The 57,671-nt window shown below is 42.5% G+C and carries 40 protein-coding genes and 2 tRNA genes (2 of these 42 only partly in view); 20 read left to right on the top strand and 22 right to left on the bottom strand.

Annotation, left to right across the window (positions count from 1 at the left end):
* Together G9Q97_RS11325 and G9Q97_RS11320 are read right to left on the bottom strand one after the other, a co-directional pair.
* Positions 1–445, bottom strand: partial view of a HEAT repeat domain-containing protein gene (locus tag G9Q97_RS11325; protein WP_246255614.1) — the 5' end (the start) only. 2,837 nt of this gene lie to the left of the window's left edge; only the first 445 of its 3,282 coding nucleotides appear in the window; the start codon lies at positions 443–445; the stop codon falls past the left edge of the window.
* Positions 446–718: 273 nt separating this feature from the next.
* Positions 719–2,098, bottom strand: coding sequence for an AGE family epimerase/isomerase (locus G9Q97_RS11320; RefSeq protein ID WP_166146883.1), 1,380 nt, complete (start codon positions 2,096–2,098; stop codon positions 719–721).
* A 538-nt stretch (positions 2,099–2,636) separates the two neighbouring features.
* Between G9Q97_RS11320 and G9Q97_RS11315 the strand changes: the two genes are divergently transcribed.
* From G9Q97_RS11315 to G9Q97_RS11305, 3 genes are read left to right on the top strand one after another with little or no spacing between them, the layout of a single operon-like run.
* The gene (locus G9Q97_RS11315) at positions 2,637–3,749 is read left to right on the top strand and encodes a Re/Si-specific NAD(P)(+) transhydrogenase subunit alpha (RefSeq protein WP_166146881.1); all 1,113 of its coding nucleotides are present in this window, start codon (positions 2,637–2,639) and stop codon (positions 3,747–3,749) included.
* Between the two features lie 2 nt (positions 3,750–3,751).
* Complete coding sequence (locus G9Q97_RS11310; protein ID WP_163379274.1) at positions 3,752–4,069, top strand: NAD(P) transhydrogenase subunit alpha; 318 nt, start codon at positions 3,752–3,754, stop codon at positions 4,067–4,069.
* 4 nt (positions 4,070–4,073) lie between these two features.
* Positions 4,074–5,441 carry an NAD(P)(+) transhydrogenase (Re/Si-specific) subunit beta gene (locus G9Q97_RS11305; protein WP_166147258.1) on the top strand — a complete coding sequence of 456 codons (1,368 nt, stop codon included), beginning with the start codon at positions 4,074–4,076 and terminating at the stop codon, positions 5,439–5,441.
* 82 nt (positions 5,442–5,523) lie between these two features.
* Here the strand turns inward: G9Q97_RS11305 and G9Q97_RS11300 are convergent, their stop codons facing one another.
* From G9Q97_RS11300 to G9Q97_RS11285, 4 genes are all read right to left on the bottom strand, one after another.
* The gene (locus tag G9Q97_RS11300; RefSeq protein WP_166146880.1) at positions 5,524–5,859 is read right to left on the bottom strand and encodes an L-rhamnose mutarotase; all 336 of its coding nucleotides are present in this window, start codon (positions 5,857–5,859) and stop codon (positions 5,524–5,526) included.
* 140 nt (positions 5,860–5,999) lie between these two features.
* A complete protein-coding gene (locus tag G9Q97_RS11295; protein WP_166146879.1) occupies positions 6,000–6,830 on the bottom strand; it encodes an amidohydrolase family protein in 831 nt (276 codons plus the stop codon).
* Between the two features lie 21 nt (positions 6,831–6,851).
* Complete coding sequence (locus G9Q97_RS11290; RefSeq protein ID WP_166146878.1) at positions 6,852–7,925, bottom strand: 3-oxoacyl-ACP synthase III family protein; 1,074 nt, start codon at positions 7,923–7,925, stop codon at positions 6,852–6,854.
* A gap of 203 nt (positions 7,926–8,128) precedes the next feature.
* Positions 8,129–8,764: a peroxiredoxin gene (locus G9Q97_RS11285; RefSeq protein ID WP_166146877.1), complete on the bottom strand. Its 636-nt coding sequence runs from the start codon at positions 8,762–8,764 to the stop codon at positions 8,129–8,131.
* Between the two features lie 223 nt (positions 8,765–8,987).
* On the opposite strand from G9Q97_RS11285, the gene G9Q97_RS11280 reads away from it, so the two are divergent.
* Positions 8,988–9,059: transfer RNA gene (locus tag G9Q97_RS11280), tRNA-Glu, on the top strand.
* Between the two features lie 18 nt (positions 9,060–9,077).
* Positions 9,078–9,149: transfer RNA gene (locus G9Q97_RS11275), tRNA-Glu, on the top strand.
* A gap of 125 nt (positions 9,150–9,274) precedes the next feature.
* On the opposite strand, the gene G9Q97_RS11270 is transcribed toward G9Q97_RS11275, so the two are convergent.
* Entirely contained in the window at positions 9,275–17,368 is an 8,094-nt protein-coding gene (locus tag G9Q97_RS11270; RefSeq protein WP_166146876.1) for a malectin domain-containing carbohydrate-binding protein, read from the bottom strand.
* 222 nt (positions 17,369–17,590) lie between these two features.
* On the opposite strand from G9Q97_RS11270, the gene G9Q97_RS11265 reads away from it, so the two are divergent.
* From G9Q97_RS11265 to G9Q97_RS11250, 4 genes are read left to right on the top strand one after another with little or no spacing between them, the layout of a single operon-like run.
* On the top strand, positions 17,591–18,835 hold the full coding sequence (locus G9Q97_RS11265; RefSeq protein ID WP_166146875.1) for a multidrug effflux MFS transporter: 1,245 nt from the start codon (positions 17,591–17,593) through the stop codon (positions 18,833–18,835).
* A 59-nt stretch (positions 18,836–18,894) separates the two neighbouring features.
* Entirely contained in the window at positions 18,895–20,508 is a 1,614-nt protein-coding gene (locus G9Q97_RS11260; protein WP_166146874.1) for an ABC-F family ATP-binding cassette domain-containing protein, read from the top strand.
* Between the two features lie 49 nt (positions 20,509–20,557).
* On the top strand, positions 20,558–20,803 hold the full coding sequence (locus tag G9Q97_RS25290) for a hypothetical protein (RefSeq protein ID WP_317168751.1): 246 nt from the start codon (positions 20,558–20,560) through the stop codon (positions 20,801–20,803).
* A 30-nt stretch (positions 20,804–20,833) separates the two neighbouring features.
* The gene (locus G9Q97_RS11250; RefSeq protein ID WP_166146873.1) at positions 20,834–22,012 is read left to right on the top strand and encodes a class I SAM-dependent rRNA methyltransferase; all 1,179 of its coding nucleotides are present in this window, start codon (positions 20,834–20,836) and stop codon (positions 22,010–22,012) included.
* A gap of 45 nt (positions 22,013–22,057) precedes the next feature.
* On the opposite strand, the gene G9Q97_RS11245 is transcribed toward G9Q97_RS11250, so the two are convergent.
* On the bottom strand, positions 22,058–23,467 hold the full coding sequence (locus G9Q97_RS11245; protein WP_166146872.1) for a Gfo/Idh/MocA family protein: 1,410 nt from the start codon (positions 23,465–23,467) through the stop codon (positions 22,058–22,060).
* Between the two features lie 58 nt (positions 23,468–23,525).
* On the bottom strand, positions 23,526–24,635 hold the full coding sequence (locus G9Q97_RS11240) for an acyltransferase family protein (protein WP_166146871.1): 1,110 nt from the start codon (positions 24,633–24,635) through the stop codon (positions 23,526–23,528).
* 209 nt (positions 24,636–24,844) lie between these two features.
* On the opposite strand from G9Q97_RS11240, the gene G9Q97_RS11235 reads away from it, so the two are divergent.
* Positions 24,845–25,987 (top strand): amidohydrolase family protein, encoded by a 1,143-nt coding sequence (locus G9Q97_RS11235; protein ID WP_166146870.1) that lies wholly within the window; start codon positions 24,845–24,847, stop codon positions 25,985–25,987.
* Between the two features lie 66 nt (positions 25,988–26,053).
* Here the strand turns inward: G9Q97_RS11235 and G9Q97_RS11230 are convergent, their stop codons facing one another.
* Entirely contained in the window at positions 26,054–27,157 is a 1,104-nt protein-coding gene (locus G9Q97_RS11230) for an SGNH/GDSL hydrolase family protein (RefSeq protein WP_166146869.1), read from the bottom strand.
* A gap of 458 nt (positions 27,158–27,615) precedes the next feature.
* Between G9Q97_RS11230 and G9Q97_RS11225 the strand changes: the two genes are divergently transcribed.
* The 5 genes from G9Q97_RS11225 to G9Q97_RS11205 all read left to right on the top strand — a co-directional run bounded on the left by G9Q97_RS11225 (position 27,616) and on the right by G9Q97_RS11205 (position 37,318).
* On the top strand, positions 27,616–29,028 hold the full coding sequence (locus tag G9Q97_RS11225) for a sulfatase-like hydrolase/transferase (protein ID WP_246255612.1): 1,413 nt from the start codon (positions 27,616–27,618) through the stop codon (positions 29,026–29,028).
* Between the two features lie 294 nt (positions 29,029–29,322).
* Complete coding sequence (glmS, locus tag G9Q97_RS11220) at positions 29,323–31,158, top strand: glutamine--fructose-6-phosphate transaminase (isomerizing) (RefSeq protein WP_166146868.1); 1,836 nt, start codon at positions 29,323–29,325, stop codon at positions 31,156–31,158.
* Between the two features lie 20 nt (positions 31,159–31,178).
* Positions 31,179–33,380, top strand: coding sequence for a DUF4954 family protein (locus tag G9Q97_RS11215; protein ID WP_166146866.1), 2,202 nt, complete (start codon positions 31,179–31,181; stop codon positions 33,378–33,380).
* A gap of 285 nt (positions 33,381–33,665) precedes the next feature.
* Entirely contained in the window at positions 33,666–35,636 is a 1,971-nt protein-coding gene (locus G9Q97_RS11210; RefSeq protein ID WP_166146864.1) for a hypothetical protein, read from the top strand.
* Positions 35,637–35,644: 8 nt separating this feature from the next.
* The gene (locus tag G9Q97_RS11205; RefSeq protein ID WP_246255610.1) at positions 35,645–37,318 is read left to right on the top strand and encodes a hypothetical protein; all 1,674 of its coding nucleotides are present in this window, start codon (positions 35,645–35,647) and stop codon (positions 37,316–37,318) included.
* Here the strand turns inward: G9Q97_RS11205 and G9Q97_RS11200 are convergent.
* Positions 37,300–38,550: a glycosyltransferase gene (locus G9Q97_RS11200; protein WP_166146862.1), complete on the bottom strand. Its 1,251-nt coding sequence runs from the start codon at positions 38,548–38,550 to the stop codon at positions 37,300–37,302. The genes G9Q97_RS11205 and G9Q97_RS11200 overlap by 19 nt on opposite strands.
* A 96-nt stretch (positions 38,551–38,646) precedes the next feature.
* Between G9Q97_RS11200 and miaE the strand changes: the two genes are divergently transcribed.
* A complete protein-coding gene (gene miaE, locus G9Q97_RS11195) occupies positions 38,647–39,234 on the top strand; it encodes a tRNA-(ms[2]io[6]A)-hydroxylase (protein WP_166146860.1) in 588 nt (195 codons plus the stop codon).
* On the opposite strand, the gene G9Q97_RS11190 is transcribed toward miaE, so the two are convergent.
* The 6 genes from G9Q97_RS11190 to G9Q97_RS11165 all read right to left on the bottom strand — a co-directional run bounded on the left by G9Q97_RS11190 (position 39,231) and on the right by G9Q97_RS11165 (position 47,721).
* Positions 39,231–40,268: a 3-hydroxyacyl-CoA dehydrogenase family protein gene (locus G9Q97_RS11190; RefSeq protein ID WP_166146858.1), complete on the bottom strand. Its 1,038-nt coding sequence runs from the start codon at positions 40,266–40,268 to the stop codon at positions 39,231–39,233. The two genes, miaE and G9Q97_RS11190, sit on opposite strands and share 4 nt — an antisense overlap.
* Positions 40,269–40,335: 67 nt before the next feature.
* Positions 40,336–41,412, bottom strand: a complete 1,077-nt coding sequence (locus G9Q97_RS11185; protein ID WP_166146857.1) for a Gfo/Idh/MocA family protein — start codon at positions 41,410–41,412, stop codon at positions 40,336–40,338.
* 199 nt (positions 41,413–41,611) lie between these two features.
* Positions 41,612–44,716, bottom strand: coding sequence for a PVC-type heme-binding CxxCH protein (locus G9Q97_RS11180; protein WP_166146855.1), 3,105 nt, complete (start codon positions 44,714–44,716; stop codon positions 41,612–41,614).
* A 7-nt stretch (positions 44,717–44,723) separates the two neighbouring features.
* The gene (locus G9Q97_RS11175; RefSeq protein WP_166146853.1) at positions 44,724–45,617 is read right to left on the bottom strand and encodes a phytanoyl-CoA dioxygenase family protein; all 894 of its coding nucleotides are present in this window, start codon (positions 45,615–45,617) and stop codon (positions 44,724–44,726) included.
* A gap of 14 nt (positions 45,618–45,631) precedes the next feature.
* Positions 45,632–46,393, bottom strand: a complete 762-nt coding sequence (locus G9Q97_RS11170; RefSeq protein ID WP_166146851.1) for a 3-keto-disaccharide hydrolase — start codon at positions 46,391–46,393, stop codon at positions 45,632–45,634.
* A gap of 29 nt (positions 46,394–46,422) precedes the next feature.
* Positions 46,423–47,721: a Gfo/Idh/MocA family protein gene (locus G9Q97_RS11165; RefSeq protein ID WP_166146849.1), complete on the bottom strand. Its 1,299-nt coding sequence runs from the start codon at positions 47,719–47,721 to the stop codon at positions 46,423–46,425.
* A 187-nt stretch (positions 47,722–47,908) separates the two neighbouring features.
* Between G9Q97_RS11165 and G9Q97_RS11160 the strand changes: the two genes are divergently transcribed.
* Together G9Q97_RS11160 and G9Q97_RS11155 are read left to right on the top strand one after the other, a co-directional pair.
* Positions 47,909–50,788: an FAD-binding and (Fe-S)-binding domain-containing protein gene (locus G9Q97_RS11160; RefSeq protein WP_166146847.1), complete on the top strand. Its 2,880-nt coding sequence runs from the start codon at positions 47,909–47,911 to the stop codon at positions 50,786–50,788.
* Between the two features lie 86 nt (positions 50,789–50,874).
* Complete coding sequence (locus G9Q97_RS11155) at positions 50,875–52,326, top strand: Gfo/Idh/MocA family protein (RefSeq protein WP_246255608.1); 1,452 nt, start codon at positions 50,875–50,877, stop codon at positions 52,324–52,326.
* A 72-nt stretch (positions 52,327–52,398) separates the two neighbouring features.
* On the opposite strand, the gene G9Q97_RS11150 is transcribed toward G9Q97_RS11155, so the two are convergent.
* The 5 genes from G9Q97_RS11150 to G9Q97_RS11130 form a co-directional block, all read right to left on the bottom strand.
* Positions 52,399–53,271: an SMP-30/gluconolactonase/LRE family protein gene (locus G9Q97_RS11150; protein WP_166146843.1), complete on the bottom strand. Its 873-nt coding sequence runs from the start codon at positions 53,269–53,271 to the stop codon at positions 52,399–52,401.
* Positions 53,272–53,460: 189 nt separating this feature from the next.
* Positions 53,461–54,345: a sugar phosphate isomerase/epimerase family protein gene (locus G9Q97_RS11145; protein ID WP_166146842.1), complete on the bottom strand. Its 885-nt coding sequence runs from the start codon at positions 54,343–54,345 to the stop codon at positions 53,461–53,463.
* A 15-nt stretch (positions 54,346–54,360) separates the two neighbouring features.
* A complete protein-coding gene (locus tag G9Q97_RS11140; protein ID WP_166146840.1) occupies positions 54,361–55,152 on the bottom strand; it encodes an SDR family NAD(P)-dependent oxidoreductase in 792 nt (263 codons plus the stop codon).
* A 2-nt stretch (positions 55,153–55,154) separates the two neighbouring features.
* The gene (locus G9Q97_RS11135; protein WP_166146838.1) at positions 55,155–56,180 is read right to left on the bottom strand and encodes a zinc-binding dehydrogenase; all 1,026 of its coding nucleotides are present in this window, start codon (positions 56,178–56,180) and stop codon (positions 55,155–55,157) included.
* 22 nt (positions 56,181–56,202) lie between these two features.
* The gene (locus G9Q97_RS11130) at positions 56,203–56,910 is read right to left on the bottom strand and encodes an orotidine 5'-phosphate decarboxylase / HUMPS family protein (RefSeq protein ID WP_166146836.1); all 708 of its coding nucleotides are present in this window, start codon (positions 56,908–56,910) and stop codon (positions 56,203–56,205) included.
* A gap of 318 nt (positions 56,911–57,228) precedes the next feature.
* Between G9Q97_RS11130 and G9Q97_RS11125 the strand changes: the two genes are divergently transcribed.
* Together G9Q97_RS11125 and G9Q97_RS11120 are read left to right on the top strand one after the other, a co-directional pair.
* Positions 57,229–57,585, top strand: a complete 357-nt coding sequence (locus G9Q97_RS11125) for a hypothetical protein (RefSeq protein ID WP_166146834.1) — start codon at positions 57,229–57,231, stop codon at positions 57,583–57,585.
* An 11-nt stretch (positions 57,586–57,596) separates the two neighbouring features.
* On the top strand, positions 57,597–57,671 hold the 5' end (the start) of the coding sequence (locus G9Q97_RS11120; RefSeq protein ID WP_166146832.1) for an NAD(P)/FAD-dependent oxidoreductase. Its footprint extends 1,071 nt past the window's final position; the window shows 75 of its 1,146 coding nt (coding positions 1–75); it begins with the start codon at positions 57,597–57,599; its stop codon lies off the right edge, out of view.

The raw sequence follows: 57,671 nt of genomic DNA, 5'->3' as shown, positions 1-57,671 counted from the left end.
CTGCTCCTGCAACGTCCGTTACTTCTTCGTGAAGATCCTCAAATACCAGTTGGGATTGATCTGCCAGTCCATCACCATCCGTATCCTGCAGTCGGTAGATATGCTCTTTTTCAACTGTCATGTCCCTCCAATCCCTGATACCATCCCCGTTTACATCAGCCAGCCACTGGTTTTTTTCACTGTTTTCTTCAGATAGCTCTGCTCTTAAAAATGCCCTTTTATCTTCGACAGTTTGAAGGGATATTGACCTGATTTCCCAGTCCTGGTGTCCCCGTATATCAAATTCTGAATTTTTTTGCCTGTTGGTCCTGCTGTAATAAAGATTTCCCTTATCATCAAAATCTATCGAAATAGGATCGTAGACCAATGAATCGGATGCCCAAAGGGAAATCTCTAATCCTTCCTCGAGTTCTGGCTGAACCAAACTTTCGATTTGACTAGCCATACTTTTTGCATTTTCAGCATCAATTTGCCTGATTTTAAGGTCTTCTTGAGAGGGGCTGCAGGAAAAGAAAAAAAACAAGCTTCCGATTGCTACTGAAGATAACTCCTTTCGGAAGCATATATTTATTGGATACATGGGATATAAATTGGGTATTTGTTTATTTTTTAAAACGAAAAATAACCTGTTTACTATATTTTTGCCCGTCAATATAAGCAAAAGATCAGGAGTGAAAAATCGAATTTTTATAAAGGCGCTTATATTTCCTTGCAATTCTTATTCACTACTTTTAATGGTAAGTGCCAGATGAGAAGGATCACGAAGTTTTAAGTCACAATTATTTAACGACCTGTAATTATGGTAGGCGGTTTTCCAAATGTGTCCTTTCTGGCCTTTTTTCAACTCCGGCTGTTTATCTATTCCTCCGGAGAACCAACCTCCATATTCATGGTCGATCAGGTTTTGCTGAATATAGTCCCATTGTTGTTTAAATTTCCCAAAGTAATTCATGGGGTCATCCGGGTACAAGTCTGCCATAATCAAAAGGGTGTTGAGTCCTTCCGCCTGTGCCCACCAATTTTTGGTATACTTTACAATTTCAGGCGTATCATCTCCGGGAAAATAGTACCCTCCATCATAAAATCCCCCTGACTGCTCATCCCACCCATATTTCAAAGCATGATCCACCATCTTTTTACCAATCTCCCATGTTTTATAATCATCGGTCAAACCCAAAACATGGGAGGCTTCCATCATCAAATAAGCAGTTTCCACATCATGACCATAGGAAACATGATCGATGTTATGGTGCGTTTTGATTGATTCCCGGCCTTGATCCCGAAAGCTAACCGGTGTCCAGTCTGCCTCCAGGAATAACTGAAGGTAACCTTCCTCCTGAACGATTCTATCTCTGATGATTTCCAAAAGTTCGCCGGTCCTTTTTTTTAAAAGCGGGTCCTTCCATACCTGATACAGCTCGGTAAAAGCTTCGAGTAAGTGAATGGAACTATTCTGATCTTTATACCCTGTTGTAGTCGTCGAAGGCGTCTGCTGCTCTCTTTTAAGTGGTGTGCCGTCTCTGGCCAAAGATTGAAAGTACCCGCCATATTTTGGGTCATAGCTATTTTCTTCCAACCAGTTAAAGGCCTTTTTTGCCAATTCCAGTGCTGATGGGTCTCCACTGGCATGATAAAAGGCAGCCAATCCATAAATTCCAAAAGCATTTCCGTATGCCGTCTTTGCCCCTTGATTGTTTTCCAGGACATTACCCGCTCTATCCAACAGGGTATGAAACCCACCATATTCCTGATCCCAGAATTTATCCAATAAAAATCCCAATCCCAACTTGGCTCCTTCCTCATAATGCCTGGTATCGGGATACCTTTCCATGAGTTTGGACAAGGTCCATAAATGTCTGGCTTGGGATACAATCATTTTATTTTGATTCTCTGAAGGAGAAAAATCATATTCAAAGCTACTGATATAGCCTCCAAACTCTTTATCATATGCTGAAGGGTACCATTTGTTGATCATAAGATTTTCTATGGACTGCCTGATTTCGTCAGCCAACACCATTCGATTTGCTTCCTGCGCGGAAACGGATTGGAAAACCAGGGAAATAAAGGTCAAAAAAAGCAGTTTCTTGTAGGCTCTCATGGTTTTTTGGGTTTATTAATTGACACAATCTATACCTCAGCAAATAATGAATCTGGCATATTGGGTTGAAATCGTTCACGAATATAAGTCGAATATTCAAATTACTTCCGACGTTTTTTCCAAACCCTGTACAATACGATTACAAAAACAGGTAATAAAATAATGGGCCAGTAGTCGATATATGGCAGTGCTTGTTCCTCATTTTGAGTTTGCGCCAAAGCAGAAAAAATAAACATACAACTAAGAATAGTCGATAAAGTCAATCGTACCATATTTAATGCATTTTTAAGTCGGTTGAAAGGAAAGTGTCACCGCCTTTTTTTGTCAATAGATTGTTTTTTTATTTATGTTTTGAAATTTAATTAAAAAAATGGTATTACCCTTTAAATCTCGAATTTTTAATAGACAATACTGTAAAATCCGTAAAAAAGTGCTTTTTTTGCAGTGCCATATTTAATTGTCTATATTAACCACTAACCGCAGGCAATTCATTCACCACTTGATTTCGAAGATTAAAATCTATCTATAAACCACCATTATGATTTTAGGAATATTAAAAGAACCTTCACCGGAAACGCGGGTATCACTTCATCCGGAAGCCGTTAAGGTATTCACAGCTGCCGGCAACAAAATTCTGATTGAAAAGGGTGCCGGATCGACGGCATTCCTTTCAGATGAAGTTTATTCAGAAGCAGGTGCTGAGGTCAAAGAAAGAACTGAAGTTTTCAAAGATGCAGAAATGGTTTTTCAAATCAGCCCAATAGCCGCTGAAGAACATCAACTGCTCAGTAAAGGGAAATTTTTAATTGGGGTATACCAGCCTTTGGTTGCCAGGGAATTGATGCAGACACTGGCCAAAACAGGTGTAACCTTGTTTAGCATGGATTCCATACCCAGAATCACCCGTGCCCAAAGCATGGATGTTCTTTCTTCAATGAGTACGGTATCAGGATACAAAGCCGTATTACTGGCCGCAGCCAATTTACCCAGGTTTTTCCCCATGTTGATGACTGCTGCCGGTACCATTGCACCTGCAAAGGTACTGGTCATTGGTGCAGGTGTGGCCGGTTTACAAGCCATCGCTACCGCCAAACGATTGGGGGCTGTGGTGGAAGCCTTTGACACACGACCTTCTGTGAAAGAGCAGGTAGAAAGCTTGGGAGGGAAATTTGTTGAGGTACCCGGAGCGGTGGAAGACAAATCCGCAGGGGGATATGCCGTAGAGCAATCAGAAGAATACAAGCAAAAACAGTCTGAAATGCTTGAGAAATCCATCGTTAAATCTGATGTAGTGATTACTACAGCTTTAATACCAGGAAGAAAGGCTCCTGTATTGGTTACGCATGCCATGTTAGAGAAAATGAAATCTGGAGCGGTAGTAGTGGATTTGGCCGCTGCAAATGGCGGAAATTGTGAGGGATCGGTGAATAACGAAATCGTAAGCGTAGAAGGAGTCACAATTATTGGTAATTCTTCCTTACCCGCCTCCATGCCAGAGGATGCGAGTAAAATGTACAGCAAAAATGTTCAGAATTTACTCAAACTCCTGCTAAAGGACGATAAGTTGAATTTGAATTTCGAGGATGAAATCATCAAAGGAACCTGTATCACACATGATGGTGCAATTGTATATGAACCCTTATTAAAGTAATCATGGAAGCAATTATAGAATATATTTCAAGCAATCAACAAGAGTTTTATGTTTTTATCCTGGCCATTTTTGTGGGGATAGAAGTCATCTCCAAAGTACCTACCGTTTTGCATACCCCATTGATGTCCGGGTCAAATGCCTTATCCGGAGTGGTAATCGTTGGCTCAATTATCGTTTTGGGTAAAACAGATCCAGCGAATTACCTGGCCCTGTCCCTGGGGTTTTTAGCAGTTTTACTTGCTACGTTAAATGTGGTTGGTGGCTTTGCTGTTACCAATCGAATGTTGGAAATGTTTAAGAAGAAACCCGGTAAAAAATAAAATGATGATTTTACAAATAATAGATATTTGCTATTTGGTAGCGGTGGTACTTTTTATTTTAGGTATTAAAATGATGAGCCACCCTGATTCGGCGAGAAGAGGAAATGGCATTGCACTTTCGGGTATGCTATTGGCAATAATCGCTTCATTTTTAACCCCGGGACTGGATAACCTTATCCTCATTATTATTGCCATGGCCCTGGGCACCATCGGAGGTTTGTATTCTGCAAAGACGGTGCAAATGACAGCCATGCCCCAATTGGTTTCCTTCTTTAACGGTATGGGAGGAGCTGCCGCAGCCCTGATTGGCCTGGTAGAATATGGAGACTTACCAGTCGATGATATAGGGAAAGGATCCGTATTGATGGCCAGTCTGGTCATAGGTTCGGTTTCATTTTCGGGATCCATGATCGCCATGGGCAAGTTACAGGGAGTAATCAAGGATATCCGAATCAATAAAATTTTGGGCTTTCTGGTACTTGCCGCAGCAGTTGGGCTGGCCATTTATGTGCTGAATTCCGGTGAACCTCAGCCCATTCTGGTGTACCTGCTCATTTTCCTTTCATTGATATATGGATTATTGTTCGTCTATCCGATAGGTGGAGCCGATATGCCAGTGGTTATCTCTCTGCTCAATGCCCTTACAGGAGTTACCGCAGCAACTACTGGTTTATTGTATGACAATAAGGTAATGCTTATGGGTGGTATATTGGTCGGCTCTGCAGGTTTGTTATTGACCCTATTAATGGCCAAGGCCATGAACCGGTCCGTTTCCAATATCCTTTTCACTTCCTTTGGGACCGCTTCAGGAGCTGCAGCCCCGGGTCAATCAGGAGATCAGGTAGCCAAAGAAATCAATACCTATGATACGGCCATTCTTCTGGCTTATGCCAAGCGGGTAGTCGTAGTACCCGGATATGGTCTTGCTGTAGCGCAGGCCCAACATGCTGTGCATGACCTGGAAAAAATACTGGAAGAGAAAGGTGTTGAAGTAACCTACGGCATTCACCCTGTAGCAGGGAGAATGCCTGGTCATATGAATGTATTGCTGGCAGAATCGGATGTATCCTATGACAAGCTGATTGAAATGGATGACATGAACGAACAGCTTCCCAACACCGATGTGGTAATGGTGATTGGAGCCAATGATGTGGTCAATCCGGCAGCCAATGATGATCCTTCCAGTCCAATCTATGGGATGCCCATATTGGAAGTCAATCGCGCCACAAATGTGATTGTTATCAAAAGAAGTATGAGTTCAGGCTATGCTGGCATACAAAATGCCCTATTCTTTGATGCCAAAACACGCATGCTTTTCGGGGATGCCAAAAAAGTACTCAATGGCCTGGTCAGTGAGGTTAAAAATATGTGATTTAACATTTTAAAAGGCTGTCCCAAAAACGGGCAGCCTTTTTTTATGGTATCCACTTTCCTATCCCTAACCTTGAGAATATTTATTTTTTTAACGAAAAAATCTTATCCATCAGTACCCATTTTTCTCCTGGTTTAGCCCAGGGCAATGCTTTTTGTAACTGGTCCATCATTTGTTCCCATTTCTGAACACCTTCGTTTGCAGCATCCATTTTTCCCTTCTTCTCAAAGGAAAAGTCATCATTTACTTCCATAATCATAAACAAGCGGTTTCCTGTCAGGTAAATTTCCATGACTTTTATGCCTGCTTCCCGAATGCTTTTCTCAATCAGACCGGGTACCTTTTGGTGGTGCAGTTTATATTGCTCAATGATTTCTGGGTCATCTACCAGGTCCAGTGCCAAACAATAGCGTTTCATGTATTAATAATTTGTTTTTAAAAGGCCATAAGAAGCCCCATACCAAAGGTTCCTGACCTTTGCGAAGGTATCGCTTCTGTAGAAATCATCCCTTGATTCGTGAATTGCATGATGCTCGGGTTCAAATAGATTCTTTTGTGCTAAAGTCTGTAAAAGTGTCTGGCATTTTCAGCCCATATTTTATTTTGCACCCTATGTGGCTGGCCTTCCAGGTACTTTTCCAATATGCTGCTAACCTGATCGTAATTGGCTGCTAAATTACAAACTGGCCAGTCAGATCCAAACATAAGCCTGTCCTCCCCAAAAGACTCCATCACCAGGTCCAGGTAAGGGAAAAAATCAGTTGCTTTCCACTCTTGCCAATCGGCCTCTGTAACCATACCGGAAAGCTTGCAATACACCCGCGGATGGCTTGACAGGTCCCTTATCCTTTGTCCCCATTCCTGGATTTCACCTTTTCTTATGGAAGGTTTGGCAAGATGGTCCAATACAAAGTTTCCCTCAGGAAAATTGCTCACCGTCTGGATGACACCATCCAGTTGGTGGGGAAATACCAGCAGGTCATAACTGTAACCAGCCTCAAAAACTTCTGCCAAACCACGTTGAAAGGCAGGTCTAAGTATATATTCCGGATCTGCTTCATCCTGAAGCAGGTGCCTGAATCCCTTTAATTTGGAAAATGGTGCATAGGCATGCAAGGTAGCAGACAATTGATCTGAATTAAGGTCCACCCAGCCGACTACCCCTAAAATAAAAGGGAATTTTTCGGCTAAATCCAGCAGGAATTGTGTTTCCTCAGGATTTTGCAAAGCTTGCACAGCAACGGTCCCTTCTATTCCGTTTGCTGCCAGTATTGTTTGAAACTTCTCAGGAAGAAAGTCCTCTTTTAACACCGGCATGTCATCACTGATCCAGGAAAATTTATTAACATCATACTTCCAGAAATGCTGATGTGAATCGATCTTATTCATAATATCTACATATATTTTTTCTTAAGGATGCCTATAGACAAAAGCATTGATATTCATGCCTGCTCCTACGGAGGCAAATAGGGCATATTCTCCAGTCAGGAATGCGTGCCCTTCCATACTGCTTTTGGCGACCATGTCATATAAAATAGGAACCGTAGCTACCGAATTATTTCCCAACTCCTGAATACTCATGGGCATCAACCCTGCCGGAGCCGGTGCATCCCCATACAAATGAAACAACCTGTCCAAAATATTATGGTCCATTTTAGCATTAGCCTGGTGGATCAATACTTTTTTAATCCTTTCCAATGGTATGCCTGAGCGATCGATACAAGTTTTAAGGGTAGTTGGAACGGTTTTAATGGCATATTCATACAATTTCCTTCCATTCATTTTTAAAAACAAGGTGCTGTCAGGGTAGTCCTTGTTGTAAGATGCCCCCATGGTCAATAAATGAGCATGTTCCAGGGTATCCGATCTGGTCAGGTGATTGATAATCCCCACAGGTTCTTTCTGCTCTAAGGCTTCCAGGATCACAGCTCCTGCCCCATCAGAAAAAATCATGCTGTCCATATCATGCGGGTCCGAAATCCTGGATAAATTCTCCGCCCCTATCACCATGATTCGTTTTGCATCACCTGATTTGATATAATAATTGGCCTGAATCATCCCCTGCACCCATCCAGGACATCCAAAAGGTAAATCATAAGCAACTGTATACGGGTTTTTAATTGCCAACTTATGCTTTACCCTTGCGGCAATCGTTGGACAAATATCCACTCTTTTGTTATCTGGCAAAATATCTCCAAAATTATGTGCTACTATGATGTAGTCCAAAGACTCAGCATCTATCCCTGAGGAATCCAGCGCCTCTTTGGCAGCAAAATAGGCCATATCCGAAGTCATTAGGTTATCTTCAAGATATCGTCTTTCCCTTATTTCGGTTATTTTTTGAAGGGTGGCAACGATATCTTTATTGGATTTCACCAAAGGCTGACCATCGCTGTCATAAAATTTTCTGGTCAAAAAATAATCATTGGGGATTTTAATGTTCGGTAAGTATTTTCCGGACCCTTTAATAATACTATTAATCATACTTCCTTAAAGACTAGGCTATAAATATAAAAATGCACTAAAGCGATAAATATGATATTCCTTATGGTAAAAACCAAATATCGATAAAAAAAAGGGTTTAAAAAGTCGAATTGGTGAAAAAAAGCCTGATCAAGTCTTGTAGCAGTCAATAAAAACAAAAGGGTGATAAATATCACCCTTTTTACCAAGTTGGTTACTGTCTACTATAAATTTGGCTGTGGTGTTGTCCTGAGATAAGGTTTGATTTCCTTATGCCCTTTGGGAAATTTAGCCGGAATGTCTTCATTCTTAATAGCGGGAGCGATTACTACATCTTCTCCATGTTTCCAGTTGGCCGGGGTGGCCACAGAATAGTTTGCCGTCAATTGCAATGAATCAATTACCCTCAAAAGTTCATCAAAGTTTCTACCGGTGCTGGCCGGATATGTGATGATCAGTTTGATTTTTTTATCATTTCCAATAATAAAAACAGAACGAACAGTAAAATTTTCATTTGAATTCGGATGAATCATATCGTACAATCCGGATACTTTTCTATCCTCATCTGCAATGATAGGGAAATTTACCGTAGTATGCTGGGTTTCATTGATATCATTGATCCAGGATTTATGGCTTTCCAGACCATCAACACTTAGCGCCAGCATTTTAACGTTTCTCTTGTCAAATTCATCCTTTAATTTGGCTGCGGCTCCAAGTTCTGTAGTACAGACCGGCGTGTAATCCGCCGGATGGGAAAACAATATCCCCCAACTATCACCCAAATATTCATGAAAATTGATTTTACCTGCTGTAGAATCGGCGGTAAAGTTTGGTGCGGTATCTCCTAATCTTAATGACATAACTTTATTTAAATTTAAATTATTCTATAGACTTTGTAGGGAAACAGAAATTGAGAACAAAAAGTTTGTTCAATCGCACTTTTCTCAACTAAATTAATTTTATTGACTAATTTTCAAAGGTTTGGATATTCTTTAGGGAATATTTTTTGGTGGGTTTTGGTTTGTTATCGAAAGGCCCTATATTTGCATCACCTTTGAGAAAAGAGCATATTCTTAATCAAATGGTCCGTTCGTCTAGGGGTTAGGACGCATCCCTTTCACGGATGAAACACGGGTTCGATTCCCGTACGGACTACATTTTTTTTATGCTTAAGGTCCGTTCGTCTAGGGGTTAGGACGTATCCCTTTCACGGATGAAACACGGGTTCGATTCCCGTACGGACTACAACAAATATAGTTGATTTCTCCGCAAGGAGGATAGACTTTATTTGTGGTTGTTAGTGGTTAAAGTGAATAAAAAAACCTGGTCTTTTGACCAGGTTTTTTTCTTTGTACCTATTTTTAATATCCCTATTTTTTCACAATCAGTCGTAGCTGAAGTTGAGCCCCATTTTTTGCAATCAACCTCAACAGGTAAACTCCCTGTTCAAGCTTGTCAACTGGTATCATATATTCAGACTGATCATTATCTCTTACATCTTGAATAAATACCTGTTGCCCAGACATGGTGTAGATACTTATCCAATCAAGGGCCAAATCACCCTCTAGTCTAACAAATGCTTCCTGACTGGCTGGGTTAGGATAGAGTATTACATCCGGAAATTCCTGGATGTTACCCGAGCCTTCCATCGTACCTTCAGTTACAATTCTGGAAGATGATGCAATGTCCCCTTTTTTAGATAGCATCTTTTCCAAAACAATACCGGATACATTGGAATTATTTACTGAAGCCAGAAAATCAATGTTCATGGTGCCATCTGTAACTTCAATGTTTTCAAATAACAATTCCGTAGCCTGGTTGTTGCTTTCCAGAAAGATGTCAAAGTCATCTTTCACCAGTTCCTCCTCAACATAAATATCAAACACCCTGCTTCCTGCACTCCCTTCCGGACCGGCTTTACCAAACCAGGGTTCGGTATGATAAGTTTTCACCCTGTAGGTGCCATTTTCTACTGGAATTTCATATTGTAAGAAGCTGTCATACCTTTCAGTCCTGAAAATCACCGGCTCGCTGCTACCACTACTGATAAAGGTGCTGGTGCTATTGTAATACTCAGGAAATGCATTGTCCCCGACAAAATCCATTCCAAGGTAAGAAGTGTTTTTAGAAGACCCTGTGTTTAAACTTAATGTCCACGAGGGTTCTGATTCATCCAACACGCTTATTTCAATCGTAGAAACGTCTGTAAGCCCACTTTCATTCATTATTGTTAATGAAGCCTCATAGGTGCCCGGGTCGGCATAAACGTGTACAGGACTTATTTCCTGACTAATATTTCCATCTCCAAAATCCCAGGAATAGGTAAGTTCACCTTCTCCCGAAGAAGCAGATCCGTCAAATAAAACTTCAAAAGGCGCAAAACCTTCTGTCTGGGATGCAGTAAGGATGGAAGTTGGCGAAAGAACCCCACCTGCGTTAGATTGGATTGAAAAACCTGATATACTTGCATTATTACTTGTGGCTGATAGGTTGATATCCAAAACTCCATCCTTGACCTCGATATCTTCAAAAATCAATTCAACTGGCTCGTTTCCATTTTCAACAAAAAGATCAAAATCATCTTTTACAATTTCACCCTCAATTATTATATCATACACTCGCTGTCCAGGAGCATCATCTGGTCCATTTTTTCCAAACCACAATTCATTATGATAGGTTTTTACGGTATAAACCCCATTCTCAACTGAAACGGTATAGGTGAAATTCCTTGCAAACCTTTCAGTCAGAAATAATTCCGGGGACCCTGCACTGCTATTGCTAAAAGTAGATGAACTGGAAAAGGCAACTCCTGAGGAGGATTCTCCCATAAATTCATTTCCTAAATAATTTACAGTGTTATTAGTTCCCGAATTAACTTGAAGTGAGAAGTCAGTTTGATTTGCAGGGTCATTTACAGCAATAATCGTTTGATCTGTTGCCAGATTTCCCTCTTCATCCGTGACGGTTAATACTGCTGTATACTCCCCTGCGGTTACATATTCATGACTGGGATCCATTTCAGTAGAACCTGTTCCATCACCAAAATCCCAATTATAAGTCAAGGCCCCATTTCCGGATGAACTGCTACCCGAAAAATTGACCGTTAACGGGAAAGGACCTTCCTGAATATCCGTTTCAATGATCGCTTCTGGCAAAGTAGATGTAATATTCTCGGCAATGATAGAAAAACCGGCAATAGAACCATTGTTTACACTTGAAATAAGCCGTATTTCCAATTCTCCATCGGTAACAGAAATGTTTTCGTGAGTCAGACGTACTGGTTGATTTTCATTTTCGACAAACAAATCAAAGTCGTTTCTAACTACCTCTCCTTCGATCAAAATATCATAAACCCTTTGTCCGGCCTTACTTGCTGGACCACCCCTGCCAAACCACAGTTCATTATGAAAAGTATTTATCGTATACACTCCATTTTCTACCGGAATTACATATGAAAAATCTTTACCATACCTTTCTGTATAATACAAGGCCGAATAGGCTCCTGAGCTGTTTGATGAGGTATTTGAAGTGGTATAACTGGCTGCCGAACTACTTTCTCCTACAAAATCAATTCCTTCCAGACTTACCAAATTGTTACTACCACTATTAACATGCATTTCAAATGCATCCGGGGAATTAACGGTGACCAAGACCTGATCATTCGCCGAATCACCCTCGGAATTATAAACAGTGAGACTGACCAAATATTCTCCTTCAGTTTCAAAAACATGAATGGGATTTTCCTCAGAAGAAAAATTGCCATCACCGAAGTCCCAGAAAAAGGTAAATTCTTGTGGACTGGAAGCATCATTTGAAAATTCTACCTCAAGTGGGCCTATACCCGAATTGGCTGATGTAGAAATATTTGCAATAGGAAAGGCTCCCAGTTCGCCTTGATTGACAATGGATAGGCCAGATATGGTCGCGTTATTGTTTATTGCTATCAAATCAAGATTTAACTTTCCATCAGTTACCTCAATATCCTCAAAAACAAGAGCCATGGGCTGGTTGCCATTTTCCAAAAATAAATCGAAATTGGCTTTTACCTTCTGTGTTTCAAGATAAATATCGTAAACCCTTTTTCCAGCCGCTTCAACTCCTCCTCCTGGTTGTCCAAACCAGGTTTCAGTATGATGGGTGGTCACTGTATAAATTCCGTTAGGCAATTGAATCTCATAGCTTAGCTCACTTGAGAACCGTTCTGTTTGATAAAGGGCAGGGGCTTCAATATTTGTATTTTTATACACACTACCTCCATTATGTATATCTGTAAGGTAATGATCCCCCAAATAAGTTTTGCCATCAAAAACCACATCATCAAATGTACCGGAATTGAAATACAGGGATACTTCCTCAAAATCCCCATCTCCCTCAATAGGGATTATCGTTTGACCACTTTTCCCCCAATTTATCACGAGTTCCGCATTTCCTTCCAAAGCCTCTCCCTCATAATCCAGCAACAGATTGAATTGATGGCCAGGTTTCCAAAAAACGTTTTCAGGTAATTCTCCATCCAGGATGATGAAATCTTCTGCATTTGGACCTGTTAGTATAACTGATTTAACCCATAATCCTGTATTACCGCCTTCCAGTGATACGGAAAGTTCTTTTGGTTGGCCTTTTCTAAATATTATGGAGTCTTCATAAACCAATTCTCCCGCAGTCAATGGTTCTCCATTGGGTTGATCAAAACCAAAATATTCCATGTTCTTCTGGTTTCCTCCTCCCCTGTTTGGTGAACCTCCAAGCACAAACAATCCCTTTCCTGAAACAATACCCTGAGTACCGTGCCGGGCAAAATTCATGGAATCCAGGGTTTCCCAGGATTGTTTTAAAGGATCAAACATCTCAGTGGTGGCAAGAGCTTCCGAAATGCCTGGCACTTCTCCACCTGCCACGATCAGTTTATCCAGGTAGTTGTTTACAATGGCTCCGGCCCTCGGAGTAGGCAGGTTTAATCCTGCCGGTAAGGTGCTCCAGGTTTGAGAATTAAAATCATACACATCCACCTCCGGTAATACCGGGGCAAAAGTACCTTCAGGACCTCCCGATTGTCTTCCGGAAATCACGTACATCCTGCTTCCCAGCTTGGTCGCAAAAAAGTGATCCCTGGCCCTTGGAGCATCAGCCAAAACAGTCCACTCTCCGGTTTCGGGATCAAAACTGTCAAAATAGCTTACATATCCACCATCATGGCCTTGTGTATTGCCGCCTACCAGATAAAATTTACCCCTGTGTTCTACCAGTCCAGCTGAACCCCTTCTCCTTTCTTCAGGGATTTCAGGGCCCTGAATCCATTCTTCATTGACAGGGTCAAACATCCAGATATGGCTAGCAGGAATTTCATTAGGAAAATCATTTGTCTGGAATGCACCTACTACCCAAATCAATCCATTGTATGCCAATGCCTGAAAATGATTGAAACTGTGGGGATTGATATTGGACAAGGAACGCCATTCGTCTTTTGCATAATCATAAATATCAATGGTCCTGGAACTTTCCCTGCCTCCCATCAGGTAGAATTTGTCACCTGCCTGAACAAAGCTATTTTCATGTCTGCCTGAATAATCAGTGCTTTCCTCCTTTAATGTCCACTTCTGCTCAGACAATTCAGGGCTGATGGTCCATGTGAAATTAAATGAAACCGCGTCAGAGTGGATTTCATCCTCATCATCAATCGTAATCCTTACCCTGTGAGGACTATTGGCCAATGCTCCTTCTTCTATGGTACCATATATGGTGCCATTGGTAGGCTCCAAATAAATACCTGGAGGCAATCCTTCAGCCGAATAGTTGAGGTTACCATTACCACCCGAGGCCACCACAAACATGCTTCCATCCAGTTCATAATTTATGAAATTAATCTGATCTTCGACCCTTTCATACTCAATAGGAATCTGAATGGGTTTCCCTATAATTTCTATGGCATTCAACAGGGGATTTTCTTTCTGCTTCAGGAAGGCAATGTTCAATTCCCCGTCAGCTACACTCACCTGGTACTGTTCCATGCCTCCTATCTTATGGCCAAACCTTTCTATTAAATCCAAAGAAGATTCAACAAGCTCCCCTTCAATCTGAATATCAAAATACCTTTTTAAAAGGGTTGAAGTACCCTCAAAGCCGTTACCCATATAAATGTTGACCAAATACTCCCCATCAGGCAAAGGAATTGTATAATCCATACTGGCATCTGGGCTGTACCTTTCCTTGTTGAATAATTGTTCATACTCCTCGTCAGAAATATATTCCGGAATGGAAACGTGTCGGTTGGATGCAGAAAAAGAATTGGTAGAAACCTTTCCACCTGATACAGCGAACAATTCAGTTTCTTCCGGACCCGATAAATTATTGGATAACCAAACTGGCAAATCTTCTTCAATATTGATAGTAGGACCACCAGCATTTATTCTCATCAAAATTTCAAAATCCTGCTCCACCAGGACATTAAAAGATTGTTCTACAAAATAACCGTTTTCATCGGTAGCTCTCACCGTTACATCTGTACTAACCTCATCATTGGGAATGATCAACCTCAATACATTATCTTCTATTTCAGCCCCAATCACAGGATTGGTATTTTCAGCGATAGTATAAGTCAGGTTATTCACCCCATCATCATCATCAAAATATTCATTCAGATCAGTAAAAACATCCGGATCCCCCAACAACCTGCTGATATCCCTTAATTCTCTTATCGTATAAGGAACTTCTCCACTAATTTTGAAATAATTCCAAACCCCTACAAAACTCTTCTCCATGTCATGAGAGGAACCATAAATACCTATTGCCAAAGGAACATCAATATTTTGAATGGCTTCTTTGATGGTACCTCCGGTCTCCATGATACCCAGAGAAATGTATGGTTGATTGTCGTATTTATATTTCGGTTCTACCGTACCGGTGTAAGGATTTACCTCGAAGGCCAATTCAATTAAGGTGTTCGCACCTGGCCTTTCCAACTCCGGAATTTCCTGATAAAGCGGACTGGTATCCTCCACATCATCAATTTCCTGAGCTGCATAAATACCCTCTTTGGTGAAAACCAGTTTTATAAAATTGCTTTGGGTACCATCTCCTATCTGAATGCCTATTTCACCCTCTCCATCGAAGTCATAAAGTTGTCCGGGAGAGGATAAGCCAATGATACCGGATGAAATGATGAAATTTCCGGTTTCAGTTCCGGCATTAATGCCCAATTGGAAACCCTTATCCTGATTATTGGCCAGGCCATCTGCCGTACCACCTGTCATGGAAATTTGAATGGCCCCTGCGGTACCACCATAGATATCCGGATCTCCGGGACTTTCATTTCCCTTATCCAGCCAATTCAGCCAATTTGGGTTATCATCCCCATTGTTCATTAATCCGGTCAGACCCAATCCCAAATAACCAAATTCCTGGCCTGATGCATCTGATTGATTGGTAAACAACTGATTTTCCAATGGAAGGTCACTGGGATAACCGATTTGAAAAGAATCATCTTTATCCAGTATACCATCTCCATCATCATCTTCGTCATTTAGATTGGAAATGAAATCTTTGTCATAATCATCCGGAGCTGATCCTCCTGAACAATAATCCGTTCCGTTATCTATCTCATCCTGATTGGTATAACCATCATGATCATAATCAGCTGCCGGATCGAAATCCGGATCATCCACAGGTATACAAAAAACGTCATCTTCCGGAGTCAATACCATGATCCGGTTATCAAAAGTCGCCACCCAAACAGTGCCTGGAAAAATTTCATTGTCTCCATTAGTAGTGATCCCCAGGGCATTTCCTCCATTGAGGTTCCATTTACTGAATTCTACCTCTCTTAAAGATCCATCTCCATTTAAGTGAACCAGATGAAGTGTCCCTCCATTTTTACCAACAACCAGAGATCCTTTCAATGCCCCATCGAAATTAGTTGCTTTATATTCTGCTATCCCATTTGAGTTGTTCGGGAAAACAGTAACAATATTTGGTTGAGGCCCATTACTGTTGGCTAAAGTAGGCGCAATAAAATCTGCCTCAGCTGGGTTTGCCCTGCTTAATGGAACCGGGGGCCAGTTTGCGGGAAGACTATTGGCAGCATAAGCATCAAAGCCAGGTTGACCAGGAGCTATAGGTTCAAGAATCTGCGTTCTGAAATTGTCTGAAGGGGTAAAAATTGGAGTTACATTGGCATAATTATTATTATCTCCAATAAATTTGGTGTACAAACCGGCTCCTCCGGGAGCATAAGGAAAAGGCTCCCCTTCAATATAAGCCTGACCAGGATTGGCCCTGACTGGAGTGGGATGCCCCCCATAATAGGACCCGGGAACATAGGCATCTAAATTCGGGGTAACCAACAACAAATGATCCTGATTGTCCACAAACTCCCCGGCTGATGAAGGGTTTAGCGGGCTGGAACCTGGTTCACCTGGGTCATAATTATTGTTAATCATCGACGCATTACCCTCGCCCAGAGGCAATCCGCCCCAATTGATATTGGCCCCATTGTCGGTGACAAATAACTTCCTGTCTTCAGTCACCACCAAATCATACGAGTTTCTGTATCCAGGAGAAAAAATCTGAACTGGGCCATTTTCGGTCACCATTCCCATATTCAAACCGTCATTCCCACCAAAAGGATCATTTACATCAATTCCATCATAATTTGGATCATTCGGATTATAAATTCCATTGACATTTTCCCTACTGGGATCATCCAGGGTGGGGATATCGTACTTAAATGACCTGCCGGAGTGGCTGTCAGTTTTGGTGGGTAAAGCTTCTATGGCTTCCAGGTCAATACTTAAAATAGCTGCAGAAAGCGCATATTCAGTAATGTAAGTAAAGTTTTTTGATGGAGCGCCGGCATTGGTTAGCCCGCCACTGGCTACCAAAAGGTAGGGTTTATCATTAATGATCGTAAATTCCAATCCATTGGTGGAGTGGTTCTCCTCCGAACGCGGCAAACCTCTTACTAAATCTACCACCTCCCAGCTCTCGCCAGTCCAGCTAATTTTGGTAATGATTCCTGAATTGGTATCAAGCAATTTGTCTCCGCTTGGCCCCCCCCATTTGGGATCACTGGAACTTACATAAATTACCGGATTTTCTGCAGTCCCTACTACCGTAAGACCTGTAATTTGTCGATTTCCCCGATTATCATAAGCCAATAAACCGGTATCGTCATAATTGGGAATATTCTTTACCCCCAGGAGCAGTTCTTCACCAACCACATCATATTGGTTGGCTCCCTCTTTTAAAACCGAATAGATTTTGATTTCTCCTTTGAGTTGAGAAACATAAAGCCGCTCATCAGGTCCGAATTGAAGAGAGGTTCCCTGGTTAATATTATCAAAATCATTAAAATTTAATGAAGTTTGATTAAAACTTACGTTTTGAGCAAACAAATGATTTTGATAGGTAAACCAAATAAATAGGATAAATGAAACAATTCGTAAAGAATTTTTTGCTGCTGATACCATAGGTTTCAAAATAATAAATTACAAAAACTATTTTTTAATAATATTTAAAAGTTTAATGCTGTTTTGTTCTCACAATATTAAACATTTAATCTAAAAAAATCAATCTTAAAAAACGTTTTATTTTATTTGAAATACATTTTTACCGATTCAACTATCTAATTTATTTACTAAAGAATCAAAATCCCCTTTTTAACCCTTAAATACGTATTTTTGTATTTTGCTATGAAAGAACAAAAAAATTATTTTATCCTTGTATTGATTTTGGGGGCATTAAGTACCATCAGTCCTTTCTCAGTGGACATGTATCTGCCTGCATTTCCGGCAATTGCTAAAAACCTGCATACCAGTATTTCCAACATTCAACTATCGCTAACTAGCTATCTGATAGGTATCGCCATCGGACAGTTGTTTTATGGCCCATTATTGGATCGGTTTGGAAGAAAAAAGCCGCTCTATGCAGGGCTTTGGATTTACGTCCTGGCATCCATAGGATGTGCTTTTGTATCCTCCTTTGAGGGGCTTATCATCATGCGATTCGTTCAAGCCATTGGCGGTTGTGTGGGAATGGTGGCAGCACAAGCACTGGTTCGGGATTTATTCCCAGTGAATAAAATTGCCCAAACCTTAGCGATGCTGACGTTGGTGATTGCCGTTTCTCCTATGATAGCACCTACCCTGGGTGGGTATATTGCGGCTCATTTCCATTGGAACTGGCTATTTATTTTGTTGGCCATTATATGTACCGGCATCATTATCTCCTGCAAATGGCAACTTCCCGACGGCGCAGAGCCGGACCTGAATCTCTCTCTCCGGCCGGTTCAGGTTTTTAAAAAGTATATTGAAGTTCTTAAAAACAAGCAATTTCTAACCTATATACTTGTCGGTGGAATTGCCGGAGCAGCACCCTTCGCCTACATAGCCGGTTCTTCTGATGTGTTTATCAATATTTATGGGTTAACCGCTACAGAATATGGTTGGCTTTTTGCTTTTCTATCCATTGCCATGATTGGTGCTACCCAACTGAACCACATCCTGTTGAATCACTTCAGCAACCGTACCATCGTTATTACAGCCCTTTCTTACCAATTGGTCATTGGCCTGATCATCATTATCGGTGTGTGGACAGCAGCGTTTAATGTTTGGGTATTGATCGGTATCATGTTTATCTTCCTGACCGGTCATGGGCTGAGTGTTCCCAATGCAGCAGCCATTTCACTGGCTCCCTTCTCTAAAAATGCAGGGAGTGCTTCGGCCATGATGGGTTTTATGCGCATGGCTATAGGAGGTCTGGTTACCGCCATGGTGAGCCTTTTTCACAATGGTACGGCCATGCCTATGGTCTTGTTGATGGCAGGCTGTATATTGGTGGCTGGGATGGTCCTGCTTTTTCACTTTTCAGCTACAGGGGAATTGTACAACTGGAGGAAAAAACAAGCTGCGCGGCCTTTCTGGAGCAAGGGAAAATAGGTGATGCTGGATTATTTTTTTAACTTTGCGCTTTGTTAAAATTTCAGTAGGCAAAGACAATGATTTCAGTAGATAATTTATCCCTCAAATTCGGCAAAAGAACACTGTTCGAAGATGTAAACCTAAAGTTCACCCCAGGTAATTGCTATGGGGTCATCGGTGCCAATGGCGCAGGAAAATCTACATTTTTAAAGATCCTTACCGGAGAAATTGACAGCACTACCGGCATCGTCAATATTACACCCGGGCAAAGAATGGCCGTCCTTTCGCAGGACCACTTTGCCTTTCAGGAGGAGGAAGTTTTGCGAACGGTGATCATGGGGCATAAAAAGCTTTTTGACATCATGACGGAAAAAGATGCCATTTACATGAAAGAGGATTTTACGGAGGAAGATGGTAACAAAGCAGCTACCCTGGAAGCTGATTTCGCAGAAATGGACGGGTGGAATGCCGAAAGTGACGCAGCAGCACTTCTTTCAGGATTGGGGGTGAGTGAAAATCTCCACGGGAAATTAATGAAAGACTTATCCGGGGATCAGAAAGTAAGGGTGCTACTGGCACAGGCTTTATTCGGAAATCCGGATATCCTGATTCTGGACGAACCCACAAACGATCTTGACGCCGAAACCATTGGCTGGCTGGAGGATTTCTTAATCAATTTTAAAAACCTGGTCATTGTGGTTTCCCATGACCGGCATTTTTTAGACCAGGTGGCCACGCATATTGTGGATATAGATTTCGGTAAAATCAACATATATTCCGGAAATTATTCTTTTTGGTATGAATCTTCCCAACTGGCCGCAAAACAAAAAGCGGATCAGAACAAGAAGGCGGAAGAAAAGCGAAAAGAGCTTCAGTCTTTCATTGAGCGCTTTTCCGCAAATGTTGCCAAATCCAAACAAGCGACTGCCAGGAAAAAAATGCTGGAAAAGCTCAATGTGGATGAAATCAAGCCATCCACCCGCAAATACCCGGGCATTATTTTTAAACCCGAAAGGGAGGCCGGAGACCAGCTACTGCTTACCGATCAATTGGAATTGAAAAACGAAGAGAGGGTCTTTTTCAAGGATGTAAACCTGATGGTGGATAAAGGGGACAAAATCGCCTTTCTCTCCAGGACCAAACAGGCTGTTACCAAGTTTTTCCAAACCATCATGGAAGAAATTCCTGTTCAATCCGGAAGTTTTAAATGGGGGGTTACCATTAATAAAGCTTACATGCCCAATGATAATTCTTCTTTTTTCGACTCGGACCTAAAACTGATTGACTGGTTAAGTCAATACAGCGAAAATCAGGAGGAGGCTTATGTAAGAACTTTCCTGGGCAGAATGCTTTTCACAGGTGAAGAGTCTCTGAAAAAAGCATCCGTGCTTTCCGGGGGAGAAAAAGTAAGGTGTATGGTTTCCCGGATGATGCTCCAGAACCCCAACTTTCTGGTTTTGGATGAGCCTACCAATCACCTGGATCTGGAATCCATTCATGCACTTAACAATGCCATGATTGATTTCACGGGAACTTTGTTGTTTTCTTCCTTTGATCATGCTTTCGTACAGTCTGTTGCCAACCGGATTATCGAATTTACACCCAAGGGCACCATTGACAGGCGAATGGATTACGAATCCTACCTGGAAGATCCGGAAATTAAAGCCCTGAGGGATAAGATGTACCATTAATAACCATTACTTGCTGCCCACTGCGATCGTTTGTTACTTATTGGTAACCATGGCTTTAGGCGCATGGTCTTCCCGCTTTGTCAAGAGTTCCGGGGCCTTCATGCTGGCCGGCAAACAACTCCCGCTATATTTAAGTGCCTCGGCTCTTTTTGCCACCTGGTTTGGCTCCGAGACCATTTTTGAATTTATTCCTATACCCGTTCCGCATCATCTGACAGCCCTCGCCGTTAGCATAATGGGCATGATTATCGGTTCCAACCTTTATCCCAGACCACCTGATAACATACTATCCTGAAAAATTACTTAAAACAATAAGGCTCCTATAATGAACTACCCTGAAGTCACCCTGAAAAAGGGAAAAGAGATCTCCATAAAACGAAAGCATCACTGGATTTTTTCAGGTGCCATCGAAAAAAAAACCCTGGATCTGGAGGAAGGAAACCTGGTGAAGGTCCTGGATCACAAAAAGCAGGTTTTGGGCATTGGTTTTTATTCACCAGGCTCCATTATGGTTCGAATGATAACCTTTACCGACAGGGATATTTCAGAAGACTTCTGGATGGAAAAAATTTCAGTTGCATACAAATTAAGAAAGGAGATTTTTTCCTATGGGAACAAAAAGACCAATGCCTACCGGTTGGTACACGGGGAGGGAGACCGCATGCCGGGGTTAATCATTGACAATTACAACGGAAACCTGGTCATTCAGGGTCACCACCCGGGAATTATCAAAGAACTGGACAACATATCAACTGCCTTGAAAAGGGTTTTAGGGAAAGAACTCAAATCCATTTATAACAAAAGTTCTTCGGCAATGCATGGCCAAACTGATCAGGCCGATGGATGGGTCTTTGGTGAAAATCCGGATAACCGGATAGTGGAAAATGATTTTCAATTTGAAATCAACATGGAAAAGGGCCAGAAAACAGGCTTTTTTCTGGATCAAAGGGACAACCGGAATTTGCTCCAGACCTATTGCCGGGGAAAAGTAGTACTCAATACTTTTTGTTATTCTGGCGGGTTTTCTGTGTATGCTATGGGAGCAGGGGCAAGCAGGGTCACCTCCGTTGATATATCTTCAGAGGCCATTGCCCTTTGCCAAAGGAACCTTGAAATCAACGGGTTTGATCCCATTAATAATCCCTCTATTACTGCAGATGTACTTAAATACCTTCAGACTATCGATGACTCCTATGAAGTAATTATACTTGACCCGCCTGCTTTTGCCAAAAACAGGCGCTCCCGCCACAATGCGGTACAAGCTTACAAAAGATTGAATGCCCTGGCACTGAAAAAAATAAAGCCCGGAGGTATACTGTTTACTTTTTCCTGCTCTCAGGTAATTGACCGGGAATTGTTTCACCATACGGTAACAGCTGCAGCGCTGGAATCAGGAAGAAATACCCAAATCCTGCATCAGGTGTCCCAAGGGGCAGATCACCCTGTAAATGTATTTCATCAGGAGACTTCCTACCTGAAAGGTTTGGTTTTGTATGTAGATTAAAAAAGGCGGCAGGGAGTTAGACCCCTGCCGCCTTTTTTATTCCAATCAGGCATTCACACCTGTGGTGCCGCCCCCCTTAAGGGTAAGTTCCACCGGTTCGTTTGTTTCCCATGCTCCTGCCGTAAAGTCCGGAATATCGATTGAATTGGATCGGTTGGCCACCGACCACTCGCTCAATGGGGTAATGGAACTCCAGAGTGCTGCATCGTAAACATCCTGATCCAATGGCAGGCCGTTTCGAAGGCAGTCAATCAATCGCCAGTCCATCATAAAATCCATACCGCCATGACCGCCGATTTTTTTGGCCATTTCTCCCACTTTTTTGACGATTTCCGGAGTGTATTTTTCTTCCAGTTCTTTTACTTCCTCATCCTTCATCCAGCCATGACCAGTAGAAATACCCGGTACAGGCCATTTTCTGGCCATTCCTTTAGTGCCACTTATAAGGTGGATTCTGGAATAGGGCCTGGGAGAACTGACATCATGCTGAATCATTATGGATTTACCCTTTTTGGTTTTGACCAATGTGGTATTCATGTTTCCCCGAAAATTCTTGGTCGCAAAAGATGCAAAGAAATTATCCTCTGCCGCCAATTGCTCCGCACGGGCTTTCATGTGAAAATCATTGCTGGATAAGGATGTCAGGTAATCCATTTGGTCTCCCCGATTGATATTCATGATTTGACATACGGGACCTAAACCATGAGTGGGGTAAATATTACCATTACGGTAGTTTTCCTTCAACCTCCACATGTCCTGATAGCCGGTATCCTTTTGAAAATTCAAATCCAATAGGTCGTGTATATAGGCTCCTTCTCCATGGATGATATCACCAAAAAACCCATCTCTGGCCATGTTTAAAGTCATTAGCTCAAAAAAATCATAGCAACAGTTTTCCAATTGCATGCAGTGCTTTTTGGTCCGCTCAGACGTTTCCACCAATTGCCAGCATTCTTCAAGGGAAATCGCAATGGGTACCTCAGAAACGGCATGTTTGCCTGCTTCCATTGCATATACCGCCATAGGAGTATGCCATTCCCAGGGTGTGGCAATGTATATGAGGTCCAGATCATCCCTGTCCACCATTTTCTTCCAGGCAAAGGTAGATCCGCTATAGGTCTCCGGCTTGTGCGAAGTTCCCTCCAGACTTTTCATCACCTTATCCACCATTTCTGGCCTTAAGTCACACAAAGCTTTGATCTCAACTCCCTGAATTTTACTCAAGCGATTAACAGCCCCAGGCCCTCTCATTCCCAGACCAATAACCCCTACCCTAACTACATCCAGTTTGGGGGCTGAAAAACCTGACATATTGAACCTTTGGACATATTGTTTTTTACTTTGAACAAGCACTTTTTCCTGTTCTTCCCGGGAAAGTCCTGTAAAACCAGTTCCCATCATCCCTATTCCGGCAAGGCCGGATAGTTTTAAAAACTCTCTTCTTTTATTACTCATATTTATTCAGTTTAATTGTTAATCGTTTCAATTGCATGTTTTTTTGTCAGGCATTATTCTAAATTTTAAAAAACAGCTTTTTTCTATATAGAAAATAGCAAAGGTACCACATGATTGCCAATGTAAATACGGCGTTAATTAATTCCAATACATTTTCCTGCAAGCCAATTGCACCCAAAATCCCATAATTGAAAATTCTTACAAAACCGGTCAACCAGTCATGTCCCAAAATCTGGGCAAACAGGTAAATAAATATCGGGTTCATGCCTACAATTACAAAAAAGAATGTCCAACCTTTAACTTTTTTTACATCAATCAGCCAATAAAAAAACGCCAGGGCCAAAATGGCCCAGCCTCCGGAAGCAAATACAAAGGCACTGGTACTTATCCTCTTAATGATTGGCGTGATGCCCGTCCAGTCCAAACCGTATCCAATAAGCAATGCCGACATGCCTGCCAAAACAAAATATTTGATTATTTTTTTGGAAGAAGATTGATGTAACAATAAAGCATTACCGCACATCGCCCCCCATAGGGTATGAGCGGCAGTAGGAATGCAATTGATGGCCACCCAACCACCTCCACTTAACTTCCCCATCAGGAGAAGGTCTGTAAAAGATCCAAAATTTTCTCCTTTCACAAAAGGTGAAGCCGGATCATATAAGCGGTACATGATCTCCGTCAATACCAACAGCCCTATGGAAATGGCCAGTTGAATTTTAAATGGCTGCCGGATCAAAAAATACGTCAGTAGTATGGTGAAAGACAGTTGGGTAAGTACATTCCAAAGCTCAAAAACCATGGCATCCGCATAAACGCAATGCAAACCTGTCCCAAATAAAAACAATAGCAGGCAACGTTTTACTATATGGCGGGTCACCTTGCTTCTATCCCCTTGTTTGGACAATCTCTTATTTAAAGAAAAGGGCATGGCCACCCCAACTATAAACATGAAAAAAGGCTGAATCAAGTCCCAAAACCGAAGCCCGTTCCAGGGATGGTGGGTAAACTGGAGAAAAAACAGAAACCCCAGGCTCCCTTCAGAAAACAGGTCAAGTAAGGCACGGTATATCAACGCGGATTCCGCCACCAAAAGAAACATGGTAATCCCCCTGTAAGCATCCAGAGAACCAAGCCTTTGGTCAATTAATTTTGGGCTTGAAGCCATATTCAAGATAAATAAATGCTTTTATGATCAAATATATGGAAAGATGATTGTCAAAGATAGCTTTTCAATAACCTGCTTCAAACAGTATTTTATAAAAATATTATGAATGGTAAAGAGATTAATTTAAAATATTTCTGTAATTTTCTTATTCTTAATTCCCTGATTTCCGAAAACATTCCAGTCTTTGACCAATAAACAGCATCTTGATAATGCAAAGCATCCTAATAGTAACCCGCCATTCCTTTCTCCTTCCTATTTTGATCTTCTGTTTTCTGGTCTGCACCGGATGCAATGAAGAAGTACAAACCCCGGAAAAAGAAGTATCTGCGGAAGAAAATGTGAATTCCCTACTATTGAAGGATTACAAACCTGAATCCCTTTACCAAAGCAATGGTCCCGCTGTCGAAAAGGCTGCTTTTCCTGTCATAGATATGCATGCCCACCCCTATGCTAAATCAGAAGCAGCATTGGATGAATGGGTAACAATCATGGACAAGGTAGGCATAGAAAAAACGATTATCCAGAGTTATCAGACGGGTGCTGCATTTGACTCACTTGTAGCTGTTTACAACAAATATCCTGATCGTTTTATACTCTATTGTGGCTTCGATTATTCAGGGTTTGAAGAAGACGATTTTGGGGATGCTGCTATAAAAGAACTTGAAAGGTGCTTTTCGGTCGGGGCAAAAGGCGTCGGGGAATTGGGAGATAAAGGTAAAGGCTTGTTTTATTCCAAACCAACCAAAGCTTTTGGCATGCACATCAACGATCCGAAAATGAAACCCTTGCTGGAAAAATGTGCGGAACTGGGCATGCCTGTAAGTATTCACGTGGCTGAGCCAATTTGGATGTACCAGCCAATGGATGCCAGAAATGATGGGTTGATGAATGCATTCAAATGGCGGCTTGATGACCAAAAAGGGATCGTTGATCATGGAGGAATGATCGCTATTTTAGAAGAAGCAATTGCCCAAAACCCGAAAACGACATTTATTGCCTGCCATTACGCCAATAGCAGCTATGATTTGGGTATCCTTGGCAATCTTTTTGACAAGTATCCCAATCTGTATGCTGATAACAGTGCGCGGTATGCCGAAACAGCAACTATTCCAAGAACGGTAAAAAAGTTTTATACCCAATTTGCAGATCGGTTGGTGTACGGCACCGATATGGGGATCAGCGAAGAAATGTACCGTACTACACTAAGAATTCTGGAGACAGCAGATGAGCATTTCTATGACAGAAACATTTCCTCCTACCAATGGGCCATGAACGGATATGACCTTCCCACAGATGTATTGGAAAAGGTTTACCGAGGTAATGCCCTGAAAATTTTAAACCTCGAACCTTAAAGGGATCTCTTTTTTAATAGTAATTGAAATGGGCACATTGGAATTATTGTGATTTTTTTTCTGACATTACTTGTTTAAAATTTCTTTAATCAGGGCAGTGTATCCCCTTGCATATTGGTCCATTCCCAGATCAGACGGATGAGTTCCATCCACAGTAGCATCCATGCTCAATCCAATTCCATCCCTGCTCAAATAATAAAGCCCTTCGACACCTCCGTCCATCAACTGTTCGTAGGCTTGTCTCGACCAAAGATTTCTAAGTTGATAGGCTTCTTCCCTATCTTTATTAATCAGTTCATCGGTGTAGCCTGCATGTTCGACCAAAAGGATGGGAGTATCGGGTCTTTTTTCCTTTAGATAATTTACAGCAGAAACAATTCTCTCTTTTACTACCTTTTCATCAAAGGAATCACGCACCAAATTCGGCAAGCAATCCAATACATAGATGCTGCTTTCTATTTTACCCAAATAGGTTATCAATGGATCTTCCAATTGACCATTTCCCGAAAAACCCAAATTGATAAGGGGAAGGTTTAGATTCCTTTCCAAAATAGCTGTCCAGGCCATACCTGGTCTGGATGCGCAGGCTCCCTGTGCTATGGAAGTACCATAAACCACCAGGGGCAATTCAGTTGGGTCATCCAAAATAAAGTCAAATTCAGCATCATCAGGAAGACCAATTTCCAAAAATAAAACCTCGTTATACAAGGGCAAATAGAGATCAAAATTTCTGTTGCCCTTGAAATCAGCTACAATTGGAAATTCATATTTAATGGTGTCGGCAAAAGAATAGTTTCCTTTTACCCAAATCCATTGGCCTGCATCGGATTTAGTATACAAATCCAAACCACTAACGCCAGTTGCTGGCATATGGGGCATACCATGAGCTCGGGAAACGGTATACCTGATGGTGATTTTTTTCGCATCGGTGGTAAATTTCAATTTAAGGCCGGCTGAGTGCCTGGAAAGCCCCCAAACTGCTCCCCTAACCTCATCCTCCATTGATTCAGGTAATCTGGAAAAAGCTGTCGCTCCCTCCCCCTGCCCGTGAACGATATTTGCATTCCCAGATTTAAGTGGGTTGAACCAATTCAAATGCTCCTGTCCAAACGAAGCGAATAAGGGACTTACCAATAGAACAAACGTGTAACAAATAGACCTTATTTTCATTGAGCTAATATTATTAAATACACAATTGGGTTAAAATTTAAAATAAAAAGAGGAAAAGCCCATATTTAATCAGGTAGAATTTCCAGACCTTCACCAATATTCACAAGGGACTTGCGGGAAATTCAAAATCAAAGGCTTACCAAATGTGGTAATAGACCGGGACTCCATTCCTCGCATACCCAAAATTTTATTTTCTGCCAGTGATTTCTTTTTTATAAAAAGCTTATATTTAAATTTCGGCTACAGGTTCAATAGTTCAAAACTTGAAATCAAATGAAAATATCCTAACAGGCAATGTTAGGACAGATATCCGGGAAGCTAATAACCTTTAAGTCAGTATTAATCATTATTCCAAGGAAGCAATACCCTCATTCTGTTTCAAATCTGGTAGTAAGATTAATCAATTGGTTTGCATTACCCAAATTAAAAATATTTACAAAAAAATCTATTTCTTCCAAATGTTAAAATCACACAATACAATAAAAGCAGGACACCAAATGATGCAGGTAATTTTTACTTTTTTCGTTCTAATCGTAACCCTTTCGAACAATCTACATGCCCAGGATAAGCCAAATGTGCTGGTAATTTTAACGGATGATCAGGGATATAAGGATTTGGGAAGTTATGGTGCTACAGATATACAAACACCAAATTTGGATTTAATTGCGGAAAAAGGAGTAAAATTCACTCAATTTTACGCGGGAGCACCCGTTTGTTCCCCTTCACGGGCATCTTTGTTAACCGGTAAATACAATTTTAATGCCGGACTTTTTGGAAATGTTGCCCCTCCGCATCGGGATCCGGAAGGGCGCTCAGGGCTGCCAACATCCGAAATCACCATGGCAGAGGTATTTAAAAAAAATGGCTACCGAACCGGCCTTATCGGAAAATGGCATTTGGGACATACTCCTGAAAAGCTTCCCAATGGGCAAGGTTTTGATTATTTTTTCGGCCATCAGAGGGGTTGCATCGACAATTTCTCACACTTCTTTTATTGGAATGGACCCAATTTGCACGATCTTTACCAAAACGAAAAGGAAATCTACAGACCCGGACAGTTTTTTGGAGACCTGATGGTTTCCGAATTATTAGGTTTCATAAAACAAAAAGACCCAAAACCATTTTTTGCATTTTGGACGATCAATATGCCCCATTATCCTTATCAGGGTGATCCCAAATGGCTGGAGGAATATTCAGGACTGGAAAGTCCCCGGAAGGAGTATGCTGCTTTCGTTTCTACCATTGATGGGCTGGTTGGTGAAGTGTATGCGTATCTGGCCGCTTCCGGGAAATTGGAAAACACCATTATTGTTTTCCAGTCTGATCATGGACACAGTGTAGAAGAAAGGGCCTTTTTTGGCGGCGGAGATTCAGGGGTTTTTAATGGAGCCAAGTTCAGCATGTTGGAAGGAGGAATCCGCGTTCCGGCGATCATCAGTTATCCTGCCAAGCTACCGCAAAATGTAATCCGTGAACAGTGGGCAAATAGTGTGGATTGGTTGCCAACATTGGCAGAAATGGTCCAAATCCCCCTGGAAAACGAAGAACAGATTGATGGAAAAAATTTATTGCCCCTTATTTTGAATCAGGAGCTTTCCAGTCCCCATGAAATTATGTATTGGGCGACTGGGTTCCCGGATAATGAAAATCATTCCTGGGCGGTAAGAAAAGGCCCATGGAAATTATTGGGCAACCCACATGATCCTACAGGAAAACTAAGCTTTGATGAATCCGATAAACTCTATTTGGTGAACCTTGATTTCGATGTAACAGAGGCAAATAACCTTTCCGAAAAAAATCCTGCAAAATTAGAGGAATTGCAGCAGCTCTATAGAAATTGGGTAAACCCCTTTTTATCGGGAAATAGGTAAAATATTTTTAATATAATAATAATAAATACTTTCAGCATGCCTCCAGTGATTCTTAAAGGAAAATCATCAATTTACTCTGCAAGATCAATTTTAGAGATTCGACGACTTAAATTCTTAAACTTTTAAATTAACTTTTATCCAAACCATAAAAATTAGTTTTTTCTCCATTACTTTTCTATTTTTTTTAAATAAGGTCGACAAATCATGCATTTGTATTTGTTACTTTTTATTTATTAAATTTCGCAATTACATACACCGAAATACTTTTATAAAATAATATTTTGATATTTTCATATGTGTGGTATCGTTGCATACATTGGTTCCCGAGAAGCTTATCCAATCATTCTAAAAGGTCTTCAGAGACTGGAATACCGGGGTTATGATAGTGCCGGAGTAGCACTACTGGATAAAAAATTGGAAATTTATAAAAAGAAGGGAAAGGTCGCCGAACTTGAAGCTTCCCTGGTAGGAAAAAACCTTCATGCGCAGGCAGGTATAGGACATACCCGATGGGCAACACATGGGGAGCCTTCAGACAGAAATGCGCACCCTCACCGTTCTTCTTCAGGTAAGCTGGCAATGGTACATAACGGGATCATTGAAAATTTTGCCCCTATTAAAAAAGAACTGATCAGTAAGGGCTATGTTTTTGAAAGTGATACCGATACCGAGGTACTACTGCATTTTATAGAGGACATCTACAAACATGATGCAAAAAACCTGGAAGAAGCTGTTAGGATTGCCTTAAAGCGCATTGTAGGTGCCTATGTAATTATTTTGCTCGACCAGGACCACCCAGATACCTTGATTGCTGCAAGAAAGGGCAGTCCCTTGGTGATCGGAATTGGCAAAAATGAGCATTTCTTAGCCTCTGATGCTTCTCCTATTATCGAGTACACCAAGGAGGTCGTCTATATAAATGACTATGAAATGGCCATCGTAAAACCGGATGAACTTATATTGAAAAATCCAGGAAACGAGCGCATTACTCCCTTTATTACCAAACTGGACATGGAATTGGCGGCCATTGAAAAAGGGGGCTATGACCATTTCATGTTAAAAGAAATATTCGAGCAGCCTACCGCTGTATTTGATTGTCTTCGGGGAAGATTAGACCCCAAAGCCGGAACCATTAGAATGGGAGGAATAGACAAGCACCTGGACCTGTTGAAGGAGGCCAAACGGATTATTCTGGTGGGTTGCGGCACTTCCTGGCATGCAGGGCTTTTGGCAGAGTATGTTTTTGAGGAGCTTTGCAGAATCCCCGTTGAAGTCGAATATGCTTCGGAATTCAGGTACCGAAACCCGGTGATACACCCAGGGGACGTAATCATTGCCATTTCTCAAAGTGGGGAAACTGCCGATACCCTGGTTGCACTTGAAAATGCAAAAAAACAAGGAGCTTTTATTTTTGGGGTGGTAAACGTGGTAGGATCAAGTATTGCGAGACTTTCTCAGGCAGGTGCCTACACACATGCCGGACCGGAAATCGGCGTAGCATCCACTAAAGCTTTTACAGCCCAGTTGACAGTGCTGTATCTCATCGCCATGAAATTGGGCTTTGCCAAGAGTGCGATAACCAAAGAACGGTACCTTCATTTGATCAATGAATTGGCTTTAATTCCGGAAAAAATTAATGAGGTACTGAGAAAGGCTGATGAAATAAAAATCCTGGCAGAAAAATACAAAGATGCCAGAGATTTTCTTTTTCTAGGCAGGGGTTACAATTTCCCCATCGCATTGGAGGGGGCATTAAAGCTAAAGGAAATCAGCTATATCCATGCCGAAGGCTATCCTGCCGCGGAAATGAAACACGGTCCGATAGCATTGGTAGAGGAAGGCCTTCCCATCGTATTTGTTGCCACTAAAGATGCCTACCATGAAAAACTGGTCAGCAATGCGCAGGAAATAAAAGCCAGAAAAGGTAAAGTTTTGGCCATCATCACCGAAAATGACACGATATTCCATGAGATAGCTGATGAAACCATAGCTGTACCTGCTGCTGATGAAATCCTGGCCCCCCTATTGAGTGTAGTCCCCTTGCAATTATTGGCCTATTACACCGGTTTGGCCAAAGGCCTGGATGTGGATAAACCCAGAAACCTGGCCAAATCCGTCACTGTTGAATAACTTAAATCGGAAATGCAGCCATGAATAAAATTACCCGGCATCCCCTATCCGCCTTAGGCTATCAGTTTATTGATCAACGATTCTTACCGAAAGGAAAAGACGAATACTATTTAAGAAACAGGCAAAACAGATCAGAAACCAACTTTAGAAACCTCAACGCCCAGGAAATTGAATTACTGGTCCGAAACCGAAACCAATCGGATGATTGGAACAAAATTCTGGTTGCTGATGCATTTAACCCCGATCTGGTAAAGAATTGTAAATTCTTTGGCCTTGTCCGAATTGGGAAATTGGAACCATGTTTCCTGGAATACCATAACCTCCGGATGCCAGTTGGTATTTACAACAGCAATATCATCAGCTGTGATATCGGGGATAATGTTGTCATTGATAATGTCCGCTACCTTTCGCATTATATCCTCGGCAATGAAGTGGTTTTGGTGAATGTCAATGAAATGGCAACAACAAGCCATGCCAAATTTGGTAATGGTATCGTAAAGGAGGGTGAATCAGAAGATGTCAGGATATGGCTGGAGCTTTGTAATGAAAACGGAGGCAGAAGAGTGGCCCCCTTCAGTGGAATGTTGCCTGGGGATGCCTGGCTTTGGTCCAGGTACCGTGCAGACTTGGAATTGCAAAATCAATTTCTTGCCTTTACCCAAAAAGCCTTTGACCATAAAAGGGGGTATTATGGAAAAGTGGGAGACCGCTGTATTATCAAAAACACACTGATTATCAAAGATGTGTGGATTGGTTCTGATGCCTATATCAAAGGAGCCAACAAACTGAAAAACCTGACCATCCACTCCACTCCCGATTCTGGTACCCAAATTGGCGAGGGCTGCGAATTGGTAAACGGTATTGTCAGCGAAGGCTGCACGGTCTTTTATGGTGTTAAGGCCGTCAGGTTTTTAATGGCCTCCCACTCTCAATTGAAGTACGGCGCTCGTTTGATCAACAGTTACCTGGGCTCCAATGCCACCATTTCCTGTTGTGAAGTATTGAATTCGCTGATTTTTCCGGCCCATGAGCAACACCACAATAATTCCTTCCTTTGTGCGGCATTGATTCAGGGCCAAAGCAACATGGCTGCGGGGGCGACAGTGGGTTCTAACCATAACTCCAGAGGAGCTGATGGGGAACTTATCGCAGGAAGAGGATTTTGGCCGGGATTGTGTGTCAGCCTGAAGCACAATTCGCGATTTGCGACTTTCAATCTGATCACCAAGGGAGATTACCCGGCAGAAATGGACATTCCCCTGCCATTTTCACTGATGAGCAATGATGTGCACAGGGATGAATTGATTGTAATGCCTGCCTACTGGTTTCAATATAACATGTATGCGCTGGCAAGAAACGCATGGAAATACAAAGATCGGGACAAGCGGATCGACCAAATACAAAAATTGGAGTTTCATTTTTTAGGCCCCGACAGCATGATGGAAGTGCTACTTGGTATTTCTATACTTGAGGATTTGTGCGGGCAATCTTATTTCAGGCAATATCCACCAGATAAAGCGCCTACCAATGAATCGATTCGAAAAAAAGGAAGAGAATTATTGATCACGGAAGATCCAGTGGTTGATCGGCTAAATATTTTTGCCAAGGGATGGGAAAACAGCAGCAGAAAGGTGCGGATTATCAAAGTAACGAGTGCCTATAGGATCTACAGCAAACTGCTTCAATATTATCCCGTCCATTGCCTGCTTGAATACAGGAACCAAGGGCAATACCCAAATTTCAGCGATATTTTGGCTTTATTATCCAAAAGCAGAGCTCCCGAAACATGGGTAAACATGGGTGGACAAATGATCCAGCAAACCGATCTGGATAAACTTGTGTCCGCAATAAAGAAAGGAGAAATCAGCAGCTGGTCAAAATTGCACAAATCCTATCAAAAACTGGGACAGGAATATGGGAAACTAAAGACCCTACATGCCTTTTCATTGTTTCTTAATTATGATGGATCCAAAGATTTTACCATTGATCACCTGAAAAAATTACTCGTTTCAGCTAAATCCTTTAGGTCTTGGCTGTCTGAACAAACCCTGGTATCCAGAAAAAAGGACTATGACAACAAATTCAGAAACATGGTCTACAATGATCTTGAGGAAAGAGATATAGTATTGGGAGCTCTTGATGACAATAGTTTCATCGCCGCTGACCGGGAAGACTGCCACACTTTTAATGAACACATTGACACCTGGCTGACCTCTCTATAAACTAATAAACCCATGGTGATTCCTGGGTTTTGGGAAGTCTTCATTTCTTTTTCATAAAACAGATAATACTAAGGATTTTCCATTTTGGATGCAATAAAAGTGAAAAAGTATGTGTCAATTTGTGGCTGCACCAATAAAAATCACCTAAAATAATTGATGGAAGAGAATCCTTAAGAAGAATTTGTTTTTAACCCTTTTTGGACCAAATCCCCAATGATTTTTTATTTGATCAAATTATGCTAAATTAAGGTGTTTTGGATGGTGGTTTAAATAAAACAGATAGTTATGCCTGAAAAATACGCATTAACCTTAACGCTTACTTTGGTATTTCATTTAATGCTATATGCTGCCGGTAATACACAGCCATGCCCGGAGTCGTTCATTACCAGTGGTATGCCTGCCAACTATGTGGAAATAATTTCTCCTGAAAAAACAGTTAAGATTCCTCTTAATCAAGTCAGGGTTTTTCCAGGGGGAAAAGAGCGGATATATATTTTATTACCGGATATATTGACATCGCTATCAACCCCCATCATCCGTTGGAATGAATTGGTGCTTAAAAAACCGTTGAATTCCGATGAAAACTGGGCAGGAACCATTGACAGGAAAAGTTTTTACCCTACCCCTTGTATTCCTTTATTGAAAGACGGAAACTTTTCCTCTGCGGAATCAAATGAAGGGTTCACTTACGAAACAACTAATAATAAAGTAAGTGTGAAGGGAAATATTTCCTTTGCTCAAACTTCAGGAATACAACTGGTAATTCACTTGAATATCGATCAGCAGGATATTCCAATGCCATTGATAAATGATCTTGACGGTCAAATTTTCACCAGAGATGGAGCCATTCCTATTTCATCAGGAGAAATTAGTTATATACCCACCTCCAAAGTTTTAAAAGGTTCCGGATTGGCTGAAGGTACTGTCTTGAACCAAAGTTTCGAATTTATAATTCCTGATTATCGGGGACAACCTGGAATATTTACTGTCAATGAGGGGGACAACCGGCAGGATGTTTTTTATATTTATAAAATTGACGGAATGCCTGAGGAAAACCTGACCATTAACAAATATGCATTAAAACCGGAAAACCTGGTAACCAAATCATTTTTTAATATCAACCCATTTGACATGGATTTATTGAATCTCGATGAATTGATTCCGGTCGCAAACTACCATAGCCAGTCAATATTGATTGATCCCAAACCCTCCCCTACCCTTTTACCTTTGACGAATAATGCTTTTGAAGGTAATTCACCAACTTTTGAACAATTGGTGAATTTGAGTTTACCTGTGTCATTGGGTCAAGTACCCTGGGAAAAAAACTTTACTTTTTCATTCGAAAACTTACCCATTTGGAATATTGATTTTCAGGAAGAAAACGGGAGTGGCGGTTTGAAAAAGATCGCTGTCAGGTATAAACCTCCCGGAAATCTTGATGAACAGCCAGCATTTGCAGAGAGACTCACCTACAAGCAAGTAGAGCAAATAAATGCTGGTTTTATGGAAATATTTAAATCTTTTGATGAAACCAGCGATACGGTAAAACTCAAGACCGGGATTTTACAATTATTTGAAAACAACAATCTAAAAACAGAGGCAAAGATCTCAGACAATTTTGAGCCATTTTTAGTCTCTACCATTAGTGGTTTTCGGGAGGCGGAAAAATATGCCCTTTCTTCAGGATCTGGAGATTTTAGCCCTTCTATGAATACTGAGGGGCTGGAATTACTTCCTGTTGAATTAATTCTGAAAAACGAAAATGAATTTCCGGAATCCAGGTCTTTTGATTTCCATAACACAGCCATATCAATAGCCTATGAAGACGACAGCATCGCCATTACTGCCTCAAATGAATCACAGGGACTGCAAAAATCAATGGTACCCAATTCAGGCTTGTTTGATATTTATCAATTTTATGGTACGCTGAGCCAACTTCCCCTGGAAGATGGGTATAAAACTGATATGGCTTTTTTTGATGTAAGCCCTAAAATGGTACTGAATATTGGACAGGATTCAAATCAGGAAAGGCTTCTTATCAAACCTGTTTACATACATGCCTCCGTTGAGGTTCAGGAAAGCCTGACCTACCAGGGCCAGGCGGCATATAAACTTAAAGTTCAATTCAATGGCTTGAACAACCCTTTATTTGCCGAAAGCTATGAAGAAGATTTCACGGGCACCTATTTTGTAAGCCAAACGTCTCCACATCAAATTATCAGGGCCTCCTTTGAAGAAGGTTTGGTCCTTCAATAGCCCATAAAATGAAAAATGATTTAGATTCAACTTCACTCCATCAATTGTTATTCCTCATCATCCTTGCTGTAGGTATGTGTATGAGTGCTTGTAAAGAGAAAATTCCTTCCCCTACAGAAGAAGAAGTGTCTCAGGCCATGGAGAATGGATATCTGGCACATGAAGGGTATAGCCGTTCCTTGAAATTTGTTGATGATTGGCTCAAACATGCTGATCCTGAAACCGGTCTTATACCCCGGAACCTGGGTGATAGCAAAGACATTTGGAATGCTAAAGATGCAGCGGCAGACAATTATCCATTTATGGTATTGACAGCAGCCATTTTGGACAGCAACCTGTACCAGGGTAAAATGATGCTAATCCTTGAAAAGGAAAAAAATCTAACCAATAGACTGGACCAGCTACCCGACACTTACTCTTTTTCAAAACAAGGATTTGAACAAGAAATCCTGAACAAAGATGAAATCATATTTGGGGCATCAGAATATGTAAAAGACGGATTATTGCCTCTGACAGAATACATTGGGCAAACGGCCTGGTCAGAAAGGATGATCGAGCTGGTGGATGACATTTGGAAGCATGCCGAATATGAATCACCATATGGGTTACTCCCCTCCTTGAATGTGGAAGTAAACGGGGAATTGTTACAGGTTCTTTCCCGGGTCTACTGGATGACTGGAGAAAAAAAATACCTTGATTGGGCCATCCGTCTTGGTGATTATTATTTGCTGGGTGAGCAGCACCCTACAGATGACTTTGAAGTGTTACGCCTCCGGGATCATGGATGCGAGATTGTTTCAGGTTTATGTGAATTGTACATTACTACTGCTTTTGCTGCAAAAGATAAGAAATCAGCTTATCAGGATGCCATATACCGTATGTTGGATCGCATATTGGAAGTAGGCACCAATGGCCACGGCCTTTTTTATAATCAAGTAAACCCCCAAACCGGAGAAATCCTGGATGAAGGTATTGCAGATACCTTTGGATATACCCTCAATGCCTATTATGGGGTTTATTTGTTGGACCAACATGAGGCTTACAGAAATGCAGTTTTGACAGCATTGGCCAATTTGGATCAATACGAATATTATGATTGGGAAAGAGGCAGTGCGGATGGATATGCAGATGCTATTGAATCTGCCCTCAACCTATATAATCGGGAAAAAAGCAGTGCAACTGCCAATTGGATCGATACCCAAACCCAACACATGTGGTCCCTCCAGGATTCTGCTCACAGAAGTGGGACCACAGCATATCAGGGAAATGGAATCATTGAGGGTTGGCATGGAGATGGGAACTTTGCCAGGACCACGCTGATGTATTGTCTCTGGAAAAGCCAGGGCCTGACCGCCAGGCCATGGTCCAGGCAATTATATATGGGTGCCATTCCAAAAGAAAATGGGTTACTTATTACCCTGTTAACTGAGGAACCCTGGAAAGGTAAAATCAATTTTGATGTACCCAGACACCAAGAGATTTTCCGATTGCCTTTGGACTATCCCAGAATCAATCAATTCCCTGAATGGTTTACCATTTCCCCGGATAAAAAATACCAGGTAAACTTCCCTTCAGGAGAAACCAGGCAAACCTATACGGGTAAGGAGTTGTTAGAAGGGCTTGAGATTGATTTGGAAGAAAACCAGCAGGTTTCCTTGCTGATTTACCCACTGGAAAAGTGAAAACTGTCCAGCGCTCTGAAGCCTTCCAGTAAATCTGTTAATTCACTTTTTTGGGGATGTCCTGAAAGAAGAAATAGCAGTTCTTTGCCCGCAGTTTTAACGGGTAAATTGGGGAAATACCTGTCTCTGAGATAATGCGTCAGCTTGAGTACCATGAAGCCATCCATCCATTGCCAAAATCTTTTGAAAAAGGCGGCTTTACTACTGGATTGTCTCCTTATTTCTTCAACCTGACTTTCAAAATTCACTTCTTTCAAAAACTCATGGATGGGATTGGGTAGGTCTAACTCTTCGGCCTTTTGCGAATAAAATAAAGGAACCTGAATAAAAAATGATCTCATACAGCGATAAATATCAGGATGATAGGTAACTTTTTCCGGATTTGAAGCTGCCAAATATTCCAGTTGAGCTCGGCCTGTCCCAAAGGGTACCCGGTCGGATATCCGACAGGAGGGATAAACCGTACCTGACAAGTAGGTAAACCCATTTACAGGAAGTAGCTTGTGCATAAAGTAAAAATCCTCTCCTGCCTTTCTCCTATTCATGCCCCCCGACCTGGCATAAGCAGATGCTTTTACGGCCATACAGGAACCCACTGTGTGGCAGGCAAAGGGATACCCGGCCCATTTCAATCCCTGAATATAACAGCGGAGATGAAGTTCATATTGAATGATTCCCAACTGTAACTGTTGGTCAGTTTCCAGTCGATAAGGATGGTCAAATTGGAAATGGGCCAATTTGATGGCCGGATCACTGAAACCTCTTTGGGCAGCCTGAAAATAATCAGGAGAAACTTCACAGTCGGCATCCAAACACAGAATAGGCCCATCCTTTCCCAGCATTCCCCAACGCCTCAGGGCCTCATCCATGCCTATTTTCCTCGCCCATCCTGCTCCTGCTTTATTGGCTGCAAGCTTTTCCTCTCGTATGACTTTGATCTGTAAAACTCCCTGCTTGTGCTGGTCTTTCCAGGATTCTATTTGGTCTACTGTTTTTTGATTTGCCTCCAGAACAGATTGACTTGACGTGGCAGCAGCATTGATTACAATGATGACTTCTACGGTGCCCTTCGGGCGTTTACATTGGTGCAAAGAGTTTAAGGTATCACGAATATCTGGTTCATTAAAGGAGGGTATGACGACTATCAGGCACAGGTCCATAGCAGGTACATCCTGGAAAAAGGGTGGTTTTACCTGAAATCTCTGGGTGTAGGTTTGGATTATTTCCTGCATGGATTTTGTCGGGTTGGGTATAGTTCAGGGACTACAAAAATGAAAAAGAAATACTACATTTGTTTTCTTTGATCGCAAAATTTCCATTTTCCCAATATGAAATATTCCATAGACCTTACCGTTTCCTCCTCCCAGGCCTGGCTGGATGCCGTCATGGGCGATTTTAATGCCTTTCTTCAGGACCATGCGGATTGCGAAAGAAAAGCTTCCGCTATGGCAACTTCATTGATCGCGAAATACCCTGACCGGGAAAAAATCATTCCGGACATGATCGAGACGGCCATAGAGGAACTGGAGCATTTCCAACAGGTATTTGAACTCATGCAGCAAAGAAAAGTGGCCTTGAATAAAGAAATGAAAGAGGATCCCTACATCCGGCAATTGATGCCATTAACTCATGGGGGAACACCCGAAAGCAGGTTTCTATCACGCATGCTTCTGGGATCAATAGTAGAATGCAGGGGTTGTGAAAGGTTCAGAATGATCTCTGAAGCTCAGGAAGATGAAGACTTAAAGAAATTCTACAAAAATCTATGGACCTCAGAAGCCAAACATGGGAACATTTATGTAGAACTGGCACTGGAATATTTTGATGAAAAAATCGTTTACGACCGTTTGCAAGAAATGATGGAATTCGAAGGCGGGGTAGTAAGAAACCTGCCCATCAAGCCTGCCTTACATTAATCTTTCTTATCCTGATTTCCTTTTGGTAGTCCTGAAGCTTGTAAGGCCTTTTTCTCCTCCAGCTTTTTTTGGATAATATCTGCCGGATATTTCAGGGTAAGCTCTCTGATTTCATAGGAAAACTCGTTATAAAGTTCCTGCCAGATTTTCCTTTCCTCAGGAGTATATTCATAAAATCCATGCCCGTTGAAGATGCCTTTACCTCCGGCATCTACAATCTCATTGATCACCTTACCCGGAGCCGCATCATTGTTTAGCGTAGGGAACAAGTCTTTCATTACTTCCCTGTAACTCCCTATACCGGTAAAGTCCATCCAGCGAAAAACACCCATCATGGGCAGAAAATATCCGGCTACATTTCTGCATGCCCTATCCACATCTTCCACGGTAGCAAAATCGCCGTCTACCAGGTGCATGGCCTCCCGATACATGGCATACATCAACCTGTTGGCAATAAATCCCGGAAGATCTTTTTTAACCAAAACCGTTTCCTTTTGCCATAACTCGCCCAGGTCATAAAGAAATTGTGCTTTTTCCGGATCACTATTTTCACCACATATCACTTCCAGAAAACGAGTAGTGTAGGCAGGTTCCATCCAGTGTAAACCGAAAAACCTACCGGGATTACTGACAAACTGTTGCAATGCTGTGATCGGAATGGCTGAGGTATTGGTAGTTATGAGCGTGTCTTGGCCCACAATACCATCCAGTTTTTGAAAGATTTCCGTTTTTAATTGCTTATCCTCTTTAATGGATTCAATAACGAGCTGGCTGTTTTTTAAGGCTTCTAAATCTCCTGAGACAGAAAAGTTTTTAAGATAATTCTCCGCTTTACCCTGAATCAAGCCCTTTTCAACTGCCAGTTTGAAATGATTTCTAACCCTCTGGGCACCGGATTCGAGGGCATCAGACAGTAGTTCCACGCCCACCACCGGGTGCCCTGCCATCAACATACAGGCAGCAATACTACTACCCATCAGACCAAGACCAATGATGCCTACCTGAAAATTATCAGGTTTAAACTCTTTTGACATATCTTTTATTTATAAAAGCATACTTGAAAAAAATAAGATAATTGGAAAATCAGCAGGAAACCCCGAATTACAAGGTTACCACTTTTCCAGTTCTGACAGATTCATCACATGCAAAGGCTATTCTGAGACTATTGACGGCATCTTCCATATGGTTACTCAAATCCGTATCCTCATGAATGGATTGGAGAAAATATTCCTGTTCGCGTTTACACAATGCGTTGTGGTCCGGCTCGTCCTTTAGGTCAATCCATTTATCATCATGTGCAAATTTTTCATTTTTGTCCAGTTCAGAGCGGTGAAACAATAAAGACTCTGTTTTGGTATGGGATTCGATACTGTCAGATTTCCCACTTCCTCCGGCTTCTTTGGCAACAATGGATACGGAGCCGGCAGGCCCAAAAACATCTTTGATAAAAAATGCCGTTTCACTGACCATTGGTCCCCATCCGGCTTCATACCAACCCACGGACCCATCTTCAAACCTGATCTGCAGGTTACCATAATTGTAATTACCAGCTGGAATTTCTTCCGTTAATCTTGCTCCAATTGCATATACCTGAATGGGTTTCGACCGGGTCATTTGACACATGACATCAATGTAATGCACTCCACAATCCACTATGGGACTAAGACTTTTCATCAGGTTCCGGTGCAGTGTCCACATCTTACCTTCACTTTGCTGGTTCAAATTCATGCGCATGACCAGGGGCTTGCCCAGCTTTTGACTCATCTCAATAAATTTCTCCCAGGAAGGATGGTGCCTCAAAATGTAACCTACTACCAGCTTTTTATTATTTTTCCTGGCAGCATTGACCACCCTTATGGCTCCTTCTACAGTATCGGCCAGCGGCTTTTCCACGAATACATGACATCCTCTCTCAAATGCATCAATAGCAAAAGTTTCATGTGTATCCGGATAGGTAGAAATGCTTACTGCATCAGGATGGGTAGCATCCATGGCTTTGTAATAATCATCATACAGGGCATAGCCTCCCCCTAGTTTTTCATTAAGAATTTCCTTTGTTTTCCCTCCCGATACCAGGCCTACAATCTCATAACCATCAAGTTGGTGATAAGCCAGGGCATGGGATGCTCCCATATTGCCACAGCCGACTACTAGTATTTTTATTGTTTTTCGGGTCATGCTTGATAATTTTTGTATTTCAGGTTTGTCTTTTATAGATTCAGTCCAATTTATAAAATTTTATCTTAACCAAAGGAACTTCAGGTCAATTCTTTCGTCCGGGTTAAAAAGTATTCTTTTTAACCCTTTACAAGCCTCCTGGAATCAAATTGAAACAATCATTGGTAAGAAAGTTTGAATGCAGTAGTAGCCGCTTTCATTATTCGGAGTGTTGTAAGCCATCCGGTAAAGATTCCAAATATACCATTAAATCGCTTAATTCCTGACGATCAAGCACTTCTTCCAGTCCAGCCGGCATTAGGGACTGACTGGAAGAAACTATCTCACTAATTTCATTTTCATCAATTTTCACAACGGTTTCCGGCCCCACAGCCAATGCATACCTGCCATCCTCAAATCCTTGGATAATGCCAATGTAATTCTGGTTTTTTGTCTTTACAGACATTGTTTCGTACTCTCTTGCAAAACTGGCATTTGGATAAAGAATGGCTTCTAAAATATCATGTCTGTTTCGGATTTCTCCAATATTCGTAAGGTCTGGACCAAAAACCCCTCCGGTTTCAGCCACAGCGTGGCAACTGCCGCAGGTCCCTTTACCAAAGAATATTTCTCTGCCACGTTCTACATCCCCAGGTAGTAATTCCATTGAAAGGCCTTCCAAATGTGCTAGCCTCCCTTCCTGATGTCGGGTCAAACTGTCCAGCAAAACTTTATCATTGCCTTGAAATATATCCTTTACCAGGCTTATAGAAAGCTTGTCCCAAATTGCCTTTCTTCCAAGCAAGTTTTCCTCCAGGACATACAAAAGTTCCGGGCTAGTAATTTCAGGGAGGCTCTCCAACAGGTAGTATATGTTTGAATCCGAAACCTGCGGAAGAATTTCACTCATGATCCATTCTAATCTTGATGCAGTCACATTCAGGTTTCTGATTAAGCTGGCAGATAAATGCTTTGTTGGCTGATGATCACTGGCCAAAAATTGCAGGGCTATCCATCGAAATTCTGCTTCGCTTACTTCCTGCCCATTACCAATCAGGGATTGATAAGCTTTTAATCTTAGCGCAGTATCCAGGCTATCCGATTGCGCCAAATAAAGCAACTCCTGGTTAAAATCAGGTATACCCATGCTTGCTATAAGCTTAACAATTGCTTCTTTGATCCCATTTTCACCATTACTCATTGATCGGATCAGGCTTTCCTGTAATGCCTGGGTAAAATCCTTTGGAGGATGGGTCTGAAGCAGGTTGATTAACAGTAGCTTTTTTTCTTTATCCTCGCCCTTCATTTGATTTGTCAGAAAGCCCTGTACGGATAGTTTGTTGACAAAAACAGGCCATAACTCCATCATGGTCGATTCCTTACAACTCCCACTTTCCAGGCATGCATTCAGATAAGTAAGAAAGGATTGTTCCCATTCAGGGTGATTTTTTAAAATCCAACCTGCGGTATGCTTTTCCACGCTGTCCTTTGAAATCAGGTAAGGGGCAATGTCCTTTTCTACCAATTTTTCAGATCCCTTTTGGTCCAAAGCTATCAAAGCGGCCTTATTGAACCCCTTAGCCTTTAAAATAGCTAAAAGCTGTTCCTCATTCTTCATCTCTATTAAGGCATAAATAGCCGCATGCTCGAAATAACGGTCAGAAGGAAAACTCTCCATGGCATCCAGCAGGGGCATTGTAGCCATGGGAGACCCAATTTGCCCAAGGGCGGTAGCCAGCTGCCTGGCCAGGGGTAAAGTAGGGTTATTGGTCAAAACAGCCAGCAGTTCTTCCACAGCAGTGTTCACTTCTGCCATACCCAAAACCCTTGCTGCGGCAGTTTTTACCAGTTCACTATCATCATCTAATCCCTTTATAATTTGATTCCATGCTCTGGGGTTTTGGGTCCTGAACAATAAAAAAACGGCCTTTGCCCGAACCTGCTCTTCTGGATGTTCTTCCATCATTTTAATCAGATAGGGAATGGCCATCAATGGTTCCCTGAGCATTTGTTCTCCTGCTTTTTCTGCAACTCTGATTCTGGGGTCTTCCAATAGCCCCGCCAATTGTCCCATGTTCAGGTCTTCCCAGGGGATATTTTTTCCCCAAAGGTCATCTGCTATGACTTTATCAGACAAATTTTTGACCCTGAAGATTCCACCAGCTACCTCAGGCTTTGCTGTTCTGCTCAAGGGACAACCTGCTATAAACCAGCCACCAGTATTCAGGAGCAGGAGGTTACCGTCCGGCTCCTGCAAAACATCGGTAGGGTGGAAATCTGATCGCTGGGAAGTAAGAAAATGATAACTTTCGGTATCAAAACTGGCACCCTGAACTGTCAAATTGGTCTGTACAATCCTTCCGGTATTAAACTCTGCATGAAAAAGGTCACCTTCAAAATCAGTCCCCCAGAAGGAACTCTGATACCTCATCAAACCAGAGGGAGAAACCCGGGCCATCTGATGCATGACAGGCATTAATTCACCGGTCCTGACCAGGTTGTCTTCCTGAATTACCCGATGGGATTTTGGATAAACTCCGCCTTCAACCCAGTGCATTAAGGCATCCCTGAAACCTCCCTTCGGATCTGTAAAATAAGTCATGGTACCCAGAACTTCACCTGAAGGGGTGAATGCCAGCTCAATGGCATTGTCAAATCCACCTCCGGCAAATTGCTGCAGTTGACTGCCATTGGGCAAACAGCGCCAGATCCTTGCCCCTTTCCCCTTAAAATGAACAAACTCCTTACTTAATATGTCATAACCCCTTCTGGCATCCGCCATGTATAACCATCCATCAGGCCCCATAAATGGCCCACTCAGAATGGCTGCGTTGTGGTTAAGGGTCCAGCCGGATAAAAGTACTTCCTTTTCATCTGCAACACCATCTCCATTATTATCCGTAAACTTCACCAAATCTGGCGAAGCGGTTACAATGAGGCTTCCATCCAGATAAACGGCGCCCATAGGAAAGGGCAAACTATCCGCATATATGGTCTTATGATCAAAAATACCATCCGCATCTGTGTCTTCGAGAAGCAAAATTTGAAAGTCTGGATTTGCCAGAATACTGCCTGTACTTTCCGTATCCCCACTTGATTCCATCACGAAAAGTTTTCCCTGGTCATCAAAAACGGCAAACATGGGGTATTTTACCAAACCAGGCAGGGTAGCTTCTTCAACTACAAATCCTTCCGGAACAGTAAACCCCTCCAAACTTTCCTGTTGAGGTTTCCAAAAATGAAGACTTCCCCACAGCGCAAAAATTAAAACCAATACAACAAACCAAAACCATATAGGCTTGTTTCGTTTCAGGTGAATTCCCATATTCAGTTTAAGCCTTAGGATATTCTTTTGTCCTATCAATTAAAATCGGGAAAAACTGACCTTTCAGTTGTTCTCCGGGAGAAAAAACAGGCACACCTGCCAGTAATTCTTCATGGGTATTGGATTGGGTACCGTCGGCAAAAACATTCAGAACAAAGGCCCTTCTCGATCTTTCAGATTTATTTTCGTAGGAACCATGGACCAAAAGTGGATGGTGGAAAGTACCATAACCTCTTTTCATTTCTATAGGTACAGGTTGAAATTCTTTCTTTTGGGCTTCATTGAGGTAATCCATTATACCATCCATGTCCCCCGCCAGTTCAGGTTTATCCAGCAAGCCCCAGCGGTGGCTTCCAGGTACATAATGCATGCAGCCATTTTGGGTATCCGCATCATCCAAGCCCACCCAACAGGTGAGGTGCTGCATGGGAACGGACCGGGTCCAATAAGAGTAATCCTGGTGCCAGGCCACTACTCCGCCATGCCTGGCCGGTTTACAAAACAACTGGTCATGCCAAAACCTGACGGATTTGTCTTCAAGCAGCTGGCTGGCGGCCATCACAAAAGCCGGGTTCCATAAAATATCGTGAAAACCATCCTTAATGCGCCAGTGTCCCAGTGAATGAAACAACACTGTGTTGGGATCCGTGGATTCATTGGATTTAAATTCATAAAAAAGTTCGTTCCCTGGGTGTTCAGGGTCAGTCAATGCTTCTAATTCTTCATTCAATTTATCTACCTGCCAGGTTTCCAACAGTTTGATGTGAGACAAATACCCATTTTCTTTAAAGAATTTAACCTGCTCCGGAGAAAGCCTGTATTGCTCCCATTCCTCCTGACTTTTTGGCCATTCGAAAAGATCCGTCAGCAGTTTATGAAATTCAGATAAATCTTTTGCCATTTTTAGGGTCTGGTTTATGGATTAGACAATAAGGGAGCAATCTGCTCTGCCGAAGTAACTCCCGGAGGTAATGGGGTCACAGTCAAATTCCTAAAATGTATGGGTGCTCCTTCTGACTCCAGGCAGATATAGCCCTTTTTCTGACTTGATTGCCGGATACCATTGACAAATTTCCCATTGACGGACAACTTAATGACCCCATCCACACATACAACCAAGTAAGTATTCCATTCACCCTTTCCTAAACAGCGGTTTTCTATGGATTTACTTCTTGTGCCTCTGGGATTATCGGGAATAGTCTCCACTCCTCCTACACCGAAAAGCTCCCCATGCACATAGGCAATTGGGGGTAATTCTCCATTTTCCTTTTTATTTTGGTTTACCCAATCCAGTTCCAGCATTTGTACTTCAACCCCATCCGGAAGTCGGTTTTCACCAGGTGCAGCACTGGACCAGACAAATGTGCCTGAATTGCCCCCGGCTTCCATGTGCTTCCATTCCACATACATGATGAAATTTTCATATTGCTTTTCAGATCGGATGACACCGATGGGCAAGCCTTCACAAACGAGCTCATTGCCTTCAAATCTCCAGGTATCTTCACCAGTATTGACATCATACCATTTCATGGGATTTTCTTCCTCACTTTTCCCCTGGATCAAGGCATTCAGATCTTGCTCCTTTCCAAAGTCGAATAAATAATCCTGGGCAACTACACCTGCCAAAGAAAAATAATAAAATAACAGCAGGGCACTTAAATTTTGGGCAATCCTCATAAAATACAGATCTATGTTTTGGTTATTTTTTAAACTACCTTGGTTACTCCTGGTACCGCAGCCGGAGGGACATCCACTACCAGATCCCAGCGGTAATCATCTGCAGCCGGTCCGAGTTTATTTTCGCTTTTCATGGCCTCTTCCCAGGTAATGCTCTGCCCACTATAGCCCACCATGCGTCCAAGAACAGCGAGCATGGTACTGTTGGCCATCAATTCCCCTTCATTCATGGGTTGCCCTGCACGGATGGAGGCAAAAAGCTCTTCGTGCTGGGTCTCATAGGGATTATTGAATTCACCGTCATAATCCCATCGATTGGCACCCATGGTGGCATGCACCCTTTTTCCAATGTCTACCGAAGCAAATCCCTCTGTACCTGCAATGTCCACTTTGTTGGTATTGGAACAACCTTTTTGCTGCCTGCTGAAATGAACTCCCTTGATATTGTTTTCATACTCGTATTCGATAGCAAAATGGTCATAAATGTTTCCCCATTGCTCTTCTGTCCGGGATTGTCTTCCGCCTGTTCCCGTGGCACGAATGGGTAGCCTGTCTCCCAGTGCCCAAGACATCATGTCCAAACTGTGTACCATCATTTCTACGATATAGTCCCCGGACAACCAGTCATAATAATACCAGTTTCTCAATTGGTATTCCATCTCCGTCCAGTTATCCTGCCTGGGTTTGTACCAAAGTCCTCCGCCGTTTCTGGCAGTAAATACCGTAGTCACATCCCCAATTTCGCCATCCAGGATCCGGCTAAACAAAGCCCTTTTGGGAAAGTCATACCGAAAGGTAAATCCCGACACCACGGAGAGCCCTTTTTCTTTTGCTTTTTTGGCAGTTTCCAAAACGCTCCTGACCCCCGGCGCATCCACGGCTACAGGTTTTTCACAGAAGACATGTTTGCCGGCATCTACAGCAGCTTTGAAGTGGGCAGGACGAAAAGCCGGAGGCGTGGTCAAAATCACCACATCTACTCCCGCATCCAATACTTTTTGATAAGCATCAAAACCCACAAATTTATGGGCCCCATCCACTTTAACCTGGTCCGGATTGATTTTCTTCAGGGATTGGAAAGACTCGTCCAGATAATCGGAAAAAATATCTCCCATGCAAGTCAAAACGGCGTCTTTATCTGCTTTCAGTGCCTGGGCAGCTGCTCCTGTACCGCGCCCCCCACAACCAATCAATCCAACTTTCAGTGGTTCCCTGCGTGCTGCCTGAGCATGCGGGATACTTAATCCAAAGGGCAATAAGGAACTACCTATAACTGCAGTTCCGGTTGATTTTAAAAATCCGCGGCGGTTATCTTTTTTACTATTCATGGTTTTGATATCGTTTGTGGGTGTCAAATACCCTGTATTTTGCTGAATAAGTCCCAAAATACAATATGTCTTTTCAAGTTCAAACAATTTTTATATCAAAAGGCAAATGAGTATGGATAAAAATATTTGCATTTGTTATCAATCCCCAAAAAATAATATCTTTGGATAAATTGACAATAAACCTTTCATGCAAGTACCCAAACAAAAAACCAGGCCGGATCTATCTTTTCTGGCAGCCCAATTACAGGGAGAAGTATTGACAGACGCCGGTAGCCTGGCCATGTATGCCACAGATGCGAGCATCTACCAGATCCTGCCATTGGCAGTGGTCCTTCCCAAAGACGAAAATGATGTAATTAAGACAGTATCCTGGGCAAGTGATAAAAAGCTTACTATTTTACCAAGAGGAGGAGGCACCAGCCTGGCAGGACAAACGGTAGGACAATCCATCATTCTGGATTTTTCCAAATACATGGACCAAACCCTGGAAATCAATCAGGAAGAAAAGTGGGTAAGGGTTCAACCGGGAAAGGTCAGGGATGTGCTGAACGAAGAGTTGGCACCGATGGGCTTGCATTTCCCTGTAGATCCTGCCACTTCCAGCCGGGCCAATGTAGGAGGCATGGTAGGCAACAATTCTTCCGGAACCAAGAGTATCATTTATGGCAAAACGGTAGACCATATCATCGCAGCTAAAGTGCTACTCTCCGATGGCACCCTTTTGCATTTGAAAAAAACTGACCCTGAAACTTATCAGCAAATTGCATCCCAACCTTCAAGGGAGGGAGAAATATACAGGGAATTCAAGCAAATCATTGAACAAAATAAAACCTTAATCAGGGAGAAATTTCCCAAGGTAATGCGCCGGGTAGGAGGATACAATCTGGATGAGTTTGTGAATACGGATGAATGGAATCTGGCAAAGCTGATCACAGGGAGTGAAGGAACCCTGGCAACTACACTGGAATTAACCCTAAACCTGGAACCTCTACCTAAATTTAAATCTGTCTGTGTAGTTCATTTTACAGCTGTACTGGATGCAGTAGGGGCCGTCACTCCCATTCTCAAATACAAGCCATCGGCTGTTGAAATTCTGGATAAAATTGTGGTGGATCTAAGCCGGGAAAATCTTACCACCAGCAGGCATTGCCACTTTATCTCTGGAAATCCCGATGCCATTTTGATAGTGGAATTTTACGGGGAAAGTTTGGCAGAGGTGATGGAAAGGCCCACTGCCATGGTCAAAGATTTACAGGAGCAGGGATTGGGCTATGCTTATCCCCTGTTTCCACAAGGACCGGAATATGAGGATGTCTGGGTAGTCAGGAAAAAAGGGCTGGGTTTGATGCTGGGGATCAAGGGGAAAAAGAAACCCCTCCCATTTATTGAAGATGCCGGTATTCCTACCGTACACCTGAAAGAATACATTGACCGTACCCTTCAAATTTGCAAAAAGCACGAGACGGATGTAGCCATGTACGCCCATGTCAGTGTTGGTGTCATCCATGTACGTCCTATTCTGGATTTAAGGCAGGAAGCCGATATCAACAGATTAAAGGCCATTGCGGAAGACACTTTCAATCTGGTCATGGAATATGGTGGCTCCTGGAGCGGAGAGCATGGAGATGGCTTGGTAAGGAGTGCATTCAATGAGCGTTTTTTTGGCACCGGAATTTATCAGGCTTTTGTTCAGGTGAAACAATTATTTGATCCTGAAAACCTGATGAACCCGGGAAAGATTGTCAAAGCCCAAACCATAGAACATAATTTAAGGTATGGAGCCGCCTATAAAGATCAGAAAGTAGCAACTTCCTTTCTTTACAAGACCGAGCAAAGCTTTCAGGAATCGGTACACATGTGTACAGGTGTGGGCGAATGCAGAAAATTACTGGGAGGTACCATGTGCCCCAGTTTTAAAGCTACCCGGGAAGAAGAACATTCCACCCGGGGAAGAGCCAATGCCCTGAGGATGGCCATGTCTGGTCAATTGGATGAAAAAGGGCTGGCTAGCGAAAGGCTGCAGGAAACCTTATCCCTTTGTCTGAGTTGCAAAGCCTGCAAATCCGAGTGTCCCAGCAATGTAGACATGGCAAAAATGAAAAGTGATGTCATGCAAATCTATTTTGACAAGAATGGAGCAGGGTTAAGGGATAAAATGATTAAAAATGCACCCATGATGGCCAGAAAATTTTCAGGTTTTCTGGCGGGCCTGGTCAATGTCATACAGGCTTCCTCCCTTTTCAGAAAAGGGCTGGACAAAATTGCCGGTATTGACCAGAGACGAATGCTTCCGGCTTATGCCCCTGAACCTTTTTACAAATGGTTTGAAAAGAATAACCATTTCAAGTCCGATAAGAAAGTGGTGTTATTTGCAGACACCTATTTGAATTTCCATGAACCCGCTGTGGGAAAGGCGGCTTTAAAATTACTGAATGATTGTGGCTTTGAAGTAATTCTGGCCAACGTAGGCTGCTGCCAGCGACCCAAAATCTCTCATGGCTTTCTACGGGAAGCAAAGAAAGAGGGTATGAGCACCCTGAATGGGTTACTGAAATATATGGATCAGGGCCTGGATATTGTCCTTTGTGAGCCCAGTTGTGCTTCCGCTTTAAACGATGATTTTCCAGATTTGCTGGAGGATGACATTCTGGTGAAAAAATTGAAAAAACAGGTGATGATGATTGACCTTTTTCTGGCCAGGGAAATGGACAAGGGAAACCTACCTATAAAACTGAAGGCTAAATCTGATCAATTGTGGGTGCACGGACACTGCCACCAAAAAGCACTTTACGGTACGCAAGCCATGAAAAAAACATTGCTTGATCCGGAATCCTATTCAGAAATCCCTTCCGGATGCTGTGGAATGGCCGGATCTTTTGGCTATGAAAAGGAGCATTATGAATTATCAGAGAAAATAGGCCAGGAAATTCTATTTCCGGCAATAACACAATCCCCTTCTGATGCTACTCTGGCCGCTTGCGGTTTTAGCTGCCGACACCAGATCGAACATTTCACAGGTCGCAAAGCCAAACATTGGGTAGAATGTGTGAAAGTGGTCCTTGATTGATCAGCAACACACTTGATAATATGTTTAATTAACAAAGGAGCAATAACCAATATCCCCAAATGGAGAATAAAAACAGAAGAAATTTCATGAAAAAGAGTATTCTGGGTGCAACCGGAATTTACATCGTACCTTCCCATGTGGTGAGTGGATTGGGTCATGTTCCTCCCAGCGATAAACTCAACATCGCCGGAATAGGGGTTGGCGGAAAGGGAAGACCCAATCTGAATGCCATGAAATCAGAAAACGTGGTGGCACTGTGTGATGTGGACTGGGATTATGCAAAGCCTTGTTTTGAGGATTTCCCTAAAGCCCATAAGTTTCAAGACTGGAGGGAAATGTTTGATACCGTGGGAAAGGATATAGATGCTGTGATGATAGCAACCCCGGACCATACCCATGCGCTGATTGCAGCTACGGCATTACAACTGGACAAACATGTGTATTGCCAAAAACCACTTACCCATTCCATTTATGAATCCAGGTTGCTTACCAAACTTGCCAGTGAACACAAGGTGGCTACCCAAATGGGCAATCAGGGCAATTCAGGAATTGATGCCAAAGAGGTGATAGAATGGATACAAAATGGTGAAATTGGAGAGGTCAGAGAGGTGCATGCCTGGACCGACAGGCCCATTTGGCCACAGGGTTTGGAAAGGCCGCAAACAAAAATGTCTATTCCCAAAACCCTGAATTGGGACCTGTTCCTTGGGCCAGCACCTTATCGGCCATACCATGAGATATACACACCATGGAACTGGAGAGGTTGGTGGGATTTTGGAACCGGAGCTTTTGGTGACATGGCCTGCCATGTACTGGATCCGGTCTATGCAGCCCTGAATTTGGGTTACCCTACGGAGATTGAAGGTACTTCTTCTCCCATAAATACAGAAAGTGCTCCCCAATCCGAACAAGTCAAGTTTCATTTTGCAGAAAGAAAACCATTGGAAAAAGTAAATTTACCGGAAGTGGATGTGTACTGGTATGACGGAGGATTACTCCCCTACCGACCGGAAGGTTTACCTGAGGGCATTGACCTCATGGCAGATGGACTGGGAGGCTGCATATTTGTCGGTAGTAAAGATACCTTGTATTGTGGGTCCGGAGGTGTTGGTAGAAGATTGCTATCGGGCAGAGAACCAAAAGTAACTCCCTGGCTCCGGAGGATTCCCTCTGCCAAAGGCTACAAAGACGGTCCACATGAACAGGATTGGATTCGGGCCTGTAAAGAAGCTCCTGAAAACCGGACCGAATCCACAGCCAATTTTGCCTATTCAGGACCATTCAACGAAATGGTGCTTTTAGGTGTTTTGGCCATCAGACTGCAAAGCTTGCACAAAACCCTCGCATGGGATGGGACGAATATGCGATTTACCAATATCACCCCCGAGGACCAGCTCAGGGTAAAGCAATCAGACGGATTCACCCGGGTAAACGGCAAACCTCGGTTTAACAGTCAATTTGTTGATCTGAATGCAGAAGAGGCCATTCAGGAATATATCCGGCACCGGTACAGGGAAGGCTGGTTTTTGCCTGGATAAGATAAAATAACATGAAATGATATAATTTAGGCTAATGGTGTGCCGTAATATTAAACCAAATACCACTAAAGACTAAAAGCCTGCTTCAAAAACCTCTGCCCCCCTTACCGGCATCTTGCATAAAAACACGCCTCCACTCTGTGGGTATTTCTGAATCATATCGTCAGACAAGTTTTCCCTTGCCGTGGTAATTAGCAATTCATTATTCTCAGGTCCTACAAAGGCACATGAGGTAACATGTGGCGCGGCAACATCTATCTTGTCCAATTGCATCCCTGTTTTGGGATCCCATTGGTATACACCAAATCCACCATAATGCGCTACCCATAACTTACCGTTTTGGTCCATACACATGCCATCGGGTGTGCCCATTTCTTCCGGAATACTCACCGCAATCTCCTTAAAACTAATAAATCCTGTTTCTATATCGAAATCAAATGCCTGGATTTTCCGGGTGGGGCTGTCGATGTAATACATGGTCTTCTGATCCAGTGACCAACAAATTCCATTCGAAATGGTCACCAAATCGATTTTTTTCTTCACCTTAAGATCCAGGTCCATGCAATACAATGCACCTGCATTTTGGGTAAATTTGGTGCTCATTGTTCCAGCCCATAATCTGCCTTTTGCATCACAGGAGCCATCATTGAATCGGTTTTCCGGTCGTTCTTCCTCCACTTCAGCAAGCCAGCTCAAATCGGAAGTTTCAGGATCAAATCTGGCCAGTTTGGCATCCAATGCCAGCACCAATTTCCTGTTTTGGCCAGGCACTACTAATGAAAGCCGATGGGGGAATTCCCATTTTTTACTGTCTTTTTTTACTGGATCAAACTTGTACAAATGACCCTTTTCTATATCCACCCACATATAACATTGTTGCCCTTTATGCCAGGTGGGACTTTCCGCCAGGATACATTGGGCATCAACTAACAAATCTGCTTTCATAATTACTTCAATTTAATCTTTACAAAACGGGTTGCTTTCTTCCTGATTATCAGGCCCAGGCAAGACAAACATGCCAGTGCCTGGCTTGAATAATATCTGGCTATTGAAACCCATTTTAGCATGCTTAATGTCCCATTTAGCCGTTTCTCAAAGTACTAAAATTGGTCTGAAATGAAAAGAAACCATTGATCAAGGCCAATATCTGGCTATTTTATTCTTTAGAAATAAAACACTTCTTTCCAGTTGATCCATTCCATCCACCCCATCTTCTATACTGATCCATCCATCAAATCCAACACTTTTCAATTCTGTGAATATGGCATCATAATCATTCAATCCTTTTCCGATTTCTCCGTGACTCAACCTTTTGGCATAGCCAACAGCACCTCCTTCTTCTTTTTGAAGGTCTTCTATGGTGCCGTATTTGAGGTACCGGTCACTGGCATGCATGCTTACCACCCTGTGGGAGACTTTTGCCAGCAATTCCAAGGGGTCTTCTCCTGCCAAAAAGGTATTACTGGGATCGTAATTTACACCAAAGTTGGGATGCTGGATGCTGTCTACAAGTTGACAAAAAACATCCATTTTCTGGGCAAATTCCGGATACTCCCAGAAGTCATCTTTGTAGTGGTTTTCCAGAATCAGAGTAATTCCCCTCTCCTCTGCATAAGGAATACAGGCCATGATAGATTCAGAAGCAAGTTTAACACCCTCATTGATGCTCAGTTCCGGCCTTTTTTGCCCCGAAAGTACCCTGCAATAACTGCCGCCAAGAGTATGGGTCATGTCAATCCAGTTTTTTTGTTTTTGGATTTCATTTTCCCGGAATTCCCGGTCAGGATGTGTAAAATCAGGGGAACAACACATCATAGGTATCACTTTACCTGTATCTTCCACCATTTTCCTGAATTTCGGCCAATTGGATTGATCCTCCATTTCCAGAAAACCTGCATACCACTCCAGGCCATCAATGTCCAGTTTGGCTGCCAGGCGGATCCATTCCTCAACTTTCATGGTACCATCCTTACACAGGGCCTGCATATAGGCTTTTGGGAATGCTGCTAATTTGGGCATATATTTTTCGTTTGTTTATTTGATTGTACTTGTATCTTTTGGTGCATTCCTTCCTATCAGGGGATACTGCTCCAATTCCATTACCTGACCACTGACAGGGCCGCATTCATCTGATAGCCAGAAAACGGCTCCCGCAGCTATTTCTTCCGGGGCAATGATCCTTCCGGCTGGGGCATACATTCCGGGTAAACTCTCGTACCAATTATCGGAAAGACCGTGACCTTTCTTTCTTTCTTTCTCCGTTTCTGTCAACACCCATCCCGGGTTGATCTGATTGACCCTGACCCCATGGTCCCGAAACAGGCTATCTCCAAGATTTCTGGTCATGGTCATCAATGCTCCCTTTGACATGCTGTAGGCCAATAAATTGGGTTCCCCACTCCAGGCATTGACAGAACCAATGTTAAGCACATTGCCTTTATTGCTTTCCAAATCAGGTAAGGCTGCTTTGATCAGTAAAAAAGGAGCAATGGAATTGATGGTCAGAACCTTTTGTAAAAAGGATTTATCAACGGACTGAAAATCAGAAGACACCACCCAGGCGGCATTGTTTACCACAGCGTCCAGTCTTCCAAAAGTTTTTTTGGCCAGACCTATCAGCCTGTCCGCGCAGCCCTCTTCCTGGAGGTCCTCCACATGTAAAACCGCCTGATGTTTTCCGATGGTATGGACCACTGCCTCTCCCCAGTCTTTTTCCAAACCATGAACTACAACTTTTGCACCTTCCTGGGCACAACGAATGGCAATAGCCTTTCCTATTCCGGTAGTACTGCCGGTTACGATGATAACTTTTCCTTTCAATCTCATTTTTAAACCGGTTTGAGTACACTTTTTACCACTTCACCGTGGTGCATTTTTTCAAAGGCCTCCAACCAGGAAGTTACCGGCCAGATGCCTCCGATTATGGGTTTTACATCCAACATACCAGAACCCATCATGCCAATTACCTTTTCCCATATGGGCCAGTTATGGCTAAAACTTCCCTGGAGCCGGACATTCTTCTGCACTATAGGGTCCAAAGAAAAGTTACAGGGTTGGGGGCCCCAGCCTACTTTTGTGATTTGCCCATTGGGTCTTACCAGATTCATGGCAATTTTCAGGGTGGCACTGGCACCAGCGGCATCTACTATCAGATCTGCTCCCAGACCATCCCTGGATTTAGCCCAATCTGTGGCATCTCCAATGATCCCCTCGCAGCCATATCCTTTGGCAATTTCCAATCTGCCTTTGTCTGCTTCCAGTCCAAGAACCGCTACTTCTGCCCCGTTAAGTTTCGCCATTACAGCACATAGCATTCCTATGGTTCCCGGACCTATCACCAGTACCCGATCACCAGGCTTGATGGCTGAATTCATGACCACGGCATTGTAAGCCACGCAACAAGGCTCTGTCAAACAAGCCTCTTCAAATGGAACCTGGTCCGGAACATGGTGAAGGCAACGTGCCGGAACTTTCACATACCGGGTCATGGCCCCATTAACTCCATATCCAAAGCCCTTTCGGGTGGGGTCCAAATTATACAGTCCTACCCTGCTCATGGGGTTCATGGGGTCGATCACGGCTGCGGTTTCACTTACCACACGATCCCCGGTATTCCATCCATCCACCCCGGGTCCAACTTCCAAAATTTTTCCCCCAAACTCGTGCCCAAGAACTACAGGATAATTTACCGGCCAGCTATGATCAGCTGTCCATTGGTGCAGATCACTGCCACAAACACCGACATTGGCCACTTCCAGCAAAACTTCCCCATTGCTTATCTCCGGCTTTTCAATTTCTCTCACTTCCACGGAACCTTTGGTCTCCGCATAATTAACTACAGCTGCTGATTTCATTGATATAAGGTTTTTTTAAAAGTTATTTCTGTTTAATAGCCACATCCCCATGTGCATGCACAGCCGCACAGATTTTTCTGAGAGAAGCTTCCAGGTCTCCATCGGCAGTTTTAAAGGCATCCGCATCAATGGTCAATGGTGCCCCAAGTACCACTAATGGAGCTCCAAAGCCAGGTGTAGAGATGGCTTGCTCCAAACTCAATCCACCAACAGCCTGTACTGGAATACTTACTGCGTCAACAATTTCCTTCAGTTGGTCCAGTGGGCTGGGCATGCGTTTTCCCTGTGCAGCGATCCCTCTCCTTTCATCATACCCAATGTGGTGAACAATAAAATCGCAGCCCAGGTCCTCCAGAAATCTGGCCCCCTGAACCATATCCGGACAGCCCAAATTATCCCCCATTACTTTTATACCATGGTCTTTACCTGCCTGTACCACACATTTGATGGTCTCCTCATGGGCTCTTGCCATCACAACTACATGGGTTGCTCCGGCCCTGGCCATCATTTCTGCTTCCAGATACCCTCCATCCATGGTTTTCAGGTCTGCAACTATAGGGGTGTCTGGAAAAGCTTCTCTCAACTTGCGCACGCCGTGCAAGCCTTCGGCAAGGATCAATGGTGTCCCTGCCTCCAACCAGTCCACACCGGCACGCATGGCCAGTGCTGCAGTTTCCAGAGCTTCATCAATATTGGTTAAATCCAGACTGATTTGAACAATTGGTTTCATTCTTTATGGTTAATTTTAAAGGTTATAGATTTATTATTATTGAATTGCGACCAAAGAATTTTTGAATTAGCATACTATATTACAGCAATTTTCAGGAGGAATGGGTAATAAAAAATAAATGAAAATGAAGCAAAGGCCGTGGGTATGCATGAATGTTTGGGGGTTGACTTTTTAAATCAATGCTGAAAGAAATCAATTTAATTAATTATTTTTAAATCTCCTTAGGTTTCACGTATGAATACATGGATTATTCACAAATGGACTATTGGGTTTATACCTGAATAAACAGGTAGGGAAAATTTATAAATAATTTTAAGCATGCAGGAAAATTGGGTTTTAAGTTGGGAAGAACCAATTTCGGAAAAGGAATTTAAAAATGCGCTACCTCTTATTTTCGAACAAAAAAGGAAGGAATTGGCCATTTTTCTAAGTCTTTATACTAAAACAGAGGGAGCTATAGCAGAAAATATCAGGCTGCTATCCTGGGAAGCCTCTGTTTCTATAATTAAGGGCTCATTGTGGCTGGGATTTAATAAGGTTTTTTATAATGCCTGTCTGAATATAAATGAAACAGATCAAGACAAAATGAAAATCGATTATGAAGCCAATTCACCTGTCACCAAAATCATTTTATCCGGCCCCTATATTCCTGAAAGAGAACCTGACGATATTTAATTTTTAAATGCATGAATTCATTTGATATAGCCATCATTGGCGGGGGTCCGGCTGGAGCCATGGCTGCCTACATAGCCGCTTCCCGG

The organism is Cyclobacterium plantarum, assembly GCF_011290685.1.
GTDB classification, from domain to species: Bacteria; Bacteroidota; Bacteroidia; order Cytophagales; family Cyclobacteriaceae; genus Cyclobacterium; species Cyclobacterium plantarum.
The sequence above is the reverse complement of the archived record's forward strand: the minus strand, read 5'-3'. Positions and strand labels throughout refer to the sequence as shown.

Coding starts and splice junctions, on each gene's coding strand:
- G9Q97_RS11285 (WP_166146877.1), bottom strand. CDS start 8,764: ATGTCATTAAGATTAGGAGATACCGCACCAAACTTTACCGCCGATTCT.
- G9Q97_RS11125 (WP_166146834.1), top strand. CDS start 57,229: ATGCAGGAAAATTGGGTTTTAAGTTGGGAAGAACCAATTTCGGAAAAG.
- G9Q97_RS11230 (WP_166146869.1), bottom strand. CDS start 27,157: ATGAAAATAAGGTCTATTTGTTACACGTTTGTTCTATTGGTAAGTCCC.
- G9Q97_RS11150 (WP_166146843.1), bottom strand. CDS start 53,271: ATGAAAGCAGATTTGTTAGTTGATGCCCAATGTATCCTGGCGGAAAGT.
- G9Q97_RS11210 (WP_166146864.1), top strand. CDS start 33,666: ATGCCTGAAAAATACGCATTAACCTTAACGCTTACTTTGGTATTTCAT.
- G9Q97_RS25290 (WP_317168751.1), top strand. CDS start 20,558: ATGGCTTTAGGCGCATGGTCTTCCCGCTTTGTCAAGAGTTCCGGGGCC.
- G9Q97_RS11165 (WP_166146849.1), bottom strand. CDS start 47,721: ATGAATAGTAAAAAAGATAACCGCCGCGGATTTTTAAAATCAACCGGA.
- G9Q97_RS11205 (WP_246255610.1), top strand. CDS start 35,645: ATGAAAAATGATTTAGATTCAACTTCACTCCATCAATTGTTATTCCTC.
- G9Q97_RS11160 (WP_166146847.1), top strand. CDS start 47,909: ATGCAAGTACCCAAACAAAAAACCAGGCCGGATCTATCTTTTCTGGCA.
- G9Q97_RS11320 (WP_166146883.1), bottom strand. CDS start 2,098: ATGAGAGCCTACAAGAAACTGCTTTTTTTGACCTTTATTTCCCTGGTT.
- G9Q97_RS11270 (WP_166146876.1), bottom strand. CDS start 17,368: ATGGTATCAGCAGCAAAAAATTCTTTACGAATTGTTTCATTTATCCTA.
- G9Q97_RS11140 (WP_166146840.1), bottom strand. CDS start 55,152: ATGAGATTGAAAGGAAAAGTTATCATCGTAACCGGCAGTACTACCGGA.
- G9Q97_RS11200 (WP_166146862.1), bottom strand. CDS start 38,550: ATGCAGGAAATAATCCAAACCTACACCCAGAGATTTCAGGTAAAACCA.
- G9Q97_RS11295 (WP_166146879.1), bottom strand. CDS start 6,830: ATGAATAAGATCGATTCACATCAGCATTTCTGGAAGTATGATGTTAAT.
- G9Q97_RS11155 (WP_246255608.1), top strand. CDS start 50,875: ATGAAAAAGAGTATTCTGGGTGCAACCGGAATTTACATCGTACCTTCC.
- G9Q97_RS11175 (WP_166146853.1), bottom strand. CDS start 45,617: ATGGCAAAAGATTTATCTGAATTTCATAAACTGCTGACGGATCTTTTC.
- G9Q97_RS11315 (WP_166146881.1), top strand. CDS start 2,637: ATGATTTTAGGAATATTAAAAGAACCTTCACCGGAAACGCGGGTATCA.
- G9Q97_RS11130 (WP_166146836.1), bottom strand. CDS start 56,910: ATGAAACCAATTGTTCAAATCAGTCTGGATTTAACCAATATTGATGAA.
- G9Q97_RS11290 (WP_166146878.1), bottom strand. CDS start 7,925: ATGATTAATAGTATTATTAAAGGGTCCGGAAAATACTTACCGAACATT.
- G9Q97_RS11135 (WP_166146838.1), bottom strand. CDS start 56,180: ATGAAATCAGCAGCTGTAGTTAATTATGCGGAGACCAAAGGTTCCGTG.
- miaE (WP_166146860.1), top strand. CDS start 38,647: ATGAAATATTCCATAGACCTTACCGTTTCCTCCTCCCAGGCCTGGCTG.
- G9Q97_RS11180 (WP_166146855.1), bottom strand. CDS start 44,716: ATGGGAATTCACCTGAAACGAAACAAGCCTATATGGTTTTGGTTTGTT.
- G9Q97_RS11225 (WP_246255612.1), top strand. CDS start 27,616: ATGTTAAAATCACACAATACAATAAAAGCAGGACACCAAATGATGCAG.
- G9Q97_RS11185 (WP_166146857.1), bottom strand. CDS start 41,412: ATGACCCGAAAAACAATAAAAATACTAGTAGTCGGCTGTGGCAATATG.
- G9Q97_RS11260 (WP_166146874.1), top strand. CDS start 18,895: ATGATTTCAGTAGATAATTTATCCCTCAAATTCGGCAAAAGAACACTG.
- G9Q97_RS11170 (WP_166146851.1), bottom strand. CDS start 46,393: ATGAGGATTGCCCAAAATTTAAGTGCCCTGCTGTTATTTTATTATTTT.
- G9Q97_RS11190 (WP_166146858.1), bottom strand. CDS start 40,268: ATGTCAAAAGAGTTTAAACCTGATAATTTTCAGGTAGGCATCATTGGT.
- G9Q97_RS11245 (WP_166146872.1), bottom strand. CDS start 23,467: ATGAGTAATAAAAGAAGAGAGTTTTTAAAACTATCCGGCCTTGCCGGA.
- glmS (WP_166146868.1), top strand. CDS start 29,323: ATGTGTGGTATCGTTGCATACATTGGTTCCCGAGAAGCTTATCCAATC.
- G9Q97_RS11250 (WP_166146873.1), top strand. CDS start 20,834: ATGAACTACCCTGAAGTCACCCTGAAAAAGGGAAAAGAGATCTCCATA.
- G9Q97_RS11305 (WP_166147258.1), top strand. CDS start 4,074: ATGATTTTACAAATAATAGATATTTGCTATTTGGTAGCGGTGGTACTT.
- G9Q97_RS11300 (WP_166146880.1), bottom strand. CDS start 5,859: ATGAAACGCTATTGTTTGGCACTGGACCTGGTAGATGACCCAGAAATC.
- G9Q97_RS11310 (WP_163379274.1), top strand. CDS start 3,752: ATGGAAGCAATTATAGAATATATTTCAAGCAATCAACAAGAGTTTTAT.
- G9Q97_RS11240 (WP_166146871.1), bottom strand. CDS start 24,635: ATGGCTTCAAGCCCAAAATTAATTGACCAAAGGCTTGGTTCTCTGGAT.
- G9Q97_RS11215 (WP_166146866.1), top strand. CDS start 31,179: ATGAATAAAATTACCCGGCATCCCCTATCCGCCTTAGGCTATCAGTTT.
- G9Q97_RS11235 (WP_166146870.1), top strand. CDS start 24,845: ATGCAAAGCATCCTAATAGTAACCCGCCATTCCTTTCTCCTTCCTATT.
- G9Q97_RS11265 (WP_166146875.1), top strand. CDS start 17,591: ATGAAAGAACAAAAAAATTATTTTATCCTTGTATTGATTTTGGGGGCA.
- G9Q97_RS11145 (WP_166146842.1), bottom strand. CDS start 54,345: ATGCCCAAATTAGCAGCATTCCCAAAAGCCTATATGCAGGCCCTGTGT.